A 56,869-nucleotide genomic window follows, 5' to 3' on the forward strand; every position below is an offset into this window, starting at 1 on the left:
AGAAGACCACGTAGTGGGAGTGGTAACACCGGAGGGCGAGCTTACGGCAGATGAATTCATCAGCTGCATTCCGCCGAAGGAAATGGTCAAGGTGTTCGCAGAAACGCGTCTGGAGCATGCCATTGCCCAGCACGCTGAGTATGAGCCTACTGTCGTAGTGGTGTATGACATCGGTTTGAAAGAAAGAATCGACGTTCCGTACTCTTACATTTACGACAAGCAAAACAACATCTTCATCACGGATATTTCCTACTATGATCACACCTGTGTCCCAGAAGGCGGACAGCTGCTTCAGGCTACGGCCTATATGCGCCAGTCCGAAGTCGGGAACAAAGAAGCTGCAGAACAACGCAAGCTGGAAATCGAAGCAGTCTACGACAAGCACTTCCCAGGCTGGCGTGAGCAGCTGGTGGTTCCACGCGTCTCCACTCGTGCCATTGTACAGGAGATCAAGTGGACGATGAACCAAAAGCCAATGCCGACGTTCCTGCCGGATTATCGCAACCTGTTCTTTGCAGGTGACTGGTGTGAGGGACAAGGACAGCTGTCCGAGCTCTCTTTCTCTAGCGCTTTGAATGTATCCAAGTTGATTTTGGAAAAATAATCAAACGATGTAAGCGGGTGTATCTCTCTCCTTTTCCATCAGAGAGTGGCACCCGCTTTTTACCCATTCCCATCCAAATAAAAAAGACCCACCGAACATTGCGGCGGGTCCACGTAACCTAAGCTTGTTGGTAGCGATCGTAAACGAGGCGTCCGATCTGGGCCATGACGTCAGCTGCAGGTTTTTGCTCAAGCCCTTTGTTGAGCAGGCAGATCGTCACAGCGTGGGAGCCGATAAAGAGAATGCCGGTGTCATGCGTGATTTTTGTCACAGAGCCGGTCTTGTTGGCGAATTCCCATTTGGGCACCATGCCGATGAAATCGCCGTCCGGATCTGGGAAGAGAAGCGGGATGCGGTCCCGGTGCTGCTGCTGCTTCAGGATCGCCATCATCTTCAGGCAGCTGTCATACGAGATGACTTTACCGGTTGCTACATAACGAAAATGCGAGCCCATGTCAGCTGCCGTGATCTCGTTGTAGCCCTCAAGCTCGGCTGGAACGACCATCAGCTTGTTGTAAAACTGGCTGTTTGTCATTTCCGTCTTCTTCATGGCAGTGCGGATGCTCTCTGTACCGACCAGATCGATCATCATGTTAGTGGCCGTGTTGTCGCTTTGGATGATCATCAGGGTGACCAAATCTTGGACGGTGATTTCTGTGCCGGGCGTCATGTGCTGCAGTACGCCAGCTCCGCCGACCAAGTCTTCTCGGCGCAGCTTGATGGTTTGCTCCAAGGCAATCTTGCCGGCGTATGCTTCAGCGAAAACAGCCGTCATGATCGGCACTTTGATAATGCTTGCTGCATAGAATCGTTGATGCTCGTTCATGGTGAGCTTCTCGCCGGTGTGCAAATCTTCCAGGTAGACGCCCCATTCACCGCCAGCTTCTTTTACGAGCTGAGTGATCTGGGTAGATAGACTTGAGAGCATTTTTGCGCCATCTCCTTTTTTGTAGACAAAATTTTCTCAAGATAATATTATTTAGTCATGCTCCTAACAATCAAGAAGAATTATTCCAGAGACGGGGGTTTTTTTCATGAAAAGGTTTAAGAAACTATCATTTTTTGCGGTGCTGCTGACGAGTTTGGCATTTGCAGGCTGTGGCGCACCACAAGGGAGCACAACAGGGGAGACGCCTTCAGCAGCGTCTGAGCAATCCGCTGCCCCGCAAACGATGCAGGTCAACCTGAACACAGGTGAGCCAAACACGATCGACCCTGGACTGGCAGAAGATATCCCTTCGATGTCTGTTGCCCGTGCAGCATTTGATGGCCTTTTGCGCCTGAATGAAAAGGGCGAGCTGAAAGAGGCGGTCGCAGAGAAGTACGAGGTATCTCCAGACGGACTGACCTACACATTCCATCTGCGCGATTCGAAGTGGTCGAATGGAGACGCGGTCACTGCCCATGACTTTGAATACGCGTGGAAGCGTGTGCTGAATCCGGAAACAGCCTCTTCCTATGCGTATCAAATGTACTACCTGAAAAACGGGGAAGCGTACAACTCCAAGAAAGCAAAAGCGGAAGACGTAGGTGTCAAAGCGAGCGACGATAAAACGCTTGTGGTGACGCTGGAAAATCCGGCGCCGTTCTTCCCAGAGCTGGTTGCGTCCGTTACGTATTTCCCGGTCAATCAAAAAGCAGTGGAAGCAAGCAAGGATTGGGCATCGAAGCCTGAAACTTACGTAGGAAACGGTCCGTTCGTTTTGAAGACTTGGGAGCATAAATCCAAGATCGAATTTGCGAAAAACGACACGTATTGGGATAAAGATTCGGTGAAGCTGTCCAAGCTCACCGTCAACATGATCGAAGATGCCAACACCGAATTGGCGATGTTCGAAAATGGCGACTTGGACTGGGCGGGCTCCCCGTTGGGTGATCTGCCGCTCGACGCTCTCGATTCCTTGAAAGATTCCGGAAAAATGCAATCGCAAGCAACAGCGGGCACTTACTGGTACATCTTTAACACCACACAAAAGCCGTTTGACAACAAGAAAATTCGCCAAGCGTTTGCGACTGCTGTCAATCGCAAGGAAATCACGGAAAGCGTAGTGCCGTTCAAGAGTACCGCTGCGCTGGGCATTCTGCCTCCGACCATGACGCTGAATCCGGATGGCTACATCAAGGACGGCGATGTGGAGACGGCGAAGAAGCTGCTCGCAGAGGGTATGAAGGAAGAAGGCTTGACCAAGCTGCCTGAGCTCACGATCGCGTACAACACGACAGAAGCAAACCAGCGCATCGCAACGGTGATTCAGGACCAATGGAGAAAAGCATTTGGCATCGAAGTGAAGCTGGTGAATAAAGAAAATAAAGTACACCGCGAACAGATGAAAGAAGGCAACTTCATGATCGGGCGCGGAAGCTGGATCGGAGACTTCAACGATCCGATCAACTTCCTGGAAGTGTTCAAAGGCGGACTGAACACATCGAAATGGGAGAACAAAGAGTTCCTCGACCTGCTCGCACAATCGTCTAAAGAAGGCGACGCAGCCAAACGCAAAGAGATTCTCAAAAAAGCAGACGCCATTGTAATGGACGAAATGCCTGCTCTGCCGATCTACTATTACACCTATGCATGGGTGAAGCAAGACAGTGTAAAAGATGTCGTGGTCGACGCGCTCGGCTTTATCGACTTCAAATACGCTTCAAATGAAAAGAAATAAAGATAGGGAGTGACGTGTGTGCGTCCGATAATCGGTGTGGCGTGTACCAAGATGTTTTTCCCGAATAACAATCTCGACCAGTACTTTTACGTCGGTTCCGGGTATGTAGAGGGGATTGCTCGCTGCGGCGGCATCCCGCTCATCCTGCCCCTGCTGACTGATCCGGACGCTCCGTTTCGCGCCATGCTCGAGTCACTCGACGGTTTGATCCTGACTGGCGGCGATGACCCTGCTCCGCACTTGTACGGAGAGGAGCCTCTGCAAGGGCTGGGCAGCATCGAGTACGAACGGGATCTCGCTGAGCTTGCCGTCATCAAGCTGGCTCTCGAGATGAAAAAGCCCATTCTGGGAATTTGTCGGGGGATGCAGATTTTGAATGTCGCCTGTGGGGGTACTCTGATTCAGGACATTCCCAGTCAAGTGCCAGGCGCATTCCAGCACGCACAAAAAGGATCACGCCAATACGGAGCACATAAAGTGACACTCCAGCCAGGATTTGTCGCGGATGCGATCGGCAAGACCGAGATTCTGGTAAACACTTCGCATCATCAGGCGGTAAAAGACGTCGCTCCTGGGTTTGCTATGACTGGCAGCGCGGCTGACGGTGTAATCGAGGCGATTGAGAGCCTTGACGGGTTGCATGTCGGACTGCAATGGCATCCCGAACGGATGTGGGGCCATGACAGCGACATGCTAAAAATCGCAGAGTCGTTCGTGGAGAAAGTGAAGCAAACGAAACTACAAGCGAAATAGAGAACGAGAGCCGCTCTGCTGACAGCAGGGCGGTTTTTCTTTGCCCTCGAGGCAATGTATACTAATGGGTACATCCCACTATGAGGCGAAGAGGTGATCCGCATGCTGCAAACAGGTGCAAAAGCTCCACTGTTTCAGGCAAACAGCACGCAAGGCTCGATTGATTTGAGAGACTACATAGGGAAAAAGAACATCGTCCTGATCTTTTATCCCGGTGATGATACGCCAGTCTGCACCAAGCAGCTATGTGCGGTGCAAGACAATTACGCTGACTTTGAGCATGCGGATACCGTTGTGTTCGGGATCAATCCGGCAGAGCTTGAAAAGAAGCAGTCATTCGCGGGGAAGTTCGGGTATCGCTTTCCGTTGATCGTGGACGCAGACCAGAGCATTCGTCAGGCCTACGACGTCGGCAAGATCCTCGGGTTGTTTTTTCAGCAGCGCATCGTCTATATCATTGGAAAAAAAGGAACGATCCTTTACGCCAAAAAAGGGAATCCTCCAGTATCGGAGCTGCTGCAGGTCTTGTCCGAGTAAGAACTGTTCGAAACGAGAAAGAACATTGACAAAATATTAATAATGTGTTATATTAGAATATTTCATTATTTACAAATTCAATTCTCCCTTTCATAATGTTCTTGATGGAATCATCTTGATAAGAACATGTCGAGGGGTTGTAGAGTGGATGAATGCACTGCCTTGCGAAGGTTGCAGAGGTCTTTGTTGCGGACCTGTTCCCATAACAGAGCAGGAATGGAAAAGGATACAGAAGCAGATTAAAACGATGCCCCGAAAGATTCGCGAAGAACTGGAAAATCAGCCGAGGCTGTTCGGGACGTGCATGTTCTATGATCAAAACAAGGATCGATGCGGGATACATACCGCGAGGCCGGAAATATGCCGAAGCTTCGGTTATCACGAAGATCTTGTCTGTTTTCGCATGCCGCAGCTGGCTACAAAAGGAAAGTTCGCGAGGAAGGAAAAACTGGTCGGCACTCTCAGCATAGACTTTACCTGGAAAAATTTGTGACAGTAGTGCCGTGGGCGTCTGTATCTTGCGCAGAAAGCGAAAAATGGAGATAATACTACCATATGAGAATGTATGTTTGGTGGTCGTTCGCTGATGAAAAAAATTCTGCACTTGGATATAGACGCTTTTTTTGCCAGTGTTGAGCAGCTGGATAAGCCGGAGCTTCGAGGTAAGCCCGTCATCGTCGGAGGTACGGGAAGCCGCGGTGTCGTGTCGACATGCAGCTATGAGGCGCGCAAATACGGTGTGCGCTCTGCCATGCCGATCGCACTGGCTCGGAAAAAATGTCCGCAGGGTATTTTCTTGCCCGTCCGATATTCTCGATATGTGGAAAAGTCTGCTGAGGTGCGCGAGATTTTCTCGGCATATACGGAAAGCTATCAGACTGTCGGGCTGGATGAGGCTTACCTGGATGTTTCGGACTACGAGAATGCCGTCCCTGTCGCCCGGGAAATCAAAAGACGTGTGCGAAAAGAAACCGGTCTGACTTGCAGCATCGGACTTTCCTACAATATGTCGCTCGCAAAAATTGCCAGTGATCTAAAAAAGCCAGATGCCTTTGTCATTATCAGGCCGGAGCAGGTATTGGACATCCTGAGGCCGTTGCCGATCGGAACCTTGAATGGCGTCGGGAGAAAGTCCCAGGAGGTGCTCGCCAAAAAGGGGATCGAGACGGTAGAAGACTTTTGGCAGCTTTCCCTGGAGGAAGTCATTCAGCTGTTCGGCAAGATGGGGCGTTCGCTCTATTACCGGGCCAGAGGAGAAGACAACCGCGAGATTGTGACGGAGCGCTCTCCGAAATCCGTGAGCCGCGAAACAACTCTTCCATTTGACCTGTACGACCGGGAATCCATTGCCCCGATCGCGACTTCCCTTTTGCGGGAAGTCGAGGAAGACGTGCGTCAGGAAGGTGTTATTCCCCAGACCATTACGCTGAAAATCAAATACGCTGACTTCACCCAGAGAACGAAGCAGCACAAGGCGATGGCAGATGCCAATTGGCAGGATCTCCTGGATGATTTGCTCGATGCCTTTGAGTACAGTCCGGGAGTGCGGCTGGTTGGGGTAGGATTCTCCAACTTTGCAGAGCCGCAGCAGGAACGCTATGAGCAGTTGTCGATGTTTCCCTTCCGAATGGGAAGATAGGGGGAGTAGCTGATGGATGTGCCGAATCCATTTCACTGCTGTGCGAGCTGTGTTCACTTCCGCATAGAAAGGAATGCGGGGAAAGTCACGTACCGTTGCTCGCGTCTCACATACGAGACGAGACCGAATTACCAGTTTGATTGCTGGACGCCGAAAGAGTCCGTCTTGCGGTTGATGGCGGCGCGGCAAAACGAAGATCCCGCTTCCTAAAGGGAAACCCCCGTCTCACATGAGAGCGGGGGTTTTGGTTATGAGCGGCTGTTACATTTTCATCTCTTTGTGAGTAGAGGCTGATGGACTGCTTTGCTTGGCTCTGAGCATGACGTACAGCAAGATTCCAAAGCTGAAAATGCTTGCGGCGACGGCAATGATTGCCGATGAAACGGGCAGCACATCTGTCAGTATTCCTCCAGCCAGAGGGCCAGCCACCATTCCTACGCCGTGAAACATGTTAAACAGCGAGTATGCGGTACCGTATGCTCCGCTTCCTCCGCGGTCGATAATCTCTCCCAAAGTGGCCAGAGTGGGAGACAATGTGAAGCCCACGCTGGCTCCTACGAGCGCCATGGCAAGTGCAGCCTGCCAGAGCGTGCCAGCCCATACCAGAAATGGCATGAACACTGCCAGCGAGAGTATCCCGACAAACATGAGCGTAAATGGATTAAACCGGCTGGACAGCGCACCTGCGACAGGAGCAATGAGTCCGTAAGCCAGCGTCATGACGGCGAACAACAGGCCGATCGCAGCCGGTGTGATGCTCAGCTTATCTGTCATAAAGACCGGCAGGGTTGGCTCCAGCAGACAAAGCGAGATTTCGGCCAAAAGCACGATTCCGGCAATAAAGGCGACCTGCGGATGTCGCAGGAAACCGCCTACCTGGAGCTTCTCGCTTTCACTTCGGGTGGTTTCCTCCCGCAGGAAGGCATACACCAGGATGATATTGATCAGCGTAAAGGCAGCCGCAGCGAGAAACGGGGTGCGATGCCCGCTCATTTCAAACAGCCAGCCGCCAATGGGTGCCCCAAGCAGCGTGCCGGTAGAGATGGCAGTCAACGCAATCCCCATGATGGCTCCACGCATTTTCGGCGGGAACAGGTCAGCCAGCAGGGCGAGCGCAGTAGGCCAGGTTGCAGCGGCAGCGAGCCCTTGGACAAAGCGGGCCGTAATCAAAAGTGCGAGTGAGTCTGATACAGCAAAGAGTATTGTGGAAATAGCGAGCCCCACAAGACCGATCAACAGCATGATGCGACGGCCGATCCGATCCGAAATCGGACCGAAAAAGGGTGTTGCGATCAGCATGGCGACTGCGTAGCTGCTAAATAGGATTCCCATCATCGTGGACGAAGGCTTGAGCGTCTCCGTGAAATAGGGAACGATGGGAATGAGCAAGCTGTAGAGCAGCATGTCGATAAACAGGATCAAAACAACGAATAGCAGCCCGATCCGTTGCGATTTTGTCATTTTTGGAAAAAACATCATGATCATTCACCTCAAAAATGGTTTGTAACTAAGAAAACTAAAAGTGTTTAAATAGTTTTCGCAAAAAAAGGGAATAAAAGAGTTATCTTTTATCCACTGGCACCAGTCCGAAAAGCAACACATCCGCAATTGCTTCCAGAGATTGATGCATCGTTATTTGGTTTTGGGTGTAGAATCGCTGGTCGAGAGTCGAGTTGCAAGCATCGATAATCAGCTTCATCATGAGAGTCACATTCATGTTGACGATGACGCCTTCCCGAATCCCCTGTTCGATCAATTGGCGCAGCATCGCCCAGTCGTCAGAGAGCTGAGTGTTCACCAGCGCATATTGTTCAGGATAGTAACGCTTCATCTGCTCGAGGATGCGCAGGTCATACATTTCGTAATGCGTAGGCAGTACCATCATGACCGCTTTTATTTTTTCGATAAGCGTCATGGATTCGTTTTCCACGATTTGCTTCGTTTTTTCATCCGCTTCTTGAAAGATATGCTCGATGATGGCCTCCAGAATCTCCACCTTCGATGAAAAGTGCTCATACAGGGTCCGTTTGCTGATGCCGAGTCTGCGGGCTAGATCGTCCATGGAAAATTTCATGCCCTTTTCCCGAATCTCTTCAATGAAACCACGCATGATTCTGTCCTTGATAAAGCACCGCCTCCTTGCCCGATCGAGTCTAGAAAACCAAATAAACAAAAACAGTTTTCTTGGTTACTCCATTCTACAAGGTTCAGATTCCATATGCAAGCAGGGCTACCGCTTTTTCTTTTGCAACAGGGTGGTCGATTATGGTATAGTAAGTGCCGAAATCGCGGTTGATTGCTTCACATCATTTGGAGGTGCCCCGTGCTTTTACAAAAGCTGATGCCCAATCAGTTCGTGGAATCGATCCACCACATTGATATAGATCAATTGAAACGAAATAAGATTCGCGCAGTGATTACAGATCTGGACAATACCTTGGTTGAATGGGACAGGCCGCTTGCCACGCCTGAAGTAGTGGAGTGGTTGAAACGCTTGCACGACGCAGGCATACAAGTCACCGTCGTCTCCAACAACAACCGTGAGCGCGTTGACCGTTTCTGCAATCCGCTTGGGATCGGGTTTATTAGTGCGGCTCGCAAGCCCACGAACCGTGCCTTTTTGCAGGCGGTTCGACAGATGAATGTAACGATTGCCGAGACTGTCGTGATAGGCGATCAATTGTTTACGGATGTGCTGGGAGGAAATCGGCTCGGGTTTCATACCATTTTGGTGGTACCGGTAGCCCAGACCGATGGTTTTTGGACGCGTTTCAACCGTCAGATGGAACGTGTTGCCCTTATTTGGATGGAACGGAAAGGAATGGTTTCGTGGAGGAGAAAAGCATGATGGATCAAACGTCCGGCTCCTGTGCCGGATGCGGTATTGCGATTCAGACGGAAGATGCGAAGCGACCGGGCTATGCCCCGCCGTCCGCGTTGGAGCGTAGAGTTGTCATTTGCCAGCGCTGCTATCGCATCAAGCATTACAATGAAGTGGCCCCAGTCAACATGGGGGATGATGATTTTTTGCGGATTCTGGACGGCATCGGAGCCACCCAATCCCTGGTCGTCATGGTCGTGGACATCTTTGATTTCCAAGGCTCGTGGCTAAAGGGCTTGCCGCGTTTTGTAGGGAAAAATCCGATCCTGCTCGTAGGGAACAAGGTCGATTTGCTCCCTCGCAACATCAATCTGAATCGCGTCCGCAACTGGATGCAGCACGAAGCAAAAGAACGCGGGCTGCGTCCCGAGGATGTCGTTTTGATCAGTGCACAAAAAGGCTTGCATATCGACGAGCTGCTCGCCCGCATCGGTGAGTTGCGCAAAGGGCGAGACGTCTACATCGTCGGTGTGACCAATGTCGGGAAATCCACGATGATTAACCGCATCCTGCACGATTACGGGGCAGCTGAGCTGGAAATCACCACTTCTCCGTTCCCTGGAACAACGCTGGACAAGATTGAGATTCCACTGGAAGACGGTCGTTCCATCTTTGACACGCCAGGGATCATCAATCGCGATCAGATTGGACACATGATTTCGCCTGCGGATTTGCGCAAGATTACCCCGACCAGCCGCATCAATTCCAAGGTGTATCAGCTGAACGACGGCCAAACGCTCTATTTGGGCGGTCTTGCCCGCATCGACTTCGTGCAAGGAGAGCGCCAGCCGTTTATCGTTTATGTGGACAACGATTTGTACATCCACCGGACGAAGCTGGAGAACGCAGATGAGGTCATGGCGAAGCACCATGGCAGCCTGCTGGTTCCGCCGACGGGAGAAGAAGCCGCAAAAGCGTTGCCGCCGTTTGTGAAGCATACGTTTAAAATCAGGCCGACAGGGACGACGGACATTGTCATTTCTGGACTGGGCTGGGTCAGCCTGCAAGGCAAGCATGAAGCCAGCGTCGTTGTTCATGCGCCTAAAGGCGTAAGCGTAGGGATCAGAAAAGGGCTGATCTAGCTCCTCCACAAGAGAATAGCGCCGCCCTTGTTCCTTGCGTGTGACAAAAGAGAGCCATTAGGGGGTAGGAGAGCATCATGATTACGAGTAAAACACAACTGGTTGGTCTTTTCGGCCATCCGGTTTCCCATTCACAATCACCGATGATGCATAATGCCGCATTTTCTGAAACGGGTCTTGGCTATGCCTATGTTGCTTTTGATGTCGAATCAAACAGTTTAGAGGATGCGGTTGCGGGCATTCGCGCTCTGGGGCTCAAGGGAATCAACGTAACGATCCCGCACAAGGTCGCAATCATGCCGATGCTCGACGAGATTGACCCGCTGGCCAAGCGCATTGGAGCCGTAAACACCGTAGTAATCGAAGATGGCCGCTTGATCGGCTACAATACGGACGGCATGGGATATGTGCGCTCTCTCATGGAGGAGACAGGACTTGAGCTAGACCAGCAGATCGTCACGATGGTTGGAGCAGGCGGAGCGGCACGTGCAGTTGCCTTTACCCTTGCAGAAAAAGGGGTAAAAGAAATTCGCATTATCAACCGCTCGCGTGAAAGAGCGACCATTCTCGCAGAATCACTGCAATCCATCGTGTCCACTCGAATCGTGGAGCAGGGAGAAGGAAAAGACGCCATTGCAGATGCTTCTCTGCTGATCAATACGACTTCGATCGGGATGCTGCCGAATGTAAATGAAATGCCAGTGCCCAGCGATTGGCTGCACGACCGCTTAATCGTGAGCGATCTGATCTACAATCCGTTGGAAACACGTCTGCTCACCGAAGCGAAAGCGATCGGGGCGCGTGTCCACTCCGGCGTGGGGATGTTCGTGAATCAAGGTGCGCTGGCTTTTGAGTTGTGGACAGGTAAAAAAGCACCGACGGAGGTCATGAGAGACACCGTCCTGAAACAATTGACCAAAACAGCAGAATAATCCAATACCATGGAAGACAAGAGGAGACATGCCAATGTTGACCGGCAAGCAAAAGCGCTTTTTGCGCGCAGAAGCACACCATCTCACCCCGATTTTTCAAGTGGGGAAGGGTGGAGTTAATGAAAATATGATCACCCAGATCAAAGAGGCGCTGGAAGTGCGTGAATTGATCAAGGTAGCGATTTTGCAAAATAACAATGACGACAAGCATGAAGTGGCCGAGGATCTCGCTGCAGGTGCAGGGGCGGAATTGGTACAGCTGATCGGGCATACTGTTGTACTGTACAAAGAGTCACGGGAAAACAAAACGATCAAGCTGCCATAGGAAAAAGACATGACCGACAGGATCAAGCATGTAGGAATCATGGGTGGCACCTTCGACCCAATCCACTGCGGTCATTTGCTCGCCGCAGAGCAGGCGCGCGAGCAAGCGGGATTGGATGAGGTATGGTTCATGCCCACGCATATTCCTCCGCACAAGAAACGGGACGGTCTCACTTCCGCTGCCACTCGCCTGCAAATGGTGGAGCTGGCCGTCGCAGACCATGAGTCGTTTCGGGTGACGGATATTGAGCTGAAGCGGGAAGGCCCTTCTTATACGTACGACACAATCGTGCAGCTGGTGGATCAGTTTCCAGACTGCCGTTTTTCCTTTATCATTGGGGGAGACATGGTAGAGATCCTGCCGAAATGGTATCGGTATGAGGAGCTTAGCCGCCTGATTGGATTCATCGGCTTGGCGAGGCCAGGCGCTACCCTCGAGCAGGTATCCCGTGAGGATGTGACCTTTGTCGAGATGCCTGTCTGGGATATTTCCTCTACGCTCATCCGGGAAAAAGCGGCGGCGGGGCAGAGCATCCGCTACCTGGTTCCAAATTCGGTGGAGCGGTATATAAAGGAGAACCGATTCTATGAAAGTGTGGAGTAATCGGGAGGAGCTGCTCGCTTTGGTGCGGGCGCAAATGCATGATAAACGCTATACGCATACGCTGGGAGTCGCCGACTCGGCCAGGAAGCTGGCTGTACGCTACGGGGCCGATCCCGAGAAAGCGGAGCTGGCAGGCTATCTGCACGATTACTGCAAGTGCTGGCCAGTAGACAAGATGTTTGAAATTCTGGTGCGCCACGATATGCCGACGGACTTGCTGGAAGGAGAGAAAGAGCTTTGGCACGCTTTTGCCGGAGCGATCGTCATCCAGACAGACCTCGGCATTATGGACCCGGAAATTTTGCAGGCTGTCCGCTATCACACGACGGGTCGAGCAGGGATGACCCTGTTAGAAAAAGTGGTTTGTGTGGCAGACTATATAGAACCCAACCGCAATTTCCCTGGAGTAGAGCAAATCCGCGAGCTCGCAGAAAAAGATCTGGATGCCGCACTTGCTTTGGCGCTTGGGGGAACGATGCAATTTTTAATTGAAAAGCAAAAGACGGTGTTTCCGTTGACGCTATTGGCATACAACGACTTGATTTCCCGAAAAGGGAGAGTAGGAGGGTTTAATGGTTAAGACAGTTGAGGATTTGGCTCGTTTGGTCGTGAAAGCAGCCGAGGATAAGAAAGCTGAAAATCTGATGGTGCTGGATATCAGAAATTTATCCGCCGTCGCAGACTACTTTATGATTTGCCACGGAAACAACGAGCGTCAAGTACAGGCGATCGTCAAAGAAATTCGCGATCAGGCACACAAGAGTGGAATGAACGTGCGCGGAATCGAAGGCGCTGAGGAAGGGCGCTGGGTGCTCGTGGATCTGGGAGACGTCGTCATCCATGTGTTCCATCGTGAAGATCGCGAGTTTTACAACTTGGAGCGTCTGTGGAAGGATGCAGAGGTTGTTTCCTTCTCAGAGCAAGGGTAATCGACTATGGCCTACGCGCATATGGCGGCAGTTTACGACAAGCTGATGGCCGATACTCCCTACGACCAATGGCTGGATTGGGTGGAGCGTCATTGGGCAAAAGGGGATAAGCCACGGAACGTAATAGATCTGGGCTGCGGGACGGGGACGATTGCCATCCCGCTCTCCAAGCGCGGCTACCGGGTGACGGGTGTAGACTTGTCGGCTGAAATGCTGGCAATCGCCTATGATAAAATGCGCCGGGAACAGGCAGATGTCACGTGGGTCGAGCAGGACATGCGAGAGCTGGATTTACCGCAGGCAGATGCCGTCATTTCGCTGTGCGATTCTCTCAGCTACTTGACCGAAGAGGAAGATGTGCAGGAAACCTTTCGAAAGGTGTTCGACCATCTCGCCGAAGGAGGCAGCTTTTTGTTCGATGTGCACAGTCCTTATAAAATGCTGCACATCTTCGGAGATGAGACCTTCACCTACGTCGATGATGAAGTTTCGTACATTTGGCAATGTTTTTGCGACCCGCTGCGCCTGGAGGTGGAGCATCAGCTGACGTTTTTCATCCGCCAGCCAGACGGTCTCTACAAGCGCATGGAAGAAGAGCACTGGCAGCGAGCCTATCAGCCCATTCAGATGATTCGTTGGCTCAAGGATGCCGGATTTACAGACATCGTTTTGACAGCCGGATATTCGGATCAGCCCCCATCGGAGAAGAGCGATCGCCTATTTTTCGCCGCATCCAAGCCGAGACGTTGACATGATTGGTTCCTATTTACTATAATCGTGTTATAACTGCAAAATTCGACGCGTTGAAAGAGGAATAGTAGGCATTAACTCCGTGTGCTAGAGAGTTGACGGCAGGTGCAAGTCAACCCGGAGTGATCTGAACTCGCCTCCCAGCACTTTCCCCCAAGATTGAGGAATTCGATTGAGTAAGGGAAAGCGGATCATCTCCGTTATGGATGGAAATAAGTGGGTGAATGATGTTCCGTTCACCAATCTGGGTGGTACCGCGGGAGTAAACACAACCTCTCGTCCCTTTTCGTTAATCGATGGGGACGTGGGGTTTTTTTATTTTTCACCATTTAGGATGGGAGTGCTTTACCATGGTTTTTAATCATCGCAACGTCGAGAAGAAGTGGCAGCAATACTGGGAGCAAAACAAGACTTTCAAAACCTCCGAAGACGAAGGCAAAAAGAAGTTTTATGCGCTCGATATGTTTCCGTATCCATCTGGAGCAGGACTGCATGTAGGCCATCCAGAGGGCTATACGGCTACGGATATTTTGTCCCGTATGAAGAGAATGCAGGGCTACAATGTTTTGCACCCGATGGGCTGGGATGCCTTCGGATTGCCTGCTGAGCAGTACGCGCTCGATACAGGGAACGACCCTGCTGAATTTACCGAGCAAAACATCAACAACTTCCGCCGTCAGATCAAGTCCTTGGGCTTCTCCTATGACTGGGATCGCGAAATTAACACGACGGACCCGCACTACTATAAATGGACGCAATGGATTTTCACCAAGCTGTATGAGCACGGTTTGGCCTACATTGATGAAGTTGCAGTAAACTGGTGCCCGGCACTGGGTACGGTTTTGGCGAATGAAGAGGTCATCGATGGCAAAAGTGAGCGTGGAGGACATCCAGTCGAGCGCCGTCCGATGAAGCAATGGGTCCTGAAAATTACTGCTTACGCGGAGCGCCTGCTGGCTGACCTGGAAGAGCTGGACTGGCCGGAGAGCATCAAGGAAATGCAGCGCAACTGGATTGGCCGTTCCGAAGGGGCAGAGGTTACCTTTAGCATCGAAGGTCATGAGGAAGGCTTCACCGTCTTCACGACACGTCCTGACACCCTGTTTGGTGCGACCTACGCCGTATTGGCGCCAGAGCACAAGCTGGTAGACCTGATCACGGTCCCTGCTCAAAGAGAAGCCGTAGAGGCGTATCTGGAGCAAGCGAAGCGCAAGAGCGACCTGGAGCGTACAGACCTGGCAAAAGAAAAAACAGGGGTATTTACAGGAGCATACGCCATCAACCCAGTGAATGGCGAGCGTCTGCCGATCTGGATCGCCGATTACGTCCTGATCAGCTATGGTACGGGTTCCATCATGGCGGTGCCTGCACATGATGAGCGCGACTACGAATTCGCGAAAACATTTGATCTGCCAATCAAAGAGGTCATCGAAGGCGGAGACATTTCCAAAGAAGCGTTCGCCGGTGACGGCCCGCACATCAACTCCGGCTTCCTGGACGGACTGAACAAAGAAGAAGCGATCCGCAAGATGATCGAATGGCTGGAGGAGAACGGGAAAGGAAATCGCAAGGTAACCTACCGTCTGCGTGACTGGTTGTTCAGCCGTCAACGTTATTGGGGAGAGCCGATTCCAATCATCCACCTGGAAGACGGCACGATGAAAGTGGTTCCAGAAGAAGAGCTGCCGATTATTTTGCCAAAAACAAAAGAAATCAAGCCATCCGGGACAGGTGAATCCCCGCTGGCGAATATCACGGACTGGATTAACATCGTAGATCCGGTAACTGGCCAAAAAGCTCGCCGTGAGACAAACACAATGCCGCAATGGGCAGGCAGCTGCTGGTACTTCCTGCGCTTTATCGATCCGCACAACGAAAAAGCACTGGCCGATCCGGATAAATTGAAGGAATGGCTGCCGATTGACATTTACATCGGTGGTGCGGAGCATGCAGTACTGCACTTGCTGTACTCCCGCTTCTGGCACAAATTCCTGTACGACATCGGTGTCGTGCCTACCAAGGAACCGTTCCAAAAGCTGTTCAACCAGGGTATGATCTTGGGTGAGAACAACGAAAAAATGAGTAAGTCCAAAGGAAACGTCGTAAATCCGGATGACATCGTGAACAGCCATGGCGCAGATACCTTGCGTATGTATGAGATGTTCATGGGGCCGCTGGATGCTTCGATCGCTTGGTCTACAAAAGGCCTGGACGGTGCCCGCCGCTTCCTGGACCGCGTCTATCGCCTGTTTGTAAACGACAGCGGAGAGCTGAACGAGAAGATCGTCGATACGACCAAAGCAGGCAGTATGGAGCGCGTTTACCATCAAACGGTGAAGAAAGTGACAGAAGACTACGAAGGTCTGCGTTTCAACACAGGTATTTCCCAGCTGATGGTATTCGTAAATGAAGCATACAAAGCGGATGTACTGCCGAAGAAATACATGGAAGACTTCGTGAAAATGCTGTCCCCAATCACGCCTCATATCGCAGAAGAACTGTGGGAGAAGCTGGGACACAGCGAGACGCTGGCTTACGAGGCTTGGCCTACCTACGATGAATCCAAGCTGGTAGAGGATGAAGTGGAGATCGTGCTGCAAGTAAACGGCAAGAACAAGGAAAAGCTGCTGATCGCTTCCGATTCCACCAAAGAACAAATGGAAGAGCTGGCTTTGGCTAACGAAGTGATCAAAGAACTGATCGATGGAAAAACCATCGTGAAAATGATTGCGGTACCGGGCAAGCTCGTCAATATCGTCATTCGATAATGGTAAATGAAAAAAGGAGTGAGACCTGTCGCAAGGCAGGTTCGCACTCCTTTTTGCTTATTCGAGCTGATGGGCCAGCTTACGCTCCGCCAGTTCCTGATCTTCAGCAAATTTGGCATGCGTACGATGAAATACATCGGCAAAAACACCGGGTATACCGTTCTTCAGGGCAATGAGACCTTCTCCGGTGATCCCGCCAGGAACACAGACGCGCTCCTGCAGGGAGGGGAGAGTAAAGATTTCCTCTTTTAATAGATCTGCCATTCCGATGAACATCTGGGTGGTCAAATACGTGGCTGCCTCGTGGGAGATGCCTGTTTCGGACACGGCGTCCTGAATCATCTGTTGGAGAATGTAACTGAGAAATGCAGGGCCGCAGCTGGTGATGTCGGAGGTGACACGCAAGAAGGAGTCTGTGATTAAAGTAGGCTGGCTGATTTGGGAGAAGAGGGAGAGAATGGTTTGCTTCTGCTCATCCTTTATCCGGGAACCGAATTCGCATAGACTGATCCCGCTGCGAGCTGCATTTGTAATGCTCGGCACGACCCTGGCGACTGCACATGGGACAATCTCCTCCAGCTGAGCGAGCTTAATCGGGCTCGTAATGGTAATCAAAAGGTGCTCTGGTGTCAATTCCGGGAGGATCTGCTCTAGCATGACCTTATATTCCAGCGGTTTTACGCACAGCAGCAATACGCGTGCTTGCATGGCCAACTCGGCATTGCTCGGGGCAATGACTAATCCGGGGTGGCGGGCCGCCAGCTGCTCTGCTTTGGCCGGTGTGCGATTTCTCATGATGATCTGGCCGGGGGACAGGGCTTTGGCTGACAGCAACGCTTCAATGAGGATGCTGCCCATGCTGCCTGTACCGATGAACCCGATCCTATCCATGTCCATACCTCCATCCATTATTCTTTCCCCATTGTATGTGACGCGTTCATGCATCATGACCGCAGAATGAGCGAAGCTACTGAATCCGTATGCGATCCTTGATCCGATCGTCATTTTGTCACCGATCCCTTGAATTTCCTTCAGCTCATCGGGGGATCGAAAGCTGCCGTGTTCCTCGCGATAGCGGAGAATCGCTTTGGCTTTTGCTTCCCCGATACCAGGCAAACTCATGAACTGCTCTGCCGTTGCGGTGTTGATATTGATGGTCTCACCGGTACCAGCAGCGGTTTGGCTGGCGGCAGCCGGTTTGTACGGGGAGGGGAGACTCATCCCTGCTCCAGGGGATGGCAGGCTCCCTTTCGCAGGGATGACGATGGCCGTCCCGTCAGTCAAAGGCGCGGCCAGATTGATTTGTTCCAGGTCGGCATCGGCGGAGGCTCCTCCAGCCTTGGCGATGGCATCCGCGACCCGCATACCTGCATTCAACTGATACAGCCCCGGCTGCTTGACTCGTCCCTTGACGTCTACAAAGAGTGGGGGAGGAGTCTCCTTCATATTCACCCGTGCATCGCTGGTCTTTGGGGGAGTCAACTCTTTTTGTACCCCGAGGGAGTCTTCTGAGTTAGGGGTGGATTCTGCTGAAGCGTACGCCGGAGCGATCAAAGGCAGCTGCGATTCCATACCACTCTGTTCCGAACTGCGTGCCTGGTAGAGCCACAGACTGCTTCCGATGAACACGATCGCTCCGATGCCCAAAAGTATACGGCGATAACGCTCCCACCAATCCGCGAACACAAAAAACCCTCCCTTGTCTCGTCGAGTATCCTTGAAGAGAAGCAGGCTTCTCTAACAACGATGCTACGAAAAGTAAGAGAGGGTGTGCAAATGTTTTCCTTAACCGATATGCTGGAGCGAATTCTTCTTCCGTCGAAGGTCGACATTCGGGCTCACATAGGGGTCAAATGTGTGTTTTTGCTCGATGAAGATCTGATGCCACAGCATGAAGACGAGGATCGTCCAGATTTTGCGGCTGTAATCCGCGTTGCCTTCCCGATGCTCATCCAGCATGTAGAGAACGTAGGCTTTGTTGATCAGATCGTCCACTTTGGATTCGAAAACGATTTCCTTCGCCCATTTGTAGAACTCGTTCTTCAGCCAATGACGAGTCGGTACAGGGAAGCCCAGTTTCTTTCTCATCTTGATTTCCGGCGGCAAGAAGTCCTTCATGGCCTCGCGCAGAACGTGCTTGGTCGTTCCGTTCGCAATTTTGTACTTCGTCGGGATGGTGGCGGCAAATTCAAAGACTTTCAGGTCGATGAAAGGCACGCGCAGCTCCAGGGAATTGGCCATCGTCATTTTGTCAGCCTTCATCAGGATGTTGCCGCGCAGCCAGGTATGGATGTCCAAATACTGCATTTTGGTAACATCATCATACTGGGAAGCGCGCTTGTAAATTTCCTCTGTTACCGTGAATGGAGAAACATACGCGCTCGAGTTGGCGATATCTTCCATCACGACACGTTTTTTCAACTCTTCACTGAAGATCAATGCATTCCCGAAGAAACGCTCTTCCACTGTCTTCGAACCACGGATCAGGAAATTCTTCCCTTTGACTTGATCGGGCAGGCGTTCTGCCATGTACCCGATGGAATGACGCATCCAGCCAGGCATGCCAGAGAACATTTTCAAGGAATTCGGCTCCCGATAAATGTTGTAGCCGCCGAAAAATTCGTCCGCTCCTTCTCCGGAGAGAACGACGGTGACGTGCTCGCTCGCCATCTGTGCGACAAAGTAGAGCAGGATCGCGGATGGATCCGCTACCGGTTCGTCTTGGTGCCAGATGAGGCGCGGCAGTTCGTTCATATATTGCTGGGCACTCACGACCATCTCGTGATGCTCGGAACCCAAATATTGTGCAGTTCGCTTCGCAAAATCCAGCTCGCTGTAGCCTGGTATGTCAGAACCGACAGAAAAGGTTTTGACAGGCTCAAACGTGCGGAGCATGCCGACGATACTGCTGGAATCAACCCCGCTGGAAAGGAACGCTCCGCGTGGCACCTCGCTCACACGGTGCTTGTCGACCGATTCGAGCAGGACGCTGCGGGTTCCTTCTACAAAGTAAGAGAGAGGCTTGCTCTCATCAGGGTTGAACTCGACATCCCAATAACGTTCCAGTTTGATCTGGTCGTTTTCGATGATAAACGAGTGGGCAGGCGGTACGCGGTAGATCCCTCGGTACATGGTTTCCGGATCCGGTACGTACTGGAACGTCAGGTAGTGATAAAAGGCTTTGTGATTCACTTCCCGTTTCAGCCCCGGCATTTCAAGCAGGCTCTTGATTTCACTTGCCACCCCGATAGAATCGCCAGTCTCCACGTAGTAGAGTGGCTTGATACCAAAATGGTCACGCGCGCCAAAAAGCCGTTTTTTGCGAGAATCGTAGATGGTAAAACCGAACATTCCGCGAAGATGCTTGGGAGCGTCCGTTCCTACTTCCTCGTAGAGGTGCAGGATGGTTTCGATATCAGAATCGGTGTGGAAGACGTGACCGATGTCCTTTAACCATTGTTGCAATTCCTTATAGTTGTAGACTTCCCCATTCCCAATGATCCAGATGTCTCGGGTTTCATTAAACAGCGGTTGGTGTCCGCCTTCCACGTCAATGATGCTTAAACGACGAAAGCCCAGGGCGACGTTATCCTCTAGATGGAAACCATCGTCGTCTGGACCGCGGTGCAGAATGACACCGGTCATCGCGCTGATTGCTTCTTGCCCGACAGGTGTTTGCCGCTTGTTGTAGAGTGATACGATTCCACACATATGAAATGACTCTTCCTCTCACTGGATTGCTCCTGCTAACTCTATCATGTATCGACAGTCAGCGCAATGACTCCGAATGCCTACAATCCTCAGCCTGCATATGGCTGGCAAGCCTATCCATTCCTATTTTTGTCCCGGAGAACCAGGATATACTCGGGAATGCGAAAGAATGTTTCGACAAGAGGATCGGGGGAGTGTGCGTGACGTTGTACAGAGCCAGCATCTCAATGGTTGTCGGACTGATTTTGTCGTCCTATTTGCACCAGGCCTGGCTGCTGGCAGCGGGAGGAATCGGGCTGGCCGTTGCCTTGATCACCGCTATCCCCGTTCATCTGCGCAGGTGGATTCTGGCCTATACTTTCCTCTCTATTTTAACAGGTCTCTATTTTTATGGGTACGAGATTCTCCATCAATCCGTGCTAAAGCCTTATGCCGTTCAGGAGAGCAGCGTGTGGGTGCGCGGAACGATTGACTCGGCAGTGGTCCGAGATGGCGATGTCGCCCGGTTTCATCTCGACATGCAAGAATGGACATTGAGTGGTAATAAATGGAATAAACTAAGCCAAAGAGAGCGGATAGCCGTCCGCATCCTTTTGGATCACAAAGACGAAGCGGATCGCGTCGATACCTGGAAAAGAGGCAGCCAGTGGTCAGGGCGTATTCGGCTCTCTGTCCCCGCGGCAGCCCGCAATCCGCACGCGTTCGACTATTCGCGATATTTGCACTGGCAAGGGATACACGTAATTGGAGAAGGCTCCTACGGCACAGTCCGGATAGAGGAGCAAAGCAGCCTTTGGGCACCATTTCAAAGCTGGCAAACGGATGCGGCTGGCAGAATCGATTTGCTGTTTGATGATCCTGAGGCGGCAGGGTATATGAAGTCATTGCTATTGGGCGTGGGGGAGGATGTGGACCCCGAGCTGCAGGAGATGTACGCGGATTTGGGACTGAGCCATGTCCTGGCTATTTCCGGATTGCATGTCACGCTTGTCAGCAGCATGTTCATGTGGATCTTGGAACGAGCTGGGGTGGCCCGCAGGTGGGCATTGCTAGCCACGATCGGCATGCTCATCGGATATGTGCTTCTCGTCGGAGCGAGTGCCTCGGCAGTTCGTTCCGGGCTTATGGGGGGAGTCGGACTCGCCTGTCAAGTGTTGGGCAAAAGGGTCGATGGAAAAGACGTTTGGGCAGGCGCCCTCATCGTCATGCTGCTGGTCAATCCATATCTGCTGTGGCAGATCGGGTTTCAGCTTTCGTTTGCCGTCACCCTCGGTCTCATTCTTTTCGTACCGTTTAGCCAGCACATCTTCATTCGAATCCCCCTGTGGATCCGTACGCTGGTAGCGGTTACGCTGGCTGCTCAAGCCGTGTCCTTTCCGTTTCTGCTCTATCACTTTCATCAGTTTTCTATGCTTTCCTGGCTCGTCAACCTGGTCATAACGCCCATTCTGTCCCTGGTTGTTTTGCCGCTTGGGTATATCGCTCTCGTTGCGGGCATGCTTCATCCGTTTTTGGCAGGCTGGCCTGTACTGGTGTCAACCTATCTGTTAAAAACCCTGCATGAACCGTTGTTTGCCATGATTCGATGGAACCTTCCGTTTTCTCATTGGCCGCATCCAGATTGGTGGTGGATTTTGCTTTATGCTGGCTTCTTGTTCATGTTGCCCATTTTGTGGAAGATGGGGTATCATCGGCAAAGAGATGCAATCGTCTATTTGGCCTTGTTTATCGGGTTCATTGTACTGGCCAGGCAGCCCTTCTCGGGATATCAGGAAGTGAGGATTACCTTCCTTGATATCGGTCAGGGGGATTCAATCGTTGTCGAAGTTACCGATAAGAAGGTATACTTAATTGATGCAGGTGGGACTTTTCGCTTCCCTGCTCGCGAAGCATGGAGGGAAAGACGTGATCCTTTTGAAGTGGGAAAGGATATCGTACTCCCTTTTTTGAGAGCGAGGGGAATTGAGAGGATTGACCGAGTCGTCATGACGCACGGCGATCTGGATCACATTGGCGGAATGGCTGCACTCGTGCCCCGATTTTCTTTTGGCGAGGTTCTAGTGAATGGGGCACCACCTGAGGGAATAGAGAGAGACATTATACGGCAGTTTCAACAAAAGGGAGTTCCGATTTTGACGGGAAGCCCCGGGCAGACGTGGTCGGATGCCCCGGGAGTGAATTGGAAATGGGTCGAACCGGGACAAACATCATCAGCTTCCGGTAACGAAGCCTCCATCGTGCTGCAGCTCACCGCGTACGGGAAAACGGTGTTGTTCACCGGCGACATCGAGAGTGACGGGGAGAGTCGAGTAGTACAGGGCGGTTTGCCAGAGGTGGATGTATTAAAAGTAGCACACCACGGCAGCAATACATCTAGCTCAGATGCTTTTTTGGCTGCCATACGCCCCAAAACCGCTGTAATTTCTGTGGGGACAAACAATCGCTATGGACATCCATCGGCAGAAGCTATGCAACGATTAAAAAAATCAGGCTCCAAGGTGTACAGAACCGACAGGCATGGCGCTGTGACGCTGATCATTACGCCTGAGGGGATGGTTTGGCAGACCCAAGGATCAAATACATAATGTGGTTGCAACCTTTTCTTTGAACGATCCGTCTGTAGGGGGGAGAGGAGAATATGCAGGAAGCGGAACTGATCAGGAAAGCGCAGTCCGGGGATCATGATGCGCTCGTCGATCTGCTCCGATCCATTGAGACCTCCGTTTACCGCAGCGCTTACTATATTCTTGGGAACGAACAGGACGCTCTCGATGCTGCCCAGGAAGTGCTTATTCGTGTCTACCGAAAATTAGATACCTATCAGGAAAAGGCGAAGTTTTCCACCTGGGTTCAACGAATCGTCAGCAACGTTTGCATGGATAAATTCCGAGCGAAGAAGGAAACGGTCTCAATAGACGAGCATGAGCTGATAATCCCTGATCGAAACAACGTAGAAGATGAAATCCTTCTCACTGGATTGTCAAATGACATTCAGGAAGCCATCGGAAAATTGCCAAGGCAATATCGGATGGTCGTAGTACTCCGCTATCTGGAGGACTTATCCTACCAGGAAATTGCGGAAGCTTTAGATTTGCCGCTTAACACAGTAAAGTCGTATTTGTTCCGGGCTAGACAACAATTGCAGGAACTTCTGTACGACTACCAGAAAGGGGGAATCGGTTGATGACAAACGAGGAAATTTGGGAATGGATGCAGCGCGATCTGGATGGCGATCTTTCTCCCACAGAACAAGACGCGCTATACATGATCCTTCGCAAAGATTCTGACCTGCAACTGAAGTACAACCGACTGAAAAATGTTTCAGAGCAGCTGGAAAAGCTGCCCCCTGTCGTACCATCATTCAGCATCGTGGATTCCATTCTGCCGAGACTGGAATCAGCAGCGGCCGTTCCCGCCGCAGCATTTGCGCTGAATGAAGAAAACCTGCCCACTCTGGAAGTTAAGCGCAACGTGTCTTCGCCGTCGGAAACGAAAAAGTGGAAGCGGATGAAAGTGTGGTTGGCCAGTATCGGTAGCACCGCAGTGGCTGCCTGCCTTCTGATTGGAATTTTGTTTACAGGTAGTGATGGCAAGAAGTCCGAGCTAGACGCGTATCAGCAGGGGGCGGAAACCGTCACACCGGCAGAGGAGAAACCCGCAGTAGTGGGACCGCCTGCTCCAACTCCCAGCACTAATCCATCTACATCGAATCCACCGGAGGGGGAAAAACAGGCGACGCAATCTTCTTCGCCTGACAAAAAGCAGACTGTAAAGAAAGTCTCCAAGCCAAATAACAATCATTCCGTCAAGAAGCCGGATACGAAACCGCCAGCCACCAATCCTGCAGTCTCGCCAAAACCTATAGTGAAGGACCCAAAGCCACCGGCGTTCCCATTCGGCTTAGAGGAGAAATCGGACGAGGACGAAAAGAACAAAGCTCGCGACAAAGAGAGTGGCGACGCGGACAGGGACAAGAGCAAGAGCAAGGAGAAAGACAAAGGCAACAGCAATAAGAAAGACAAAAAAGAAAAAGAAGATGAGAACGACGAAGACTAATGTGAAATTTGCGGAGAGATAAAATGCGGAAATCACATGTGGACCGGCACCGAACAGGGGAGTCTTGCGTATCCTACATTATCAAGCACCCCCTGCTTACCGTTTGGGGAGGAGGAATCCCGGGGCTTTTCCCTAAACGTTTACATAGAGGTGCCAACAGTTAGAAAAACCGCTTACCATTATGGGAGCGGTTTTTTTCTTGCGGATCGGAGCTTTACGGCTGCACCAAAAAGCTGGACGCAGCCAAGTTTTCTAATTTGTATGCTATAATAGCGCAGGACAAGCAAGGAAAGGAAGGGGAGAGCTCCATGCCATTGGTATCGGCTATTCGGGAAATACGACAAAAGCATTTTTCTCCCGTCTACGTGCTGCACGGTCCGGAGTCCTTTCTGGCAGAAGAGTTTCTGTCATTGGCGCGGCGAGAGATGATCGACCCGGATTTCAGTGATCTGAATGTGAGCGTATACGATTGCACGGAAACAAGTCTCGGTGACATCCTGCAGGACGCCGAAACGCTGCCCTTTATGGGCGAGCATCGCCTGGTCATCGCGAGGCAAGCGTATTTTTTGACAGGAAGCAAGCCTCCATCGAAAGTGGAGAGCGACCCTGACGCATTGCTCGGCTATTTGCAGAATCCCCCTGCCTATACGACCCTCATTTTACATACAGATGCCGAGAAGCTGGATGAGCGGAAGAAGCTGGTCAAAACGCTGCAGCAAAAGGCAAAAGTCATTCCGTTCTCCCTGCTGCGGGATGCTGACCTGTATGCATGGGTAGAAAGGCAGGCGGATAAATTCCAGGCGTCTATTGACCGGCCGCAGGCAATGAAGCTGGTGGAGCGGGTCGGAAGCGAGCTTAGGCTTTTGGACAAAGAAGTGGAGAAGCTTGCGCTGTATGTAGGAAACGGTGGCAAGATAACGGATCAGGTGATCGAGGATTTATGCGCAAGGACGCTGGAGCAGGATGTCTTTGCACTGATTGAGCAGGTCGCATCCGGAAGGCTCGACAGGGCGCTTCGCATGCTTTACGACTGCATGAAGACGGGAGAGGAGCCGATCAAGCTGCTGTCCCTGTTTGCGAGGCAATTTCGCATGCTGCTGCAGGTGAGACAGCTCGCACCACGCGGCTATTCGCAGCAGCAAATCGCAGGGATGATCAAAATGCACCCGTACGCAGTGAAAAAAGCGATGGAGCAGGCGCGCCACTTCTCGGAGGATTCTTTGAAAAAGCTGCTGCTCATTTTGGCGGAAGAGGATTTTCGGATGAAGTCAGGGCAAGTGGACAAGCGCTTGGCGTTGGAGCTGTTTATCACGCGAGCCCACGAAGCGCGGAATCGCACCGCCGGATAAAAAAGAAAAAGCCCCGTGAACGATGTTCGCGGGGTTTTTTCTGCAAGTGGTCTCTTACGCTACAGGAGCGCTCAGAACGTTAAGCTTTTTCATCAAACGAGACTTTTGACGGTTTGCTGCGTTTTTATGAATGAGACCTTTCGAAGCGGCCTTGTCCAGCTTTTTCACAGCCACCAGAAGAGTGGATTTCGCCAATGCTACATCGGAAGCGGCGACAGCTTTCTCAAAGTTCTTCAGGGAAGTGCGCAGATCAGACTTTTGAGAAGCACGGTGTGCGCGTCGCTTTTCAATGGTTTTGGTGCGCTTAATCGCGGATTTAATGTTTGGCATGTGTGTCACCTCCTTAGACGACCATAGACATACAGTCATACAACAAAGTAATTCTAGCATGGGCTGTATCCATTTGCAAGAAAGGATTCGGAATAAAAATGAAGGATTCAAGCAACCTAGTAGCAGGAACAAAATGGAGAAGGGAGCAAAATGACCTTGGAACATAATATCGACCTGTCAGGATACTCGATTCGCACCGATCTTGCCGTGGAGGCCCATGAGTTAGCGCAGCAGGAAAATGAGAGCAATATTCCCGGCGTATGGCTTCAGGCTGACGATGAAGAAGCCAATATAAAGGTCACCCGCCTTCACGTCCAGAATGAGGAGGCAGGCAGGGCAATCGGAAAGCTGCCTGGCCACTACATTACCATTGAGGTTCCCAAGCTGCGCGACAATGATACCTCTATTGAAGAGCAGGTAACGAAACGTTTTGCACTGGAATTCGCCAGTTTTCTGATGAAGCTGGGAATTACCGAGGATAAAAAGGCGCTCGTCGTCGGCCTGGGCAACTGGAATGTGACGCCGGATGCGCTCGGGCCGATGGTGGTGGAAAATTTATTGGTCACCCGGCACCTATACAAGCTGGCGCCGGATACGGTGGGAGAAGGCTATCGGGAAGTAAGTGCGCTCTCGCCGGGAGTCCTCGGGATTACAGGGATTGAAACGAGTGAGATCGTGTTTGGCGTGGTGGAAAAAAGCAAGCCGGATTTTGTCATCTGCATTGATGCACTCGCTTCACGGGCATTGCATCGCGTAAACACCACCATTCAAATATCGGATACTGGAATTCATCCCGGCTCAGGTGTCGGCAACAAGCGCAAAGCCATCGATAAGGAAACATTGGGCATTCCCGTGATTGCGATTGGCGTTCCGACCGTCGTTTTCGCATCGACCATCGTCAATGACGCCATCACCTATCTGCTCGGCCACTTCGGGCAATCCATGGCGGAGAGCAAGCGTGCTTTCAACAAGCTCACCATGAGCACCCTGCCAGAGCGCAAGGAGCCGTACACCGAGGTGGATCTCCCAGACCTTGAGTCGCGCAAGACGTTCATGGGTCTGGTAGGCTCGCTGCCGGAAGAAGAAAAGCGGCAGCTGATTCACGAGGTTCTAAGGCCGCTTGGGCAGGATCTGGTGGTCACTCCCAAAGAGGTGGATGACTTCATGGAAGGGATCTCCAATGTGATCGCGACAGGTTTGAATCGCGCTCTGCACAGTGCTGTAAATGAGGAGAACAGCGGCGCCTACACGCACTAACTAGCGGTGGAAAAGGCCCTCTCACTGAATTGAGAGAAATGCTAGGAATGGGGTTCTATCGTCTCTATGAGGCTCATAAGCTAAAGCATAGACAAGCGGGACACCCGCTACAATGCCACAGCATGAGGAGTGAGACAGATGGCTTCCATCATCCAGCGACAATTCGCTGTCCTGTCGTTTATAACAGCCTTTTTGTTTGTCATAACCGGGGTGCTCTCGCTAGGCGGCAACCGAATGATGATCGCGTCCTCCGCTGTTCAACAAGCAGCGACACATGTATCCAGTCTCGCTATTCTGGGATGGATGGGCCAGGAAATTCCGGTACTGGGTGAAACGGTGCAGACCACCTCTGACCGTCGGACGAATAGCGTCACAGGTTTTCTGTTCCAGCTTGCGACGAGCATCCAACCGGGCGATTTGCGGAGCCTGCTGGGAAGAGAGCTGCCGGGCATGGTTACGACGGAAGATGCACGCTTCGTCGTAGCAGGCAAAGGGGCGACGCTGGCAGACTTTTACGTAGAGTATCCTCCCCATCCGAAGCAGGTCATCGATGCTTCAGATGCCGTTCCGCTCCCGCAGCAAGAAGAGGCGGCGGGGGACAAACCGGCAGCAGAAGAGGCGACCAAGCCGGTTGCCAAGCCGAATACGGGTGGCAAGAAGATCGTCTACGTCTACAACACACACAACCGGGAGTCTTGGTACAGCGAGACCAAGCCCGTAGGCACCTCCGTGGATCATCCGACGAGAAACATCTCCCTGGTAGGAAAACGCCTTTCGGAAGCACTGAACGAACGAGGAATCGGCTCGGATGTGAGCAAGGATGATATTTACCAGGAGCTATTGAATCAGAAAAAGGACTACGCGCTGTCATACGCCCAGTCTCTGCAGGTCGTGAAAGCGGCAGCAGAAAACAATCGCGAACTTCACTACTTCTTCGATCTGCATCGAGACACTGCCCCGCGGGATCGAACAACAGTCACGATAAAAGGAAAAAGCTATGCACGAGTCATGTTCGTCATCGGGAAGCGCAACAAGAGCTTTGAGAAAAACGAAGCGTTTGCGACAGAGCTGCACCAGCTGATGGAAGAAATGTATCCAGAGCTTTCCCGGGGTGTGATGGAAAAAGGTGCAAAAACTGATCACGGCGAGTATAACCAGTCCATTTCACCGGGAAGCCTGTTAATGGAGATCGGTGGTACGGAAAATACCTTGCAGGAAAGCTACAATACGGCGGAAGCTTTAGCGGACGTATTTGCAGCTTACTACCTGAAGGCGGAAAAAGTCGGAAAACCGGTAGCGGACGAACCGGCGAAGAGGTGACGAGCATGAACGTGACGACAAAACTGACGGGGCTTTTGGTGATCCTGCTGGTCGGGGTTGTGATCGGCTTGCAGACGGCTGAGAGGGGCATTTCAAAGGTAAGCGGGCTGCCGGATGTGCAGACACAGACCTTCTACATCAAACAGATGGATCAGGGAAAAATGGAAATCGCAGTGATGGGCAAACAAGTACAGACAGCCAATCCAGAGAAAATGGTCAATTACATGAGCAACATGGGGCTGACCATGGGTTCGACAATTAAAAGCGGTGCCAAAACTTTTGTCGATTGGGTAGGAAGCTTCTTTGAACCGTAGAAATTGTTTATGGACAAAAAAATAATAGGAAGAAAGAACGAATGACGAAAGACCCGGGGCTGCGGGTCTTTTTTGCTGATGAGGATGATTCTGGAACATTTTACAGAAGTGGGGTATCGCAAGCTGCGCCTGAGCCCAACCGACTCGGAAAAGGATTTTGATCATACTTTCACAAAATAAAAACAAGATTGCATATAGTCAGTAAAGATATAATTGTTCGAATTTATTGTGTTGCCAAAAAATTGTACTAATGGCATAATATCTATTGATAGAACTATTTCTATTGAATATATCGGTAAGAGAGGTGCGCCACGTGTCACAACCTGTCCTTCAAATCGAAAATTTGCAGACGCACTTTTTTACGGACCGCGGCCAAATCCCAGCAGTTGATGGAGTTACCATTACAGTAAACAAAGGGGAAGTAGTCGGCATCGTTGGCGAATCCGGTTGTGGAAAGAGCGTAACCTCGCTTTCCGTCATGAAGCTGGTTCCCAATCCTCCCGGAAAGATTGTAGGTGGGGCGATTCGCTTCAAGGGAGAAGACCTGGTTAGCGCAGACGAGAAGCGAATGCGGGAAATTCGCGGCAACGAAATCGCGATGATCTTCCAGGAGCCGATGACCTCGCTCAATCCCGTTTTTACAATTGGCGACCAGATCGGGGAAGCAGTCCGTTTACATACCAAGGCCAGCAAAAAGGAATCCAGGGAACGTGCAGTGGAAATGCTGAAAAAAGTCGGAATTCCTCGAGCGGAAGCAATCGTGGACGAATATCCCCACCAGCTGTCAGGCGGTATGCGTCAGCGTGTGATGATCGCGATGGCGATGGCGTGCGATCCGGAGCTTTTGATTGCGGACGAACCTACGACGGCGCTGGATGTGACCATTCAGGCGCAGATTTTGGACTTGATGAGACAGTGCAACCGGGAGTCAGACACGGCCATCCTGCTCATCACGCACGATCTCGGAGTGGTAGCGGAAATGTGCCATCGGGTCGTAGTCATGTATGCGGGAAACGTCATTGAAGAAGGTGATGTGCGGACCATTTTGAAAAATCCGCAGCATCCGTACACCGTAGGCTTGCTCCAGTCGCTTCCCAAGCTGGAAGGATCGCAGGAGCGGTTGTATTCGATTCCCGGAAACGTACCGATTCCAGGCTCACTCACAGTCGGATGCCGCTTTGCTCCGCGATGTGACAAGGTGACGGATCGTTGCCGACAAGAAATGCCTGAGCTGAAGGTTGTGGGAGAGAACCATCGTTCCCGCTGCTGGATCGCTGAATAATCCGAGAGGAGCATGCAGGTGACTGAAGAATTACTCGTCGTTAAAAACTTGAAAAAATACTATCCGATCACAGGCGGTGTCCTCGGCGGGGAAGTAGGAGTCGTAAAAGCGGTAGACGATGTTTCGTTCTCTGTAAAACGGGGAGAAACGCTGGGGCTGGTTGGGGAGAGCGGCTGTGGGAAGTCGACGACTGGGCGCTCCTTGCTGCGCTTGATCGAACCGACATCGGGAGAAATTCACTTTGATGGAGTGAATGTATCGTCGCTATCCAGAGATGAGATGCGGAAAATGCGCCGCGACATGCAAATCGTGTTTCAGGATCCATTTGCCTCTCTGAATCCTCGTCACAATATTGAGAAGATTCTGGAGGAGCCTCTGATTGTTCACGGAATCGGCAGCTCGGCAGAACGGAAAAAAAGAGTGCTAGAAATGCTAGAGGTCGTAGGCTTGAGCAGCTATCATGCCAGGCGTTATCCGCATCAGTTCAGTGGAGGCCAGCGCCAGCGGATCGGGATTGCCCGTGCTCTGATGCTGAATCCCAAGCTGATTGTCGCCGATGAGCCGGTATCCGCATTGGACGTATCGATTCAGTCTCAGGTCCTGAACCTGATGCAGGATTTGCAGAGGGAGATGGGTTTGACTTACTTGTTCATCGCGCACGATCTGAGCGTGGTGAGACACATCAGCGACAGGGTTGGCGTCATGTACTTGGGAAGGATTGTGGAATTGACGACGAGCGGCCAGCTCTACAGCAATCCGCTTCATCCCTATACCAAAGCCTTGTTGTCGGCGGTTCCAACTCCGGATCCGGACGCTGCGCGCGAGCGGGTCATCCTCCAGGGGGATGTGCCGAGCCCAGCCAACCCGCCAAGCGGTTGCACATTCCATACGCGTTGCCCCCATGTGACAGATGAATGCCGTACAAAACGACCTGACTTCCGAGATGCTGGGAACGGGCACTTTGTCGCCTGCCATCTATACAAGTCGTAGTCTGCTTTCAGCTAGACGAGAGTCTCATCAAAGGGGGGATGCGAGGCAGGAATGACACTAATGGCCTTCTACCACGTATGAAAACTGAAATTTTAGAAGAGGGGGATTATTCATGAAGAAGAGAGTACTCTCTGCTGCCATGACGAGCTTGCTTGCACTAGCTATGCTGCTCTCAGGTTGCGGCGGAACTCAAACCGCACAAAAGCCGGCGGAACAGCCAAAGACAGAAACACCGGCGCCAGCACCAGCTGCAGAACCCGCTAAGAGCGCTTCCAAACAGTTGATCATCGGTCGCGGAGGCGATTCCGTTGGTTTGGACCCAATCCAACAAACGGATGGTGAATCTTTCAAAATAACAGAAAACGTATTTGACACATTGGTAGGCTACGCGGAAGAGAGCACAGAAGTGGTTCCTTCCCTCGCTGAAAAATGGGAGATTGCTCCAGACGGTTTGACGTATACGTTCCACCTGCGTTCCGGAGTGAAATTCCACGATGGCACTGATTTCAATGCAGAAGCAGTGAAATGGAACTTCGAGCGCTGGATGGACAAAAGCCATCCACAGCACAACAAAGAAGGCTTTGAGTATTACAACGACATGTTTGGCGGATACAAAGGTGACGAGACCCACGTAATCAAATCCGTGGAAGCGGTTGATCCACAAACGGTGAAATTTACGCTGAACCGTCCGCTGGCTCCGTTCATTCAAAACCTGGGTATGTCTTGCTTTGCGATCGCTTCTCCTAAAGCGGTGCAAGAGATGGGTCCTGAGAAATTCAACGAAAATCCTGTTGGTACCGGTCCATTCGTATTCAAAGAGTGGAAGCGCAACGACACGATCACGTTGGAAAAGAACCCGAACTACTGGAACGCAGGCTTCCCGAAATTGGAAAAGCTCGTTTTCAAAGTCATTCCTGAGAACACAGCTCGTCTGACGGCACTGACCTCCGGCGAGATCGACATGATGGACGGTCTGAATCCGGATGATGCACAAGCGGTGAAAGACAATCAAGATCTGCAATTGATCCTGCGTCCTTCCATGAACATCGGCTTTGTCGGCTTTAACGTAGAGAAAAAGCCACTCGACAATCCGAAAGTTCGTGAAGCGATCTCCTATGCAATCAACAAGCCAGCTATCATTGAAGCATTCTTCGCAGGACTGGGCCAACCAGCAGTGAACCCAATGCCGCCTTCTATCTGGGGTCACAATGGTAACATTAAAGACCGCGAGTTCAATCTCGACAAAGCAAAACAGTTGCTGACGGAAGCAGGCTTCCCGAACGGCTTCAAAATCAAGTTCTGGGCAATGCCAGTAGCTCGTCCATACATGCCAGATGGCGTGAAAATCGCTGAAGCAATCCAGCAAGATCTGAAAAAGATCGGCGTAGAAGCTGAAATCGTGACCATGGAATGGGCGACTTACCTGGAAAAAACAAAAGCAGGCGAACAAGAAATGTTCATGCTCGGTTGGACTGGCGACAATGGCGACCCAGACAACTTCCTCGCTACATTGCTGGACAAAAACAACATCGGCGGTAACAACCGTACGCGTTGGGCAAACGAAGATGCTCACAAATTGCTGATGCAAGCACAATCTGCGACCACGAAGGAAGAGCGTGAAAAACTGTACATGCAAGTACAAGAAATCATCTTTAAGGATGTGCCAATGGTTCCACTGGCTCACTCCACTCCTGCACTGGCTGCAAAAGCAAACATCATCAACTACAAGCCGCATCCAAAAGGCTCCGAGAGCTTGGAGAAGGTTGAGTTCAAAGAGTAGGTTTGATCAGATCGCGCAAATAGCAGAAAGGGTAAGAGGAGCGTATCCCTCTTCTTGCCCTTTCCTTATATTTATTCCGCACTCATTGTTTGAAGTTTTCTATTTAAGGAAAGCGAGGAGATGGCATTGCTATCCTACAGCATCCGAAGAATTCTCATGCTCATCCCCGTTCTCTTGGGCATGTCGATTGTCGTTTTTTCTATCATTCGTGCCATCCCAGGCGATCCGGCTCTCACCATTTTGGGAGAGAAAGCAAGTCCAAAAGCGATTGAAGATTTACGAGAAGTACTTGGTCTGAACAATCCTTGGTACATTCAATACTTCGACTATTTGAAGCAGATTTTGACGGGGGATTTGGGTGTTTCCCTTCACTCCGGCGCAAGCATTACACAAGAAATTGGCCCTTACCTGGCAGCGACGACAGAACTGACGATCGTGAGTATGCTTTTTGCTGTAATCATTGGTGTGAATGCAGGAATTCTCTCTGCTTGGAAACAAAACTCCTGGTTTGACTACTGTGCGATGTTGATCGCCTTGATTGGCGTCTCCATGCCAATCTTCTGGTTGGGTTTGATGGAGCAATGGCTCTTTGCGCAAGAGCTGAAGTGGCTGCCATCTGTTGGTCGTGACAATTCGCGTAATCCCGTGGAGGCCATTACGCAGTTCTATATACTGGATACGCTTCTCGCTGGACAGTGGGATCAGCTGTGGGAGGTCATCAAGCATCTGATTTTGCCTGGTATCGCTCTGGGTACGATTCCGATGGCGATTATCGCACGTATTACACGCTCCAGTATGCTGGAGGTCATGCGTGCTGACTACGTAAGAACGGCTAGAGCAAAAGGGTTGGCTCAATTCTGGGTAGTTTACAAGCATGCCTTGAAAAATGCAATGATTCCGGTGCTGACGGTGATCGGCTTACAAACGGGCTTGCTCCTCGGAGGAGCGGTGCTTACTGAAACCATCTTTGGATGGCCGGGAGTGGGACGATACATTTTTACTGCGATCGGCAACCGTGACTATCCGGTTATCCAGTCAGGAATTTTGGTGATTGCGACGATTTTCGTTTTAATTAACCTGCTGGTGGATCTCCTGTATGCCTATATTGATCCGCGAATCAAATATCGCTAGGGGGGATAGGAGATATGGCAAATGCACAAGTAGAGACAGTACCACTGCAAGTAAAAGACGAGCAAATCATCTCACCTTGGCGAGAAGCCTGGAAATCTTTGCGCAAGAATAAGCTCGCGATGGTCGGACTGGGGATCATTGTCTTCTTCGTAGTCGTCGCCCTGTTCGCCCCGATGATCGCACCATATCCTTATGATGAAGGCGAGCTGGTGATGAAGAACAAACCGCCTTCAGGAGAACATTGGTTTGGCACCGACTACAACGGGCGTGATGTGTTTAGCCGTGTGGTTTACGGGGCGCGCATTTCCCTGTGGGTAGGGACCTTTTCCGTGATCGGTTCAGTCATCGCGGGGACCATCCTGGGGCTGCTTGCCGGATATTATGGGAAATGGGTAGACACGATTATTTCCCGCATCTTTGACATCATGCTGGCATTTCCGAGCATTCTTTTGGCGATCGCGATCGTGGCGATTCTCGGGCCCTCTCTGCAAAATGCGCTGCTGGCGATTGCGATCATCAACATCCCGACTTTTGGACGTCTGGTTCGTTCGCGCGTGCTCAGTCTGAAAGAAGAAGAATTTGTCATGGCGGCACGGGCCATCGGGATGAAGGATTCCCGCATTCTGATGCAGCACATTCTGCCAAATAGCCTCGCTCCGATCATCGTTACCGGTACGATGGGAATTGCGACTGCGATCATCGAAGCGGCTGCTCTCGGCTTTCTAGGTCTGGGCGCACAGCCACCTGAGCCTGAGTGGGGGAAAATGCTGTCCGATTCCCGCCAGTACATCCAAAAAGCGCCATGGACCGTTATTTTCCCTGGCTTGTCCATCATGCTGACTGTTCTCGGCTTCAACTTGATCGGGGATGGCTTGCGAGATGCACTCGACCCGAGGATGAAAAACTAAAACGAAACAAAGCAGCTTCGGGAGGGATCATGACCCTCCCGTTTTTGCGTAGGTGAACTCACGGCACAGCCGATTTAGATCAGCGGCAGCCTTGGTCACGACTTGATGGGCAACACCTGGAATCATGGCCACTTGAGCCTGCGGCAATCCTTTGCTGAGCAGCTGGCCGTAAGCGTGCATGTGTTTGTCTAGCTCCCCATAAACGAGGAGTGTAGGCACATGGACCTCTGGCAATCTTTCGGTGCAGTTGTAAGCGTGACCTGCCGTGTAGAGCTGTTTTAAGGTAGCGGCGTCCGTCAGGGAGGCATGCGTGATCCATTCCTCTCGGAGGTCAGGGTCATCGATATGAGACGAAGCGATGCTTCTGGCGAGGAGGGGAACGCCATGCATGCTCGCCATGGTTTGCGCCATGTAGAAGCGGCCGTGCAAATAAAAATCGTTCACCTCTGAATAGGCGCCCACCAAAATCAATCCTTGCACTTCGGCCGGAAAACAGAGCGCATAAGCGAGTGCGATAGAGGCACCCTGCGAATAGCCGAGGATAAAAGGGCGCTCAAGACCCAGCTCATTCATGAGGGCGTGCAAGGTCTGTGCGAGATCCTCGATCGAATAAGGTGTAGGGCGCGGGCTGCTCTGACCATGACCTGGCAAATCGGGTATCACTAAGGTGTACGAATCGGCGAGTGGCCGTTGGAAGCAGAAGTTGATCGACCCGATGCATGGCGCATGCAGACAGAGGAGCGGGGGACCTTCGCCCAAGATCAGGGCAGTCATCTGATCTCCATTTGGTAGTGTGATCGCTTGATTCATGAACCTATTCTCCTTGTAAATAATAATTACGATCTCAGCGGAATTTTTCCAAAATAAGCTGTTTTTTTAAAGCCGAAAGTGGTATTCTCGCATTAGAATATATGGAGAAGGCTAGGTGACGAGAATGTTCCAAGAACGCATTTCGAAGCTGCATGATTTCCTTATCAAGCAAGGGCTTGACGCTGTGTTGATCACCTCTCCCAAGCATGTGTATTACCTGACCGGTTTCTTTACAGATCCTCATGAACGTTTTCTGGGCCTGATCATCCCGGCAACGGGAGAACCATCCCTGATCGTTCCTGCTCTCGACAGGGAAGCAGCAGCCGCGGCTTCTTCCGTCCAAAATATTTTCACCCACACGGATACACAAAATCCTTATGAAGTGTTAAAGCAAACGCTTCCAGGAAATTTGAAGTCATTAGGTATTGAAAAAAGCCATATGACCGTAGAACGCTACGAAGCAATGGGTGAGGTCGTAGGGGCTTCCCGTTACGTAGATGTAGAAGAGCCGTTGCGCGAAATGCGATTGATCAAATCGGCTGACGAAGTAACGCGCATGAAGCATGCCATTCAATTGGTAGAGGATTCTTTGAGCGAAACGCTGAAAAAAGTGAAGCCAGGCGTAACAGAGATGGAGCTCGTAGCGGAATTGGAGTTCCAAATGAAGCGACTGGGTGCAGAGGGTCCCTCCTTTACGTCCATGGTTTTGGCAGGCGAAAAATCCGCTTTGCCGCACGGAAAACCAGGTACGCGAGAAGTGCGAGAAGGCGAAGTTCTGTTGTTTGACATCGGAGTAGAGGCTAACGGTTATGTATCCGATATTACACGTACGTTTGCAATCGGCGAGATCAGTGAGCAGCTCCGCGAAATCTATGAAACGGTGCTGGCGGCCAACGAAGCGGCCATCGCTGAAGTTCGTCCGGGCGTGACGTTCGCTCATCTCGATCAAACTGCGCGAGACGTGATCTCCGCAAAAGGATATGGCGAGTACTTCATGCACCGCCTGGGCCATGGCCTGGGAATGGATGTCCATGAGTATCCTTCCGTCCACGGGCAAAACCAGGAGAAGCTGCGCGCAGGCATGGTATTTACCATCGAGCCGGGCATTTATGTGCCGGGAGTAGGCGGAGTACGCATTGAAGACAACGTGCTCGTGACTGAATCCGGGATAGAAGTCCTGACGCAATTCCCGAAAAAACTGACAGTGATCGGTTCATAGACGAGTACTTAAAAGTGAATAGGTGTTTGATGGTGCTGGCTGAACGGAAGTGTGTTCAACCAGCTTAAAAGGGAAGTCCGGTGAAAATCCGGCGCGGTCCCGCCACTGTAACGAGGAGTTCTTTGCGAGAAACCACTGTTCCGCTGCTGGAATGGGAAGGGAGCAAAGAATGATGAATCGGAGCCAGGAGACCTGCCATGAAACCATGTACAATCGACTCACGCGGATGGGGACGATGTGGAACGTACAGTAGTAGGAATGGAAAAGGCGGACTACCGTCTATTTTATTTGCTTTGCTCTGTCCACATTTGTAAGGCATCTCCCGATTGCGCATGGGAGGTGCTTTTTTGTTTGTACCAGGCTAAGCGCAACATACCGAGACTTGTGCCATTTGGGTGAAAACACCTATGTAGCCAAGTTTCTCAAGCGGGAAAGGGGGGAGTCTAAAAAGATTTTGCCAACAGAGGAAAGAGAAGATATAGTAAAATGGAGATAAAACGTAATCATTACGATTTAAGTGATTGATTCCATGAAACCGACAAAAAAGGAGAGAGAAAACGATGATAAAACCAAGAAAGGGTAAGAATCGTTGGGAAAAAAACGGGTGGGCAGCTATTCTGTGTGGGCTCGTTCTTCTCGTGAGTGCATGCGGTTCTCCGGCATCCTCCGGGCAAGGCTCGCCTAAAACGCAAGGACAAGCGGCAGCATCCTCTACGGATGGAGCTTCACAGCAAGCAGGGGCTGAATTGGTCAAACCTGTGACCCTTCAAAACAATGGCAGGGAAATGAGCTATCCAATAGCGCCGGAAAGAGCCGTCACATTGAATCAGCATGTAACGGAAGTCATGCTGGCGCTTGGGTTGGGAGACAAAATGGTCGGAACCGCCTACCTCGATGATGAGATTCTTCCGGAATTCAAAGAGGCTTATGACCAAATACAGGTACTGTCCGATAAATACCCGAGCAAGGAAGTGTTGATGGCAGCCGAGCCAGATTTCGTATACGCAGGCTGGAAAAGCGGTTTTGGCGACAAGGGAGTAGGCACGATGGAGGAATTGGAGAAGGCGGGGATCAAATCCTACTTGCATGAATCGTCCAACAAGCCAGGGCCGACCGTAGACGATGTCTTTGCAGATATTCACAATATCGGACGTATTTTTCGTGTGGAGAATCGGGCTAACGAGCTGATTGGCGAGATGAAAGCAGAAATGGAACAAACCACGAGCAAACTGGGGACCGTGGAAAAGCCATTGAAGATATTTGTCTATGACAGCGGAGAAGAACAGCCATTCACTGCAGCGAATAATTACATGACTGCTTTGATTCGCATGGCTGGAGGCAAGAACATTTTTGATGATATCCAAAAGGGCTGGGCTGATGTGAGCTGGGAAGAAGTGGTGAATCGCAATCCTGACGTCATCATCATTGTGGACTACGGGGATAAAAGCGTGGAACAAAAGCGTGAGCTGCTTTTAAACAAACGAGAGCTTGCGGATGTATCCGCGATTCAACACAAAAGGCTGATGGTCCTTCCAATGTCAGCGGCTTCGGAAGGTGTTCGTGCACCGATGGCACTACATATCCTAGCAGAAGGTCTGTATCCGGAGAAATTCAAGAAATGAGAGCGGTCAAAGCCCAAAAAGCAGTGGCAGTAGCTACCGAATGGGCAGGCCGAGGGGGGATGAGATTTGAATAAGACGAGCTTATCTGTGCTACTTCTCGGATTGATCCTAGCGCTCCTTGCTTCCATCACGCTAGCCATCACACTAGGCTCTGTGGATGTTCTTCCGGGTACCGTCTGGGGAATCGCGCTGTCTCAGGTTCCGATTGCAGGGGAATGGGTACACGTGGATTGGACCCGTGCTGAGCAAACCATCATCTGGGATATTCGCACTCCCCGCGTCCTGCTGGCTGCCATCGTAGGCGCAGGGCTGTCAGTGGTAGGAGTCGCGATCCAATCATTAGTCCGCAATTCGCTGGCAGATCCGTACATTTTAGGCGTTTCCTCCGGAGCTTCCGTTGGGGCCACTCTGGTCATTCTCTTCGGGGCCTTTAGCATGTACGGTCAGTACGCATTGTCTATGGGAGCTTTTCTCGGTTCGCTGTTCTCAATCCTGATGATCTTTTCGCTTTCTCGGATGGGTTGTCAAAATTCGACGGTCCGGTTGCTCATGGCAGGGATCGCTGTCTCCGCTATTCTTTCGGCAATCACGAGCCTGATCATTTTTTCGGCTCCGAACGAGCACGGGATACGCTCTGTTCTGTTCTGGATGAGCGGAAGCCTGGCAGGAGCAAAGTGGGAATATTTGACCATTCCTTCCCTGATCGTCCTCCTGTGTCTCGTGGTTTTACTCGCGCATTACCGCTCGCTCAATGCCATGCTGATGGGCGAGGAGTCGGCGAGCACACTCGGGGTGAACACTGTGCGATTTCGCAAGCTACTCCTCGTCATCTCGGCCCTTTTGACAGGCTTCATCGTAGCCATCAGCGGCGCCATCGGATTTGTAGGTCTGATGATGCCCCATATCGTCCGTGTCATGGTCGGCTCTGACCACCGCAGGGTATTGCCGGTAAGTGCCTTGCTCGGCGCCAACTTCCTGATATGGGCAGATGCATTCGCGAGGCTCTCATTCGCACCGGAAGAATTGCCCATCGGCATCATTACGGCTTTGTGCGGCGGGCCGTTCTTCATCTGGCTGATGCTGCGCAGCTCCTACTACTCGTTTGGAGGTGGCGGGCGATGAAGCTAGCGGCAAAGGATATCAGCATCTCCCTGGGGAACGAACAGATTATTCACGACATTTGCCTGGAAGTTAAGGCAGGCGAGTTCGTGGGGCTGATCGGACCGAATGGGAGCGGCAAATCGACGCTGCTCAAAAGCATCTATCGGGTCTTAAAGCCTGTTGCAGGGCGGATTTTTCTGGACGGAGATGACTTGTATCAGCTGGCACCACGGGAGAGTGCACGGCGCATGGCAGTGGTCCGGCAAGAATCTTCCGTGGAGTTCGACTTTACTGTTCTGGAAATGGTATTGATGGGCCGTTCTCCGCACAAAGGGATGTTTCAGATGGATACGCCCGAGGACATGCATATCGGGAAAGAGGCTTTGGCTCGAGTAGGGATGACGGATTACAGCGAACGCAGCTTTTTTTCATTGTCTGGGGGAGAAAAAAAGCGAGTGCTGATTGCCCGGGCATTAGCGCAGCAAGCTGAATTATTGGTGCTGGATGAACCGACCAACCATCTGGATGTTCGCTACCAGCTGCAGGTCATGGATCTTGTCAAGCAGCTGGGGATTCCCGTCTTGTCTGCCCTCCATGACTTGAATCTGGCGGCGATGTACTGCGATCGGCTGTATGTGCTGAAAGCAGGCCGAATCGTCGCATCTGGATGTCCGGATGAGATTTTGACCGCTGACTTGATTCGGGAGGTCTATGAGGTCGAGACGGACGTTTCCATTCATCCCGTCACAGGCAAGAAGCACATCTACTTTTTCTCCTCATTTGGCGTGACGTGATTGTGCCTGAAGCCCAATCGTGATCGCTGGCAGCACGGCGGGTATCCATTCGTGCGTCGGCGGATTCTACGGCAGGCGAGACTCGCTGGACCGTATTTGCAAAAAAATAACGCTAAACGTGTAACAAAAGTTCTGTAGCTGCATCTAACCAGTAAACCATTTCAAGCAGGGGAGGCCGCGCACGTGGAAAAATTGCAGCCCACAGATGATGCCGCATTTGAGCAAATCATGCGGGAATACGGGACGCGCGTGCTTCGGCTAGTGACGTTTCTGGTAAAGGATCAGAGTGTCGCGGAGGATCTCGCGCAGGATGTGTTTGTGAAAGTGTACCGCCACCTGCCGCGATTTCGCGGGCAGAGCAGCATTCACACGTGGATTTACCGGATCGCCGTCAATGAGTGCAAAGGATACTTGCGGTCATGGGCCTTTCGAAAAATATTGCCGCGCTCCTGGATCAAGGCGGATTTCGATGTATCCACCGAGAGAGTCGTGATGGAACAGTCGGAGCGGGATGAACTGGTGGAGCAGGTGCTGACTCTTCCCTCTCTGTATCGTCAGGTGATCGTCCTCCATTATTATGCGGACTTGTCCATAGCAGAGGTAGCAAACGTCCTGTCTGTGTCAGAGGGGACTGTACGCACGCGATTGCACCGGGCCAGGCAGCAGCTGAAAAAGCAGATGGGAGAGGGGAGGGAGTGGGAATGGACGAGAACGAGTGGATCGAACAATTAAAGGAGCGGGCGGACAGAAAGGTGTTTCATGATGTCCAATTTACCAGTGACATGGAAGAGCGTGTTCGGCAGAAAATTCGCCGGCGCTCGGGCATGTCCTTTCGCTGGCGTCGCTTTGCTTTCCCTGCCCTTGTTCTGTTTTTGCTGATTCTAGTGTGGCAAATCTGGCCCGCTCACAGCTTGCCCAGCGAGCATGCAGCACCGCCGTCCCAGCCGCCAAAGCCAGCGCCGGAACTCTTGCCTGGGGGTTCTCTGGAGGTGCCGCTCTTATGGAAGCCGTCCCCCGCACAGAAACGACATGGAACCGACAGCCTTTTTCGTATGTAGGAGAGAAGCCGGTGAGGATTATCACGGATGAGACGAGCTTTTACGAGGGTCAGCAGCAGCGTGTGTTTTGGCTGATCGACGGGAGTGACGCAAACAAGGTAGAGCTGGTCGCCTACAGTAGTAAAGGGGTGCGGCTGGAGTTGGGTACGTATCAGGTCAGTGGACAGCTCTTTGATGCCCAGCACCATTTTCCCTCGGGAATCACCTTGCCGGATCCGGGTCTCTGGAAGCTGCAGGTGCTCGCGGACGGAAAGCATTTGGGTCAGGTCTTTGTAGAGGTGAAGGCAGGTATTGCCCCTTCCAATCGAGAACTGGTAGAGCCGATCATTCGCGATTACCTGAATACGGAAGGTGCGAAGTTGGGCTGGCTTGGAGAAGACCGGGAAGTGACGATTGAACTGCTGGGGGTAGAAGTGCCTGATGCGGCAAAGCGGAAGGTGTATGCCTGGGTGAAAATCTTGAGCAAGGACCCGTTGCATTCGTCAGGAATCAGTGCGCCTATGGCGTTTGAGGTCGGATACAACGGAAACGAGTACAAAGTAACAAATCTCCAGATGCCCGAGGACGGGAATCTTTATCAAAGCAGCTTGCAAAAGATATTTCCGCAGAAGATCCTGGAGCGAATCCAATCCAGGCAGCAATAGACGACGTGCATAAAAAAACGGACCTCTCCGAAAGGTCCGTTTTGCTATTAGCCGAATATTTGTGCCCCAATCCCGTAATACTGCCCGGAACGCGGCGGCAGAGTGCTGTAGCGAGTGATCATGACGGGTGGTTCGCTTACTTTTTCAAAGCCGTTCGCTGCGAGATAGGAGAGAAAAGCATTCTGTCCATCGGGTACGTCAATGCGGACTTGCCGGTCATGTCCATCCGACAGCCTGCGAAGAAGGTGGATGGCCATCGGAGTGTTTCTTGCGACGATGGGGCCGATAACGAGATTGACGGGTCCCTGGACGGCAAAGCCGTATCCTGCAATGCGGCCCTCGGTGTCGTTGACGACCAGACATGTTTTTGCCTGCTTCATCCGTGTACGCAAAAAGGAAGAGCGTTGGCTGCCCACTGCTAGCCCATCCAGTTCGATGACGGCTCTCAAATCATCTTCCCTCATTATTTCTGTAGGAAATGATTCGCCTGCCTGCTCGTGATCCACCGGCGCAATCCGTTTACAAATGAATTTGTGAATGGTATCGGCGGTTGTGAAGCCGAGGCTTTCATACAAGGGCTTCCCTTCCCTGGTGGCGATCAGCATGATGGCAGAGTCGGACGGGACGCTTTCCATACAGGCTTTCATCAGGGAACGCCCCAGCCCCATGCCCCTGCAGGAAGAATGGACAATGACCATGCCGATGGTAGTGAGCTTGTGATCGTATGGGATGACAGCCGCGCAGGAGACGAGCCTTTCATCCGAATTCTTATGACCATAAATCGTCCCGATCGCGAGGATGGTCCGAATTTCATCTTCGTTATAATCCCAGCCAACGGTGGTGGATAAGTGAATGAGACCGGGGATGTCTTGCTCAGTCAACTCGTGCAGATTTGGGACTGTGTTTTGCAAAAGGGAAGCCTCCTTCTTAATATCTTTTATGAGAGATGGTGTCTGGTGGATCACTTGTGCTTGTCTGGTTTCATAGGGTGAAACCCGTCGTCGTAAGCTTGGAAAAGGTAGGTCGCCCCCTCTGTTTCCTATCATCGAGGGACATGATCTGTTTTTACTGTACCACAGGAAATTACTGGAGGAATGACAAAAAGCGGCGAATGCCTGATTCTCTTTGGTTGCATGGGATATCATGCGTTTGATATAATTACCGTTAGTGTATTTTTTGCGACCGCAATCCGGAACGTTTGAATGGATTCGCGTGGGAGGGAACGAACAACACATGGATCGCCGTGAAAGACAAAAAAGGATTCGAAATTTTTCCATCATCGCCCACATTGACCACGGAAAGTCTACGCTGGCTGACCGCATTTTGGAATTGACCGGTGCGCTCACAGCGCGTGAGATGGAAGCCCAGTTTCTGGATACGATGGAGCTGGAAAAAGAGCGCGGAATTACGATTAAGCTGAATGCCGTGCGTTTGAACTATAAAGCGGAAGACGGGGAGGAGTACATTCTCCACTTGATAGATACCCCCGGACACGTCGACTTTACGTATGAGGTTTCCCGCAGCTTGGCTGCTTGTGAAGGGGCCATTCTGGTCGTCGACGCAGCGCAAGGGATCGAAGCACAGACGCTGGCTAACGTCTATTTGGCATTGGATAGCAACCTGGAAATCATCCCGGTCATCAACAAGATCGATTTGCCAAGTGCTGAGCCTGAGCGCGTCAAGCAAGAAGTCGAGGATGTCATTGGTCTGGACGCCAGTGATGCCGTTCTTACTTCTGCGAAAGCGGGCATCGGGATCAAGGAAGTGCTCGAAGCCGTGGTGCAAAAAGTTCCTGCTCCTGAGGGAGATCCGGACGCACCTTTGCAAGCCCTGATTTTCGACTCCTACTTTGATGCTTACCGTGGCGTTATTGCCTCCATCCGTGTGCTCAACGGTACGCTGAGAAAAGGCATGAAAATCAAGATGATGGCAACTGGCAAGTCCTTCGAAGTAACCGAAATCGGTACGTCGACGCCACGTCAGACGCAGGTAGATGAACTGACGGTTGGGGATGTAGGCTATGTGGCTGCTTCCATTAAAACCGTGGGAGACACGCGCGTGGGGGATACCATCACGGATGCGAGCCGCCCAGCATCGGAGCCTTTGCCTGGTTACCGTAAGATCAACCCAATGGTATTCTGTGGTCTGTACCCGATTGAGACAAACGAGTACAACGACCTTCGCGAAGCACTGGAAAAATTGCAGCTGAACGATGCGTCCCTGCAGTTTGAGCCAGAGACGTCTCAAGCGCTTGGCTTTGGTTTCCGTTGCGGATTCCTCGGACTTCTGCACATGGAGATCATCCAGGAGCGCATTGAGCGCGAATTCAATATCAATCTGATCACGACCGCACCGAGCGTTATTTACCGCATTACCAAAACAAACGGTGAAGTTTTCGAGATTGACAATCCATCGAAAATGCCGGAAGCGCAAAAGATTGAGACCATCGAGGAGCCTTATGTTCTCTCCACCGTCATGGTGCCGAAAGAATATGTAGGTGACGTGATGCAGCTTTGCCAAGGCAAGCGCGGCGATTTCCTAGACATGCAGTACATGGGGGAAAATCGTGTGCAGCTCAAATACGATATGCCTTTGTCTGAGATCGTATACGACTTTTTCGATTTGCTGAAGTCGGGTACTCGCGGCTACGCTTCCTTTGACTACGAGCTGGCAGGCTACAAGCCATCCAAGCTGGTGAAAATGGATATTCTGCTCAACAGCGAAATGGTGGATGCCCTGTCGTTCATCGTGCACAAGGATACGGCGTACGCGCGCGGAAAAGTCATCTGCGAAAAGCTGAAGGAACTGATTCCTCGCCAGCAATTCGAGGTGCCGATCCAGGCGACGATTGGTCAAAAGGTAGTAGCGCGGGAAACCATCAGCGCTCTGCGCAAAAACGTACTTGCCAAGTGCTACGGCGGGGACATCTCGCGGAAACGCAAACTCCTCGAGAAGCAAAAAGAAGGAAAGAAGCGCATGAAATCTGTCGGTTCCGTCGAGGTGCCGCAAGAGGCCTTCATGGCCGTACTGCGCATGGATGATAAAAAGTAGGCCTGACCAGTGTGTCAGGTCTTTTCCATTCTATTTTCAGGATAAAGGAGGGGAAGAGACATGATGCCACAATCCGTGTACATCCACATTCCCTTTTGCACGAATAAATGCTTTTACTGCGACTTCAACTCGTTCGTCACGAACAACCCACAGCTAGTATGGGACTATCTCGAAGCGTTGAAAAAGGAGATGGAGCGCACGTTTGCGAGCCAACCGCCGGAGCGTGTGAAAACCATCTTTGTTGGCGGAGGAACTCCGACCTTTCTCGACCATGCTCAGATGCGGATGTTTTTGACGAGTGTACAAGAGCACCTGGGCAAGTACATGACACCCGACATCGAGTTTACAATGGAAGCCAATCCGGGTACTACTGATGTAGAGAAGCTTCGCATCATGAAAGAGCTCGGAGTGAACCGTCTGAGCTTTGGCGTGCAATCCTTTGATAATGCGCTCCTGAAGCGCCTGGGGCGAATCCATGACACGGAGGACGTGTACCGCAGCGTAGAGAATGCGCGCAAAGTCGGATTTGAAAACCTCACCATCGATTTGATGTTCGGCCTCCCTGATCAGACCATGGACATTTTCCGAGAGACTCTCAAAAAAGCGTTTGAACTGGGGACAACCCACTTCTCGGCATACAGCCTGAAAGTAGAAGAGAACACCCTGTTCCATACGTTGTACCAAAAAGACCAGCTGCCATTGCCATCCGAAGAAACGGAGCTTGCGATGTACATGCTCTTGATCGAGGAGATGGAGAAACACGGCTGCCATCAGTACGAAATCAGCAATTTTGCGAAAAATGGCTTTGAAAGCAAACATAATAAAACCTATTGGCTCAATGACGAATACTATGGATTGGGTGCGGGTGCCCATGGCTATGTCGGGGGAGAGCGGCATGTGAACGCGGGACCGCTTGCTGTTTATATGCAGATGAGCAAGGAGGGGCAGCCGCGAGTGGAGCAATTCCCGGTGCCGCGCGAAGATGCGATGGAGGAGCAGATGATCCTCGGGTTGCGCCTCAGGGAAGGAGTGAATATGGCTCGGTTCGCTCAGCGATTTGGGGAATCTGTTCATGAAGTGTTTGGAAGCATAATAAGAGAAGAGCTGGCCAAAGGGATGCTGGAAGAGCACGATGGGCACTTGCGTTTGACTGAAAAGGGGCTGCCCCTCGGTAACGAGGTCTTTGCCCGCTTTTTGCGCTAATCCTACGTGAACTAGCGAAATATGTGTCATTTTGCCAGCTGAGCGCAGGAACTCCGTTGACAAATCCTTCTACTATTGATACCTTAGTAAATAGAATTAGCACTCGATCGAGATGAGTGCTAACAACAGGGAGGCGAGCGACTACGATGTTATCTGACCGTCAACAATTGATCTTGAATGCGATTGTCGATAATTACATTCATTCTGCCGAACCTGTTGGCTCCCGTACGATCTCCAAACGGGATGACATCGGTTTCTCATCGGCGACGATTCGCAACGAGATGTCCGACTTGGAGGAGCTTGGGTATCTCGAACAGCCTCACACTTCGGCGGGACGCGTTCCTTCTACGAAAGGGTACCGCTTTTATGTCGACAACCTGATTCAGCCTCACCTTTTGGATGACGGTGAATTGGGTAAACTGAAACAGTTGTTTGCCGAGCGTATTCTGCACGCTGAACAGGTGGTAGAGTACACCGCCCAGATTCTCTCCCAGTTGACGAACTATACAGCAGTGGTCCTGGGGCCAGAGATTTTTGAGCATCGGTTAAAACATATACAAATCGTTCCTCTGGGTGACAAGCAGGCCGTGGCCATCGTGGTCACCCATACCGGCCGCGTGGAAAACAAGCTGATTGATTTGCCTGAGGGCATAGGTGCATCCGAGATCGAGCGTCTCGTGAACCTGCTCAACCACAAGCTTTCCGACGTGCCGCTGTGGCAGCTGCGCCAGCGCTTGTATCAAGAGATTTCGGGTGAGATGCGCCGCCATGCGGAGCAATACGAGGAAATTCTCAATCTCCTTGATCAATCCCTGGTCCAGCAAGAAGAGGATCGAGTGTACTTACGCGGTGCGACCAAGATTCTGAATCAGCCGGAATTCCGTGATGTAGACAAGGTCAAGGATATTTTGGAGCTCCTGGAGCGAAATGACCAGCTCATACATTTGTTCGGAACACCGGTGGATGGACTCACCGTGCGTATCGGTCAGGAGAACCAGCTAGACGCGATTAAGCAATGCAGTATCATAACTACCTCATACTCTCTGGGCGGCAAGCCTGTAGGGATGGTAGGGATACTTGGCCCGACCCGGATGGAATACGGCAGAGTCATTACTGTACTGAACTATTTGGCAGAAGGCTTATCGCGCATGCTGACTTCGCAGTTTGAGAAATAAATGGATGGAAGGGCTCTGAGAAGCCGCAGGAGGTATCGACGTTGAGCGAAGAAAAATTGACGCAAGACCCGACTGCTGAAGAAGAACAAACAGAAACAGCTGATCAGCAGGAATCGGCAGATGTGAACTGGGAGCAAGAGGCAGCGCATTGGAAGGCGCAGGCCGAAGAGCATCAGAACCGGATGCTTCGTACCATGGCAGACATGGAAAACCTGAGAAGACGCGTGCGCAAAGAGCAGGAAGATTTGGCCAAGTACGCTTCCCAAAAAGTCGTGGAAGAACTCTTGCCGATCCTGGACAACTTCGAGCGCGCTCTCGCGGCTGACAAGGAATCCATGACAGTGGAATCTTTGTTGACCGGAGTGGACATGGTCTATCGCCAAATGGTGCAAGTCTTTGATAAAGAAGGTTTGGTAGCCATTGCGGCAAAAGGCCAACCTTTTGATCCCCATGTACACCAAGCCGTGATGCAGACGCAAGATCCGGCATTTGAATCCGGCGTCGTAGTAGAAGAGCTGCAAAAGGGCTACATGTTCAAAGATCGCGTCGTTCGTCCGGCGATGGTCAAAGTAAACGAGTAAGATCCACATTTCTATTAAATAGACAGTGAAGCGTTAGGAGGACATATTGTATGAGTCGCGTAATTGGTATTGACCTTGGAACCACCAACTCTTGTGTGGCAGTAATGGAAGGCGGAGAGCCAGTCGTAATCGCCAACCCGGAAGGAAACCGCACCACTCCATCCGTTGTTGCATTTAAAAATGGAGAGAAAATCGTAGGGGAAGCAGCAAAACGCCAAGCGATCACGAACCCTGACAATACCGTAATTTCCATCAAGCGCCACATGGGTACTTCTCATAAAGAAACCCTCGAAGGCAATGAGTATACCCCTCAACAGATCTCTGCGATGATCCTGCAAAAGCTGAAATCCGATGCAGAAGCGTATCTGGGTGAATCTGTGACGCAGGCAGTTATTACGGTACCTGCATACTTCAACGACAGCCAACGTCAGGCAACCAAAGACGCTGGTAAAATCGCAGGTCTGGAAGTTCTGCGCATCGTCAATGAACCAACAGCGGCAGCTCTCGCATACGGCATGGAAAAGTCGGAAGATCAAACCGTTCTGGTATTCGACCTTGGCGGCGGTACGTTCGACGTGTCCATCCTGGAACTCTCCGAAGGCTTCTTTGAAGTAAAAGCGACCTCCGGTGACAACAAGCTGGGTGGGGACGACTTCGACCAAGTAGTCATGGATTACCTGGTGAGCGAGTTCAAAAAAGAACACGGCATCGACCTGTCCAAAGACCGCATGGCTCAACAACGTTTGAAAGACGCTGCGGAAAAAGCGAAAAAGGACCTGTCCGGCGTACTGACCACGACCATCTCGCTGCCTTTCATCACAGCAGATGCAACCGGTCCAAAACACTTGGAGATGAACTTGACTCGCGCGAAATTCGAAGAGCTGTCTTCCAATCTCGTAGAGCGCACCATGGGACCTACTCGTCAAGCGCTGAATGACGCAGGGCTCACTCCAAACGAAATCGATAAAGTAATCCTCGTCGGTGGTTCCACTCGAATCCCGGCTGTTCAAGAAGCGATCAAAAAATTCACTGGCAAAGAACCGCACAAAGGCGTAAACCCAGACGAAGTCGTAGCGCTTGGTGCTGCTGTGCAAGCAGGCGTACTGACTGGCGATGTGAAAGACGTCGTACTGCTCGACGTAACTCCTCTCTCTCTGGGCATCGAGACATTGGGCGGCGTATTCACCAAGCTGATCGATCGCAATACAACGATCCCAACAAGCAAATCCCAAGTGTTCTCTACTGCAGCCGACAACCAGCCAGGCGTGGAAATTCACGTGCTGCAAGGTGAGCGTCAAATGGCAGCGGACAACAAAACACTGGGTCGCTTCAATCTGAATGACATTCCGCCAGCTCCACGAGGCGTACCGCAAATCGAAGTATCCTTCGACATCGATGCGAACGGTATCGTGAACGTTCGTGCGAAAGATCTGGGTACAGGCAAAGAGCAACGCATCACCATCACAGCGAGCTCCGGACTTTCCGATGAAGAAATCGATCGCATGGTGAAAGAAGCTGAGCTGAATGCAGAAGCGGACAAACAGCGCAAAGAGCAAGTGGAAATCCGCAACGAAGCTGACCAGCTCGTGTTTACAACCGAGAAAACCTTGAAAGAGGTAGAAGGCAAAGTAGACCAGGCGGAGATCGACCGTGCGAACGCTGCGAAAGACAAAGTGAAAAAAGCGCTTGAAGGTGGCAGCATCGACGAGATCAAGTCTGCAAAAGACGAATTGTCCGAGATCGTTCAGCAAATCTCTGTGAAGCTGTATGAGCAAGCAGCCCAAGCGGCGGGGGCAGCCCAAGGTGGAGCAGAAGGCAGTGCGGAACCGAAGAAAGACAATGTGGTAGACGCAGACTATGAAGTGGTAGACGATAAAAAGTAATCACGTTGGCCCAAGAAAGTCAAAGTCACGGAATGCTGACTTTGACTTTTTTTCAAGTCTGTCACATGCTATGATAACAGTTGACTGTCATGGGAGTGATTTAGGAGATGAAACGCGACTACTATGAGGTGCTGGGGGTCGGCAAGGGCGCGGACGCTGATGAAATCAAAAAAGCGTACCGCAAGCTGGCGCGTCAGTACCATCCGGATGTAAATAAAGCCGCAGATGCGGAAGAGAAGTTCAAGGAAGTGAAGGAAGCGTACGATGTCCTGTCTGAGCCGCAAAAACGAGCTCAGTACGACCGTTTCGGACATCAGGATCCTAACCAAGGCTTTGGCGGCGGTGGTTTTGACGCCTCTGGAATGGGCGGCTTCGGCGATATTTTTGATATGTTTTTCGGCGGTGGCGGGCGACGTGCGAATCCGAACGCGCCGCGCAAAGGCTCTGACCTGCAGTTTGGTCTCAGCATTGAATTTACAGAAACAGTCTTCGGGAAAGAGACCGATGTGGAAATTCCCAAGGAAGCGGAGTGCGACACTTGCCATGGCTCCGGGGCAAAACCGGGTACGGGTGTCGAGACTTGTAAAACTTGCAGCGGCACAGGACAGCAGGAAGTGGCTGCAAACACGCCATTTGGCCGCATCGTCAACCGACGCGTTTGTACGACTTGCGAAGGAAAAGGGAAAGTCTTCAAAGAAAAATGCTCGTCCTGCCGCGGTAGCGGTCGCGTCAAAGTGCGCCGCAAGATTCATCTCAACATTCCAGCGGGAGTGGATGACGGTGCGCAGCTGCGCGTGACAGGTGAAGGGGAACCGGGTGTAAACGGCGGGCCTCCCGGCGATTTGTACGTCGTATTGCGCGTCAAAAGTCACGAGTTTTTCGAACGCGAAGGAAATGATATCTACTGTGAAGTTCCTCTCACCTATGCCCAAGCCGCGCTTGGTGACGAGATCGAAGTGCCGACAGTGGACGGTCGTGTGAAGCTGAAGATCCCATCCGGAACGCAGACTGAGACGTTCTTCAGGCTTCGGGGGAAAGGTGTCCCGCACCTGCGAGGCAATGGACGCGGCGATCAGCACGTGAAAGTGCGCGTGATTACTCCGACCAAGCTGAGCGATAAGCAAAAAGAGCTTTTGCGAGAGCTGGCCGAACTGTCGGGTGAAAAGCCGGGACAGCATGGCGGCGAAGATGAAGGCTTTTTTGAAAAAATGAAACGGGCATTCCGCGGCGAATAACTGCCGCGGCTTGTCCGCTTTTTACGAAGGTTACTTACAGCCTTGTTTACTAGGGAGCATACGTGGGGAGTGGTAGATTCATGAAATGGTCAGAAATCAGTATCCATACGACAGCGGAAGCTACGGAGGCGGTTTCCAGCATTCTGTATGAAATGGGCGCAAACGGTGTCGTCATCGAGGACCCAGAGGTGCTATATCGCGAGTGGGATACACCGTTTGGTGAGATCTACCAGCTTTCACCGGATGATTTTCCGGCCGAGGGCGTATTCGTCAAAGCATACTTGCCGGTTGACAGCAGTGAGCTGTTTGATGTGGTGGAAGAATTGAAGGAACAGCTGGCTCAGTTGACGGAGTACGGTTTGGACATTGGTAAAGCGAACATCGCCGTAAATGATGTTCATGAAGACGAATGGGCCCACGCCTGGAAAAAGTACTACAAGCCCGTACACGTGACCGATCGAATGACGATCAAGCCTGTATGGGAAGAGTACGAGCCTAGACGCGCGGATGAAATCATCATCGAGATGGACCCTGGCATGGCATTTGGCACTGGGACTCATCCGACCACCATTTTGTGCCTGCGTGCAGTGGAGAAGTACGTGGACCAAGGAGATCGTCTGTATGACGTAGGGACAGGCACTGCGATTTTGAGCATTGCGGCTGCCAAGCTGGGTGCAGAGCATGTGCTTGCCATGGATTTGGACGAGGTAGCCGTTCGTTCAGCGCAAGCCAATACAGAGCTGAATGGCGTTGACGAAAAAATCACGGTTCGCCAAAACAACCTGCTGGATGGCGTGGAAGAGCCGGTTGACGTAGTCGTCGCCAACATTTTGGCAGAGGTAATCGTGCGTTTCACGGATGATGTGTACCGTGTACTGAGGCCCGAGGGCGTATTCATCGCATCGGGTATTATCCAGGCGCGCGAGGCCGATGTGAAGAAGGCGCTGGCCGACTCTGGACTGGTCGTAGTGGAAACGATTATGATTGACGATTGGGTAGCAATTGTATCAAAAAAAAGATAGAATAGTGAGGTTGGCGAGATGCAACGATATTTTGTCGAGCCAGATCACTTTACTGACCATGAGGTAACGATTGTCGGAGACGACGTCCACCATATCGTAAACGTGATGCGGGCAAGAGAAGGCGAAGAAATCTTCGTTTCTGACGGAGCAGGCAGGTCGGCAGTGGCCAAGCTTGTCTCGCTGTCTGCAAAAGAAGTGAGAGCGAGCGTTCTGGAGCTTTTATGTGAGCAGCGGGAATTGCCGATTCGCGTAACGATCGGTCAAGGGCTCCCAAAAGGCGAGAAGATGGAGTGGATCTTGCAAAAGGGGACGGAACTCGGGGCGTACTCTTTTTTCCCGTTTTCCTCTGAACGCACCATCGTCAAGCTCGATGCCAAAAAAGAGGCGAAAAAGCTGGAGCGCTGGCGCAAGATTGTCAAGGAAGCTGCAGAGCAGTCTCATCGTGATGTGCTCCCGCAGCTGCTCGCACCCGTTTCATTCCGAGAGGCGTTGGAAGCAGGAAAGCAGTACACGCACTGTGCGATCGCCTATGAAAAAGAGGGCGGCACAACCATGCATCAGACATTGACGGAAATGAATCCGGATGATTCTCTGCTCGTTTTGATTGGACCTGAAGGGGGCTTTTCCCCGGATGAGGTCGCCCTGGCGGAGGAGAAAGGATTTTTACCCGTATCACTTGGGCCGCGTATCCTGCGTACAGAAACGGCTAGTCAATACGTGCTGGCCTGCGCTTCCTATCAGTTTGAACGGCTACGCTAAGCTTTAGAAGGAAGAAAGGAGGAATCGCAATGTCTACCGTTGCTTTTCATACATTGGGTTGTAAAGTAAACAGCTATGAAACAGAGGCGATCTGGCAGCTGTTTAAAAACGAAGGCTACGAACGCGTCGATTTTGAACAGGACGACGCCGACGTTTATGTCATTAACACATGTACCGTTACCAATACAGGTGATAAAAAGAGCCGTCAGGTGATTCGCCGGGCGATTCGCCGCAATCCCGAAGCGATTGTTGCGGTAACCGGCTGCTATGCGCAAACCTCCCCGAGTGAAATCGCCCAAATTCCTGGGGTTGACATCGTCGTAGGGACACAAGGGCGCGAAAATCTGATCGAATACGTGAACCAGATCAAGGTGGAGCGTCAACCGATCAATGCCGTAGGAAACATCATGAAAGCCCGCGAGTTTGAGGAGCTGGATGTTCCGAACTTCACCGACCGTACACGTGCATCTCTGAAAATTCAAGAGGGCTGCAACAACTTCTGTACGTTTTGCATTATTCCGTGGGCTCGCGGGCTGATGCGCTCACGCAAGCCGGAGAGCGTGGTTGAGCAGGCGAAAAAGCTCGTGGAAGCAGGCTATCTGGAGATTGTTTTGACAGGGATTCACACTGGAGGCTACGGGGAGGACCTGGAAGATTACAACCTCGCCAAGCTCTTGGTGGATCTGCACCAGGTAGAAGGTTTGAAGCGCATCCGGATCAGCTCGATCGAAGCGAGTCAGATTACGGACGAAGTGATCGAAGTCATCAACAATTCGGACCGTGTCGTTCGTCATCTGCACGTCCCTCTGCAAGCGGGCGATGATGAAGTGCTGAAACGCATGCGCCGCAAATATACAACGGCTGAATTCTACGAAAAGATGGTGAAAGTGCGCGAAGCCCTTCCAGGCGCAGCGATCACGACAGATGTCATCGTCGGCTTCCCAGGAGAAACCGAAGAGCAGTTTATGAACGGCTACGAGTTCATCAAAAAGATCGGCTTTGCTGAGCTGCATGTATTCCCATATTCCATGCGTACCGGTACACCGGCAGCTCGCATGACAGATCAGATTCCGGAAGAGGAGAAGCATGAGCGCGTCACCAAGCTGCTCGAGCTCAATCAACAGCTGACCCTCGAATACTCTTCGAAGTTCGTGGGGGACGTCCTGGAAGTCATTCCTGAGCGCCCTTACAAGGAAGCTCCTGAGAGTGGTCTTTTGATGGGTTACTCCGACAACTACCTCAACGTCGTTTTCCCAGGCGACGAGAGCATGATCGGGAAAATTTGCAAAGTTCGCTTGGACGAACCAGGCTCTGAATATTGCAAAGGGACATTTGTACGCGTGCTAGAAAACGATCAGCTCCCTCTCTTGAAGGAGCGTGCCATATGAAGGAGATATCGGCAGGAGGCGTCGTTTACCGCGAGCAAGACGGGGAATACATGCTTCTCTTGATCGAAGACCGCTATGGCAAGGTAACGCTGGCAAAAGGGAAGCAAGAAATCGGCGAGACCATTGAAGAAACAGCCCTGCGAGAAGTGCTGGAGGAAACAGGCGTCGCAGGACGCTTGGGTGGCAAGCTGGACATGATCACCTATGTTTATCACCACCCAGTGACAGGAGAAGCCGTCGACAAAGAAGTCCACTACTATCTGGTTGAGGCGTACAACACCGAGATCACGGTGCAGCTGGAAGAAATCAATGACGTTCACTGGCATCCGGCAAAGGAAGCGTGGGAGCTCCAGCAGGCTCGCGGCTATCGGAATAATGACAAGGTTTTCCTCCTGGCTTTCCAACAATTAGGGATAGAGGTGTAGTGTAACCCGTGAATATCAACAAATATATCGACCATACCTTACTGAAACCGGAAACGACAGCAGCGATGATCGACAAGCTGTGTGCAGAAGCAAAGGAGCATGATTTTGCTTCCGTTTGCGTCAATCCTTACTGGGTAAAGCGCTCTGCGTCTTTGCTGGCAGGGACGGATGTGAAAGTCTGCACCGTAATCGGCTTCCCGCTCGGAGCGAACACTCCAGAGGTAAAAGCTGCAGAAACACGCGATGCGATCGCAAACGGTGCGACTGAAGTAGATATGGTCCTGAATGTGGGAGCACTGAAATCCGGCGATCTGGAAGCAGTCAAGCAGGATGTGGCGGCAGTGAAGCAGGCAGCGGGTGATGTTCTGGTCAAGGTCATCCTGGAAACAGGCTTGTTGACTGATGAAGAGAAAGAAACAGCTTGCAAGCTCTGCGTCGAGGCAGGAGCGGACTACGTGAAAACCTCCACGGGCTTCGGACCAGGAGGAGCGACGGTTGAAGACATCGCTTTGATGCGCAAAGCGGTCGGACCTGACATCGGTGTAAAAGCCTCCGGCGGCGTTCGCGATGGTGAAGCTGCGCAAGCGATGATCGAAGCCGGCGCTACCCGTATTGGAACCAGCTCGGGCATCTCGATTGTGACAGGCGCTAAAGCGACAGGCAACGGATACTAGGAGCAAAGAAAAGCCTGGCCATGAAGAGGCCGGGCTTTTTTCACATACAGAAGATGTGCAATCCTAAAATGAAATAGACAAAGAAGAATGGGATAGTCGGGGGAGAGGGGGTAGCAGGTATGAAGATCGTCCAGGGTATTTTGATCTTGCTCGCCTTTTACGGGGTTGGAACACTGGCGAGCAAGTGGCTGCACATACCGATGCCAGGAAACTTGCTGGGCATGCTTCTGCTCACACTGTGCTTATGCATGGGCTGGATTCGCATGGACTGGGTGGAGCAGGCGAGCGCTTTTCTGATCCGTCACATGATGCTGTTTTTTGTACCCATCATTGTGGGGGTAGCCTCGTATATGAATTGGATTGCGAAAGACCCGTGGTCCATACTCGCAGCCCTGGTGGTAGGCCCGCTCGTCGTCATGCTGGTTAGCGGCCGGGTCGTCCAGTGGTATTTGAATCGCAGCAAGCAAAAGGCAGATCCTTCCGTGAGCCGGGAAGGGAGGGCGCTCGATGCTTAGTCAGCTGTTTGCGATTCTTGTGACGATTGCCGGATACAAAGGCGCAACCTCGATTAACTCCCGCTTTCCCAGGCTGCAGCCTTTGATCGTGGCCACCCTGCTCGTCTGGCTCATTTGGTGGCTCGTCAGCGGCGACTGGGATTCGTTTGCGGCTGGAGGGCAGTGGATTTCCTTCTGGCTCGGTCCTGCCACTGTCGCCCTTGCTGTCCCTTTGGCAAAGCAAATCAGAGAGTTTGCTCACATATGGAAAGGTGTCCTGCTTGGAGTGGCAGTCGGATGTGCGGTTGCGATCGTGACGGTCTACGTCATCCATTGGTGCCTGGGCACGGATGAGCTGCTGCTCAAAAGCATGCTGAGCAAATCCGTAACCACCCCCATCGCTTTGGAGCTCTCCCGCTCTGTAGGTGGCGTTCCTGCATTGACCGCGTTCTTTACGGCATTGACTGGGATGATTGGCGTCCTCATCACGCGACCCGTATTGAAATGGGGCAGAATACAGGACGATTGGGCGATCGGCATTGCGGTAGGTACCAGCGCACATGCCATCGGTACTGCCAGCTTGAATCGGATCTCACCGGTACAGACGGCGGCTTCCAGCGTGGCGATGATCGTAGCGGGAGTCATCACCTCGATCTATCTGATCCCTTTCTCATTTTAAGTACCCGATCACACGCGCTTGGACGGGTTTCGCTTGTCCGGAATCAGCCATTGAATGAAGCGTGCGATGTGACTGGTGAACGGCAGAGCGACCAGCGAGCAGACCAGATTGAAAATGGTTTGGGAATGGGCGATCTGCATCGAAGGATTCTCCGTTAA

The 56,869-nt window shown here is 51.7% G+C and carries 57 protein-coding genes, 1 pseudogene, 1 riboswitch and 1 other annotated feature (2 of these 60 running past the window's edge); of the genes and pseudogenes, 48 read left to right on the plus strand and 10 right to left on the minus strand.

What is annotated here, in order from left to right; genetic code table 11:
- A protein-coding gene (locus tag JNE38_RS10480) for a phytoene desaturase family protein (protein WP_203356499.1) crosses the window boundary here: on the plus strand, positions 1 to 604 show its 3' portion. It extends 689 nt beyond the left edge of the window; only the last 604 of its 1,293 coding nucleotides appear in the window; the start codon falls outside the window, past its left edge; the stop codon is at positions 602 to 604.
- Positions 605 to 722: 118 nt separating this feature from the next.
- On the opposite strand, the gene JNE38_RS10485 is transcribed toward JNE38_RS10480, so the two are convergent.
- Positions 723 to 1,532 carry a serine hydrolase gene (locus JNE38_RS10485; protein ID WP_203356500.1) on the minus strand — a complete coding sequence of 270 codons (810 nt, stop codon included), beginning with the start codon at positions 1,530 to 1,532 and terminating at the stop codon, positions 723 to 725.
- Between the two features lie 106 nt (positions 1,533 to 1,638).
- On the opposite strand from JNE38_RS10485, the gene JNE38_RS10490 reads away from it, so the two are divergent.
- The 6 genes from JNE38_RS10490 (at position 1,639) to JNE38_RS10515 (ending at position 6,406) form a co-directional block, all read left to right on the plus strand.
- Positions 1,639 to 3,267, plus strand: a complete 1,629-nt coding sequence (locus tag JNE38_RS10490) for a peptide ABC transporter substrate-binding protein (RefSeq protein WP_203356501.1) — start codon at positions 1,639 to 1,641, stop codon at positions 3,265 to 3,267.
- Between the two features lie 18 nt (positions 3,268 to 3,285).
- Positions 3,286 to 4,020: a gamma-glutamyl-gamma-aminobutyrate hydrolase family protein gene (locus JNE38_RS10495; RefSeq protein WP_203356502.1), complete on the plus strand. Its 735-nt coding sequence runs from the start codon at positions 3,286 to 3,288 to the stop codon at positions 4,018 to 4,020.
- Between the two features lie 102 nt (positions 4,021 to 4,122).
- Entirely contained in the window at positions 4,123 to 4,557 is a 435-nt protein-coding gene (locus tag JNE38_RS10500) for a peroxiredoxin (RefSeq protein ID WP_203356503.1), read from the plus strand.
- Positions 4,558 to 4,705: 148 nt separating this feature from the next.
- Positions 4,706 to 5,050 carry a YkgJ family cysteine cluster protein gene (locus tag JNE38_RS10505; protein ID WP_203356504.1) on the plus strand — a complete coding sequence of 115 codons (345 nt, stop codon included), beginning with the start codon at positions 4,706 to 4,708 and terminating at the stop codon, positions 5,048 to 5,050.
- Positions 5,051 to 5,143: 93 nt separating this feature from the next.
- A complete protein-coding gene (locus JNE38_RS10510) occupies positions 5,144 to 6,196 on the plus strand; it encodes a DNA polymerase IV (protein WP_203356505.1) in 1,053 nt (350 codons plus the stop codon).
- Positions 6,197 to 6,208: 12 nt separating this feature from the next.
- The gene (locus tag JNE38_RS10515) at positions 6,209 to 6,406 is read left to right on the plus strand and encodes a hypothetical protein (RefSeq protein WP_203356506.1); all 198 of its coding nucleotides are present in this window, start codon (positions 6,209 to 6,211) and stop codon (positions 6,404 to 6,406) included.
- A gap of 51 nt (positions 6,407 to 6,457) precedes the next feature.
- Here JNE38_RS10515 and JNE38_RS10520 read toward each other — a convergent pair whose 3' ends face one another.
- Positions 6,458 to 7,675, minus strand: a complete 1,218-nt coding sequence (locus tag JNE38_RS10520) for an MFS transporter (RefSeq protein ID WP_203356507.1) — start codon at positions 7,673 to 7,675, stop codon at positions 6,458 to 6,460.
- Between the two features lie 82 nt (positions 7,676 to 7,757).
- The gene (locus tag JNE38_RS10525; protein ID WP_238933615.1) at positions 7,758 to 8,306 is read right to left on the minus strand and encodes a TetR/AcrR family transcriptional regulator; all 549 of its coding nucleotides are present in this window, start codon (positions 8,304 to 8,306) and stop codon (positions 7,758 to 7,760) included.
- 213 nt (positions 8,307 to 8,519) lie between these two features.
- Between JNE38_RS10525 and JNE38_RS10530 the strand changes: the two genes are divergently transcribed.
- The 9 genes from JNE38_RS10530 (at position 8,520) to leuS (ending at position 16,466) form a co-directional block, all read left to right on the plus strand.
- Complete coding sequence (locus JNE38_RS10530) at positions 8,520 to 9,044, plus strand: YqeG family HAD IIIA-type phosphatase (RefSeq protein ID WP_203356508.1); 525 nt, start codon at positions 8,520 to 8,522, stop codon at positions 9,042 to 9,044.
- Positions 9,041 to 10,159 carry a ribosome biogenesis GTPase YqeH gene (gene yqeH / locus JNE38_RS10535; RefSeq protein ID WP_203356509.1) on the plus strand — a complete coding sequence of 373 codons (1,119 nt, stop codon included), beginning with the start codon at positions 9,041 to 9,043 and terminating at the stop codon, positions 10,157 to 10,159. Before JNE38_RS10530 ends, yqeH begins: the two co-directional genes overlap by 4 nt.
- A 77-nt stretch (positions 10,160 to 10,236) precedes the next feature.
- Positions 10,237 to 11,091 (plus strand): shikimate dehydrogenase, encoded by an 855-nt coding sequence (locus JNE38_RS10540; protein ID WP_203356510.1) that lies wholly within the window; start codon positions 10,237 to 10,239, stop codon positions 11,089 to 11,091.
- Between the two features lie 34 nt (positions 11,092 to 11,125).
- The gene (yhbY, locus tag JNE38_RS10545; RefSeq protein ID WP_055743216.1) at positions 11,126 to 11,416 is read left to right on the plus strand and encodes a ribosome assembly RNA-binding protein YhbY; all 291 of its coding nucleotides are present in this window, start codon (positions 11,126 to 11,128) and stop codon (positions 11,414 to 11,416) included.
- 9 nt (positions 11,417 to 11,425) lie between these two features.
- Complete coding sequence (locus JNE38_RS10550) at positions 11,426 to 12,019, plus strand: nicotinate-nucleotide adenylyltransferase (RefSeq protein WP_238933616.1); 594 nt, start codon at positions 11,426 to 11,428, stop codon at positions 12,017 to 12,019.
- The gene (gene yqeK / locus JNE38_RS10555; protein ID WP_203356511.1) at positions 12,003 to 12,599 is read left to right on the plus strand and encodes a bis(5'-nucleosyl)-tetraphosphatase (symmetrical) YqeK; all 597 of its coding nucleotides are present in this window, start codon (positions 12,003 to 12,005) and stop codon (positions 12,597 to 12,599) included. Before JNE38_RS10550 ends, yqeK begins: the two co-directional genes overlap by 17 nt.
- Entirely contained in the window at positions 12,592 to 12,948 is a 357-nt protein-coding gene (gene rsfS, locus JNE38_RS10560; protein WP_203356512.1) for a ribosome silencing factor, read from the plus strand. Before yqeK ends, rsfS begins: the two co-directional genes overlap by 8 nt.
- A 6-nt stretch (positions 12,949 to 12,954) precedes the next feature.
- A complete protein-coding gene (locus tag JNE38_RS10565; protein WP_203356513.1) occupies positions 12,955 to 13,698 on the plus strand; it encodes a class I SAM-dependent DNA methyltransferase in 744 nt (247 codons plus the stop codon).
- A gap of 44 nt (positions 13,699 to 13,742) precedes the next feature.
- Positions 13,743 to 13,985 (plus strand) — a binding site (T-box leader).
- 63 nt (positions 13,986 to 14,048) lie between these two features.
- The gene (leuS, locus tag JNE38_RS10570) at positions 14,049 to 16,466 is read left to right on the plus strand and encodes a leucine--tRNA ligase (RefSeq protein ID WP_203356514.1); all 2,418 of its coding nucleotides are present in this window, start codon (positions 14,049 to 14,051) and stop codon (positions 16,464 to 16,466) included.
- A 57-nt stretch (positions 16,467 to 16,523) separates the two neighbouring features.
- On the opposite strand, the gene comER is transcribed toward leuS, so the two are convergent.
- The 3 genes and pseudogenes from comER to asnB all read right to left on the minus strand — a co-directional run bounded on the left by comER (position 16,524) and on the right by asnB (position 20,177).
- Positions 16,524 to 17,357 carry a late competence protein ComER gene (comER, locus tag JNE38_RS30595; protein WP_238933715.1) on the minus strand — a complete coding sequence of 278 codons (834 nt, stop codon included), beginning with the start codon at positions 17,355 to 17,357 and terminating at the stop codon, positions 16,524 to 16,526.
- Between the two features lie 123 nt (positions 17,358 to 17,480).
- Positions 17,481 to 18,038, minus strand: a pseudogene (locus JNE38_RS30600) (helix-hairpin-helix domain-containing protein); the annotation flags it as partial.
- A gap of 213 nt (positions 18,039 to 18,251) precedes the next feature.
- The gene (asnB, locus tag JNE38_RS10580) at positions 18,252 to 20,177 is read right to left on the minus strand and encodes an asparagine synthase (glutamine-hydrolyzing) (RefSeq protein ID WP_203356516.1); all 1,926 of its coding nucleotides are present in this window, start codon (positions 20,175 to 20,177) and stop codon (positions 18,252 to 18,254) included.
- A gap of 200 nt (positions 20,178 to 20,377) precedes the next feature.
- On the opposite strand from asnB, the gene JNE38_RS10585 reads away from it, so the two are divergent.
- From JNE38_RS10585 to holA, 4 genes are all read left to right on the plus strand, one after another.
- A complete protein-coding gene (locus tag JNE38_RS10585; protein WP_238933617.1) occupies positions 20,378 to 22,762 on the plus strand; it encodes a DNA internalization-related competence protein ComEC/Rec2 in 2,385 nt (794 codons plus the stop codon).
- 53 nt (positions 22,763 to 22,815) lie between these two features.
- Positions 22,816 to 23,361, plus strand: a complete 546-nt coding sequence (locus JNE38_RS10590; RefSeq protein ID WP_203356517.1) for an RNA polymerase sigma factor — start codon at positions 22,816 to 22,818, stop codon at positions 23,359 to 23,361.
- Positions 23,361 to 24,233: a hypothetical protein gene (locus JNE38_RS10595; protein WP_203356518.1), complete on the plus strand. Its 873-nt coding sequence runs from the start codon at positions 23,361 to 23,363 to the stop codon at positions 24,231 to 24,233. The genes JNE38_RS10590 and JNE38_RS10595 overlap by 1 nt, the downstream gene beginning before the upstream one ends.
- Positions 24,234 to 24,541: 308 nt before the next feature.
- Positions 24,542 to 25,582: a DNA polymerase III subunit delta gene (gene holA / locus JNE38_RS10600; protein WP_203356519.1), complete on the plus strand. Its 1,041-nt coding sequence runs from the start codon at positions 24,542 to 24,544 to the stop codon at positions 25,580 to 25,582.
- Between the two features lie 54 nt (positions 25,583 to 25,636).
- Here holA and rpsT read toward each other — a convergent pair whose 3' ends face one another.
- Positions 25,637 to 25,912 carry a 30S ribosomal protein S20 gene (rpsT, locus tag JNE38_RS10605; protein ID WP_023554815.1) on the minus strand — a complete coding sequence of 92 codons (276 nt, stop codon included), beginning with the start codon at positions 25,910 to 25,912 and terminating at the stop codon, positions 25,637 to 25,639.
- A 156-nt stretch (positions 25,913 to 26,068) separates the two neighbouring features.
- Between rpsT and gpr the strand changes: the two genes are divergently transcribed.
- The 8 genes from gpr to JNE38_RS10645 all read left to right on the plus strand — a co-directional run bounded on the left by gpr (position 26,069) and on the right by JNE38_RS10645 (position 34,894).
- A complete protein-coding gene (gpr, locus tag JNE38_RS10610) occupies positions 26,069 to 27,169 on the plus strand; it encodes a GPR endopeptidase (RefSeq protein WP_428993719.1) in 1,101 nt (366 codons plus the stop codon).
- A 138-nt stretch (positions 27,170 to 27,307) separates the two neighbouring features.
- A complete protein-coding gene (gene spoIIP, locus JNE38_RS10615; RefSeq protein WP_203356521.1) occupies positions 27,308 to 28,489 on the plus strand; it encodes a stage II sporulation protein P in 1,182 nt (393 codons plus the stop codon).
- Between the two features lie 5 nt (positions 28,490 to 28,494).
- On the plus strand, positions 28,495 to 28,803 hold the full coding sequence (locus JNE38_RS10620; protein WP_203356522.1) for a DUF3679 domain-containing protein: 309 nt from the start codon (positions 28,495 to 28,497) through the stop codon (positions 28,801 to 28,803).
- Positions 28,804 to 29,116: 313 nt separating this feature from the next.
- Entirely contained in the window at positions 29,117 to 30,085 is a 969-nt protein-coding gene (locus JNE38_RS10625; protein WP_203356523.1) for an ABC transporter ATP-binding protein, read from the plus strand.
- An 18-nt stretch (positions 30,086 to 30,103) separates the two neighbouring features.
- Positions 30,104 to 31,075 carry an ABC transporter ATP-binding protein gene (locus JNE38_RS10630; protein WP_275296697.1) on the plus strand — a complete coding sequence of 324 codons (972 nt, stop codon included), beginning with the start codon at positions 30,104 to 30,106 and terminating at the stop codon, positions 31,073 to 31,075.
- 112 nt (positions 31,076 to 31,187) lie between these two features.
- Entirely contained in the window at positions 31,188 to 32,855 is a 1,668-nt protein-coding gene (locus tag JNE38_RS10635) for an ABC transporter substrate-binding protein (protein ID WP_203356525.1), read from the plus strand.
- A gap of 120 nt (positions 32,856 to 32,975) precedes the next feature.
- Positions 32,976 to 33,986, plus strand: a complete 1,011-nt coding sequence (locus tag JNE38_RS10640) for an ABC transporter permease (protein ID WP_203356526.1) — start codon at positions 32,976 to 32,978, stop codon at positions 33,984 to 33,986.
- A 14-nt stretch (positions 33,987 to 34,000) separates the two neighbouring features.
- On the plus strand, positions 34,001 to 34,894 hold the full coding sequence (locus JNE38_RS10645; protein WP_203356527.1) for an ABC transporter permease: 894 nt from the start codon (positions 34,001 to 34,003) through the stop codon (positions 34,892 to 34,894).
- A gap of 27 nt (positions 34,895 to 34,921) precedes the next feature.
- Here the strand turns inward: JNE38_RS10645 and JNE38_RS10650 are convergent, their stop codons facing one another.
- The gene (locus JNE38_RS10650; RefSeq protein WP_203356528.1) at positions 34,922 to 35,704 is read right to left on the minus strand and encodes an alpha/beta fold hydrolase; all 783 of its coding nucleotides are present in this window, start codon (positions 35,702 to 35,704) and stop codon (positions 34,922 to 34,924) included.
- Positions 35,705 to 35,828: 124 nt separating this feature from the next.
- Between JNE38_RS10650 and JNE38_RS10655 the strand changes: the two genes are divergently transcribed.
- The 7 genes from JNE38_RS10655 (at position 35,829) to JNE38_RS30610 (ending at position 42,142) form a co-directional block, all read left to right on the plus strand.
- Positions 35,829 to 36,923 (plus strand): M24 family metallopeptidase, encoded by a 1,095-nt coding sequence (locus tag JNE38_RS10655; RefSeq protein WP_203357504.1) that lies wholly within the window; start codon positions 35,829 to 35,831, stop codon positions 36,921 to 36,923.
- Between the two features lie 13 nt (positions 36,924 to 36,936).
- A riboswitch (cobalamin riboswitch) is annotated at positions 36,937 to 37,137 on the plus strand.
- A 346-nt stretch (positions 37,138 to 37,483) separates the two neighbouring features.
- The gene (locus JNE38_RS10660; RefSeq protein ID WP_203356529.1) at positions 37,484 to 38,545 is read left to right on the plus strand and encodes an ABC transporter substrate-binding protein; all 1,062 of its coding nucleotides are present in this window, start codon (positions 37,484 to 37,486) and stop codon (positions 38,543 to 38,545) included.
- A 66-nt stretch (positions 38,546 to 38,611) separates the two neighbouring features.
- Positions 38,612 to 39,667 carry a FecCD family ABC transporter permease gene (locus JNE38_RS10665; RefSeq protein WP_238933618.1) on the plus strand — a complete coding sequence of 352 codons (1,056 nt, stop codon included), beginning with the start codon at positions 38,612 to 38,614 and terminating at the stop codon, positions 39,665 to 39,667.
- A complete protein-coding gene (locus JNE38_RS10670; protein ID WP_203356530.1) occupies positions 39,664 to 40,440 on the plus strand; it encodes an ABC transporter ATP-binding protein in 777 nt (258 codons plus the stop codon). Before JNE38_RS10665 ends, JNE38_RS10670 begins: the two co-directional genes overlap by 4 nt.
- 183 nt (positions 40,441 to 40,623) lie before the next feature.
- Positions 40,624 to 41,172: a sigma-70 family RNA polymerase sigma factor gene (locus tag JNE38_RS10675; RefSeq protein WP_203356531.1), complete on the plus strand. Its 549-nt coding sequence runs from the start codon at positions 40,624 to 40,626 to the stop codon at positions 41,170 to 41,172.
- Complete coding sequence (locus JNE38_RS30605; RefSeq protein ID WP_238933619.1) at positions 41,142 to 41,498, plus strand: hypothetical protein; 357 nt, start codon at positions 41,142 to 41,144, stop codon at positions 41,496 to 41,498. The genes JNE38_RS10675 and JNE38_RS30605 overlap by 31 nt, the downstream gene beginning before the upstream one ends.
- A gap of 11 nt (positions 41,499 to 41,509) precedes the next feature.
- Positions 41,510 to 42,142, plus strand: coding sequence for a hypothetical protein (locus JNE38_RS30610; RefSeq protein WP_238933620.1), 633 nt, complete (start codon positions 41,510 to 41,512; stop codon positions 42,140 to 42,142).
- A gap of 47 nt (positions 42,143 to 42,189) precedes the next feature.
- Here JNE38_RS30610 and JNE38_RS10685 read toward each other — a convergent pair whose 3' ends face one another.
- A complete protein-coding gene (locus JNE38_RS10685) occupies positions 42,190 to 43,053 on the minus strand; it encodes a GNAT family N-acetyltransferase (protein WP_238933621.1) in 864 nt (287 codons plus the stop codon).
- A gap of 322 nt (positions 43,054 to 43,375) precedes the next feature.
- Between JNE38_RS10685 and lepA the strand changes: the two genes are divergently transcribed.
- From lepA to JNE38_RS10750, 13 genes are all read left to right on the plus strand, one after another.
- Positions 43,376 to 45,193, plus strand: coding sequence for a translation elongation factor 4 (gene lepA / locus JNE38_RS10690; protein WP_203356533.1), 1,818 nt, complete (start codon positions 43,376 to 43,378; stop codon positions 45,191 to 45,193).
- A gap of 60 nt (positions 45,194 to 45,253) precedes the next feature.
- Positions 45,254 to 46,396: a radical SAM family heme chaperone HemW gene (hemW, locus tag JNE38_RS10695; protein ID WP_203356534.1), complete on the plus strand. Its 1,143-nt coding sequence runs from the start codon at positions 45,254 to 45,256 to the stop codon at positions 46,394 to 46,396.
- A gap of 146 nt (positions 46,397 to 46,542) precedes the next feature.
- Positions 46,543 to 47,571, plus strand: a complete 1,029-nt coding sequence (gene hrcA / locus JNE38_RS10700) for a heat-inducible transcriptional repressor HrcA (protein ID WP_203356535.1) — start codon at positions 46,543 to 46,545, stop codon at positions 47,569 to 47,571.
- On the plus strand, positions 47,568 to 48,152 hold the full coding sequence (gene grpE, locus JNE38_RS10705; protein WP_203357506.1) for a nucleotide exchange factor GrpE: 585 nt from the start codon (positions 47,568 to 47,570) through the stop codon (positions 48,150 to 48,152). Before hrcA ends, grpE begins: the two co-directional genes overlap by 4 nt.
- Positions 48,153 to 48,202: 50 nt before the next feature.
- A complete protein-coding gene (dnaK, locus tag JNE38_RS10710; RefSeq protein WP_203356536.1) occupies positions 48,203 to 50,035 on the plus strand; it encodes a molecular chaperone DnaK in 1,833 nt (610 codons plus the stop codon).
- Positions 50,036 to 50,142: 107 nt separating this feature from the next.
- On the plus strand, positions 50,143 to 51,270 hold the full coding sequence (gene dnaJ / locus JNE38_RS10715) for a molecular chaperone DnaJ (RefSeq protein ID WP_203356537.1): 1,128 nt from the start codon (positions 50,143 to 50,145) through the stop codon (positions 51,268 to 51,270).
- Positions 51,271 to 51,350: 80 nt separating this feature from the next.
- On the plus strand, positions 51,351 to 52,292 hold the full coding sequence (gene prmA, locus JNE38_RS10720) for a 50S ribosomal protein L11 methyltransferase (protein WP_203356538.1): 942 nt from the start codon (positions 51,351 to 51,353) through the stop codon (positions 52,290 to 52,292).
- Positions 52,293 to 52,310: 18 nt separating this feature from the next.
- On the plus strand, positions 52,311 to 53,051 hold the full coding sequence (locus JNE38_RS10725) for a 16S rRNA (uracil(1498)-N(3))-methyltransferase (protein WP_203356539.1): 741 nt from the start codon (positions 52,311 to 52,313) through the stop codon (positions 53,049 to 53,051).
- Between the two features lie 29 nt (positions 53,052 to 53,080).
- Positions 53,081 to 54,439, plus strand: a complete 1,359-nt coding sequence (gene mtaB, locus JNE38_RS10730) for a tRNA (N(6)-L-threonylcarbamoyladenosine(37)-C(2))-methylthiotransferase MtaB (RefSeq protein WP_203356540.1) — start codon at positions 53,081 to 53,083, stop codon at positions 54,437 to 54,439.
- Positions 54,436 to 54,864 carry an NUDIX hydrolase gene (locus JNE38_RS10735; protein ID WP_203356541.1) on the plus strand — a complete coding sequence of 143 codons (429 nt, stop codon included), beginning with the start codon at positions 54,436 to 54,438 and terminating at the stop codon, positions 54,862 to 54,864. Before mtaB ends, JNE38_RS10735 begins: the two co-directional genes overlap by 4 nt.
- Positions 54,865 to 54,872: 8 nt before the next feature.
- Positions 54,873 to 55,538, plus strand: coding sequence for a deoxyribose-phosphate aldolase (deoC, locus tag JNE38_RS10740; protein ID WP_203356542.1), 666 nt, complete (start codon positions 54,873 to 54,875; stop codon positions 55,536 to 55,538).
- A 119-nt stretch (positions 55,539 to 55,657) separates the two neighbouring features.
- Positions 55,658 to 56,053 (plus strand): CidA/LrgA family protein, encoded by a 396-nt coding sequence (locus JNE38_RS10745; RefSeq protein WP_203356543.1) that lies wholly within the window; start codon positions 55,658 to 55,660, stop codon positions 56,051 to 56,053.
- Positions 56,046 to 56,711: an LrgB family protein gene (locus JNE38_RS10750; RefSeq protein WP_203356544.1), complete on the plus strand. Its 666-nt coding sequence runs from the start codon at positions 56,046 to 56,048 to the stop codon at positions 56,709 to 56,711. The genes JNE38_RS10745 and JNE38_RS10750 overlap by 8 nt, the downstream gene beginning before the upstream one ends.
- Before the next feature lie 8 nt (positions 56,712 to 56,719).
- On the opposite strand, the gene JNE38_RS10755 is transcribed toward JNE38_RS10750, so the two are convergent.
- Positions 56,720 to 56,869, minus strand: the 3' portion of a protein-coding gene (locus JNE38_RS10755; protein ID WP_203356545.1) for a Na/Pi cotransporter family protein. It continues 801 nt past the right edge of the window; the window shows 150 of its 951 coding nt (coding positions 802–951); its start codon lies beyond the right edge, outside the window; it ends in the stop codon at positions 56,720 to 56,722.

The sequence above is a fragment of the Brevibacillus choshinensis genome (assembly GCF_016811915.1).
Taxonomy (GTDB): Bacteria; Bacillota; Bacilli; order Brevibacillales; family Brevibacillaceae; genus Brevibacillus; species Brevibacillus choshinensis_A.

What these genes read in the sequence shown, in the direction of transcription:
- JNE38_RS10540 (WP_203356510.1), top strand. Translation starts at nt 10,237, where the DNA reads ATGATTACGAGTAAAACACAACTGGTTGGTCTTTTCGGCCATCCGGTT.
- JNE38_RS10640 (WP_203356526.1), top strand. Translation starts at nt 32,976, where the DNA reads ATGGCATTGCTATCCTACAGCATCCGAAGAATTCTCATGCTCATCCCC.
- JNE38_RS10550 (WP_238933616.1), top strand. Translation starts at nt 11,426, where the DNA reads ATGACCGACAGGATCAAGCATGTAGGAATCATGGGTGGCACCTTCGAC.
- JNE38_RS10650 (WP_203356528.1), bottom strand. Translation starts at nt 35,704, where the DNA reads ATGAATCAAGCGATCACACTACCAAATGGAGATCAGATGACTGCCCTG.
- JNE38_RS10670 (WP_203356530.1), top strand. Translation starts at nt 39,664, where the DNA reads ATGAAGCTAGCGGCAAAGGATATCAGCATCTCCCTGGGGAACGAACAG.
- JNE38_RS10510 (WP_203356505.1), top strand. Translation starts at nt 5,144, where the DNA reads ATGAAAAAAATTCTGCACTTGGATATAGACGCTTTTTTTGCCAGTGTT.
- JNE38_RS10660 (WP_203356529.1), top strand. Translation starts at nt 37,484, where the DNA reads ATGATAAAACCAAGAAAGGGTAAGAATCGTTGGGAAAAAAACGGGTGG.
- JNE38_RS10520 (WP_203356507.1), bottom strand. Translation starts at nt 7,675, where the DNA reads ATGATGTTTTTTCCAAAAATGACAAAATCGCAACGGATCGGGCTGCTA.
- yqeH (WP_203356509.1), top strand. Translation starts at nt 9,041, where the DNA reads ATGATGGATCAAACGTCCGGCTCCTGTGCCGGATGCGGTATTGCGATT.
- yhbY (WP_055743216.1), top strand. Translation starts at nt 11,126, where the DNA reads ATGTTGACCGGCAAGCAAAAGCGCTTTTTGCGCGCAGAAGCACACCAT.
- JNE38_RS10485 (WP_203356500.1), bottom strand. Translation starts at nt 1,532, where the DNA reads ATGCTCTCAAGTCTATCTACCCAGATCACTCAGCTCGTAAAAGAAGCT.
- JNE38_RS10500 (WP_203356503.1), top strand. Translation starts at nt 4,123, where the DNA reads ATGCTGCAAACAGGTGCAAAAGCTCCACTGTTTCAGGCAAACAGCACG.
- JNE38_RS10745 (WP_203356543.1), top strand. Translation starts at nt 55,658, where the DNA reads ATGAAGATCGTCCAGGGTATTTTGATCTTGCTCGCCTTTTACGGGGTT.
- rpsT (WP_023554815.1), bottom strand. Translation starts at nt 25,912, where the DNA reads ATGCCAAACATTAAATCCGCGATTAAGCGCACCAAAACCATTGAAAAG.
- JNE38_RS10595 (WP_203356518.1), top strand. Translation starts at nt 23,361, where the DNA reads ATGACAAACGAGGAAATTTGGGAATGGATGCAGCGCGATCTGGATGGC.
- hrcA (WP_203356535.1), top strand. Translation starts at nt 46,543, where the DNA reads ATGTTATCTGACCGTCAACAATTGATCTTGAATGCGATTGTCGATAAT.
- JNE38_RS10490 (WP_203356501.1), top strand. Translation starts at nt 1,639, where the DNA reads ATGAAAAGGTTTAAGAAACTATCATTTTTTGCGGTGCTGCTGACGAGT.
- dnaK (WP_203356536.1), top strand. Translation starts at nt 48,203, where the DNA reads ATGAGTCGCGTAATTGGTATTGACCTTGGAACCACCAACTCTTGTGTG.
- rsfS (WP_203356512.1), top strand. Translation starts at nt 12,592, where the DNA reads ATGGTTAAGACAGTTGAGGATTTGGCTCGTTTGGTCGTGAAAGCAGCC.
- yqeK (WP_203356511.1), top strand. Translation starts at nt 12,003, where the DNA reads ATGAAAGTGTGGAGTAATCGGGAGGAGCTGCTCGCTTTGGTGCGGGCG.
- spoIIP (WP_203356521.1), top strand. Translation starts at nt 27,308, where the DNA reads ATGGCTTCCATCATCCAGCGACAATTCGCTGTCCTGTCGTTTATAACA.
- JNE38_RS10515 (WP_203356506.1), top strand. Translation starts at nt 6,209, where the DNA reads ATGGATGTGCCGAATCCATTTCACTGCTGTGCGAGCTGTGTTCACTTC.
- mtaB (WP_203356540.1), top strand. Translation starts at nt 53,081, where the DNA reads ATGTCTACCGTTGCTTTTCATACATTGGGTTGTAAAGTAAACAGCTAT.
- JNE38_RS10620 (WP_203356522.1), top strand. Translation starts at nt 28,495, where the DNA reads ATGAACGTGACGACAAAACTGACGGGGCTTTTGGTGATCCTGCTGGTC.
- dnaJ (WP_203356537.1), top strand. Translation starts at nt 50,143, where the DNA reads ATGAAACGCGACTACTATGAGGTGCTGGGGGTCGGCAAGGGCGCGGAC.
- JNE38_RS10505 (WP_203356504.1), top strand. Translation starts at nt 4,706, where the DNA reads ATGAATGCACTGCCTTGCGAAGGTTGCAGAGGTCTTTGTTGCGGACCT.
- JNE38_RS10735 (WP_203356541.1), top strand. Translation starts at nt 54,436, where the DNA reads ATGAAGGAGATATCGGCAGGAGGCGTCGTTTACCGCGAGCAAGACGGG.
- JNE38_RS30605 (WP_238933619.1), top strand. Translation starts at nt 41,142, where the DNA reads ATGGACGAGAACGAGTGGATCGAACAATTAAAGGAGCGGGCGGACAGA.
- lepA (WP_203356533.1), top strand. Translation starts at nt 43,376, where the DNA reads ATGGATCGCCGTGAAAGACAAAAAAGGATTCGAAATTTTTCCATCATC.
- JNE38_RS10750 (WP_203356544.1), top strand. Translation starts at nt 56,046, where the DNA reads ATGCTTAGTCAGCTGTTTGCGATTCTTGTGACGATTGCCGGATACAAA.
- leuS (WP_203356514.1), top strand. Translation starts at nt 14,049, where the DNA reads ATGGTTTTTAATCATCGCAACGTCGAGAAGAAGTGGCAGCAATACTGG.
- JNE38_RS10525 (WP_238933615.1), bottom strand. Translation starts at nt 8,306, where the DNA reads ATGCGTGGTTTCATTGAAGAGATTCGGGAAAAGGGCATGAAATTTTCC.
- JNE38_RS10635 (WP_203356525.1), top strand. Translation starts at nt 31,188, where the DNA reads ATGAAGAAGAGAGTACTCTCTGCTGCCATGACGAGCTTGCTTGCACTA.
- JNE38_RS10655 (WP_203357504.1), top strand. Translation starts at nt 35,829, where the DNA reads ATGTTCCAAGAACGCATTTCGAAGCTGCATGATTTCCTTATCAAGCAA.
- holA (WP_203356519.1), top strand. Translation starts at nt 24,542, where the DNA reads ATGCCATTGGTATCGGCTATTCGGGAAATACGACAAAAGCATTTTTCT.
- asnB (WP_203356516.1), bottom strand. Translation starts at nt 20,177, where the DNA reads ATGTGTGGAATCGTATCACTCTACAACAAGCGGCAAACACCTGTCGGG.
- hemW (WP_203356534.1), top strand. Translation starts at nt 45,254, where the DNA reads ATGATGCCACAATCCGTGTACATCCACATTCCCTTTTGCACGAATAAA.
- JNE38_RS10565 (WP_203356513.1), top strand. Translation starts at nt 12,955, where the DNA reads ATGGCCTACGCGCATATGGCGGCAGTTTACGACAAGCTGATGGCCGAT.
- prmA (WP_203356538.1), top strand. Translation starts at nt 51,351, where the DNA reads ATGAAATGGTCAGAAATCAGTATCCATACGACAGCGGAAGCTACGGAG.
- JNE38_RS10645 (WP_203356527.1), top strand. Translation starts at nt 34,001, where the DNA reads ATGGCAAATGCACAAGTAGAGACAGTACCACTGCAAGTAAAAGACGAG.
- JNE38_RS10590 (WP_203356517.1), top strand. Translation starts at nt 22,816, where the DNA reads ATGCAGGAAGCGGAACTGATCAGGAAAGCGCAGTCCGGGGATCATGAT.
- JNE38_RS10725 (WP_203356539.1), top strand. Translation starts at nt 52,311, where the DNA reads ATGCAACGATATTTTGTCGAGCCAGATCACTTTACTGACCATGAGGTA.
- comER (WP_238933715.1), bottom strand. Translation starts at nt 17,357, where the DNA reads ATGGATAGGATCGGGTTCATCGGTACAGGCAGCATGGGCAGCATCCTC.